Source organism: Comamonas terrae, assembly GCF_001544075.1.
In the GTDB taxonomy this organism is placed as follows: domain Bacteria; phylum Pseudomonadota; class Gammaproteobacteria; order Burkholderiales; family Burkholderiaceae_C; genus Comamonas; species Comamonas terrae.
The window spans coordinates 1-56,425 of record NZ_BCNT01000007.1 but is presented as its reverse complement, the minus strand read 5'-3'; the positions used below and the strand labels follow the sequence as shown (position 1 = coordinate 56,425).

Below are 56,425 nucleotides of genomic sequence, written 5' to 3'. Positions count from 1 at the left end.
TCCTCCACCCCCCAGGTCGTGGCGCAGGCACTGTCGCGCGGCCTGGCCTACCAGCCGCCCGTCGACGGCGGCCGGCTGCGCCCCGACGGCGTGGAACTGCGATGGCAGAACGCACGGCCCGCCACGCCGGACCTGCCCTTTCTGTGCGGCGACGTGACGCCGCGCGCCCTGCGCGTGCCCGAGGGCCGCGTGCGCGAACATGCCAATGGCGTGCAGGGCGTGGCCCATCTGCGCATTGCCGTGCACGATGTCGCCGCGACGCTTGAGCGCTACCGCGCGCTGCTGGACCTGCAGGATGACGCGGTTGCCGGCAACGGCAGCGCCAGCGCCAGCCTGCCGCTGGGCAGCACCTGGCTGAAGCTGGAGAGTGCCAGCGCCAGCCGCGCCGCCGCCGCCCGCCTGGCGCAGCAGGGCGAGGGCCCGTTCGCCATCGGCCTGTACACCACGCAGGCCGGCCCGCTGGGCGCCATCACGCAGGGCGACACGCACGGCGCCTCCATCGCGCTGCTGCCGCAGGGTGATGCCACCCCGCAGGCCACTCATACCCAAAGCGTATTTGCTTAGCCGCAAAGTTTCGTTGCCACGCCCCGCCCTGGCTTCCGATACTGCGGCATCCCACAACAGAAGACCGGATTTCCACCATGAACAAGCGCGACTTTCTCCGAACCTCCGCCGCCTTCCTGCTTCCCGCGGCGGGCACCGCAAGCGGGCCTGCATCGGCCGCGGCACCTTCGCTGATCCGCGTGGGAGTGCGCGGCGGCGTGGACGAAGAGATCTGGGAAGTGGTCACCAAGGTGGCCCGGGAGCGCGGCCTCAGCGTCAAGCCCGTGGTGCTCAGCGGCTCCGTCAGCCCCAACGAGGGCGTGCACAACGGCGACCTCGAGGCCAACTCCTTCCAGCACACCCCCTTCCTGCGCGACCAGAACCAGCAGCGTGGCTACCAGCTGGTCTCCGCGGGCGATACCTACATCTCGCCCATCGCCTTCTATTCCCGGAAGTTCAAGCGCCTTGCCGATCTGCCGGCCGGTGCGCGCGTGGGCATACCCAACGATCCCAGCAACCAGACCCGCGCCCTGGTGGTGCTGCGCGACCAGGGCGTGCTGGATCTCAAGCCCGGCTTCGATCCCTTCACCGGCACGGCATCGCTGGCCGACGTGACGGCACTGCGCCAGAAGGTGGAACTGGTGGAAGTGGCCTCGGTGGTGCTGGCCCGTTCGCTGGACGACCTGGCGGCCGCCGCCATCGTCAACAGCTTTGCCTACCAGGCGGGACTGATCGCCACGCGCGACGGCATCGCCGTGGAAAAGCGCGAGCGCAATCCCTACGTCAACATCATTGCCATACGCTCCAGGGACAAGGATGCGCCGTGGGCCCGGCAACTGGTCGCTGCCTACCAGTCCGAGCCGGTGCGCCAGTTCATCCAGCAAAAGTACCAGGGCTCGGTGATCCCCGCGTTCTGAGCTGCGGCATGACCACGCTTCCTCCCGCGGTGCAGCTCGCACCGCATATCGTGTTCGACGGCGTGGGCAAGGCCTATGCCGGCCCCGGCGGACCGGTGCAGGCCCTGTCGGCCGTCGATTTCGACATCCGCCATGGCGAGGTGTTCGGCATCATCGGCCGCAGCGGCGCCGGCAAGTCCACGCTGCTGCGCACCATCAATGCGCTGGAAACCCCGTCCGAAGGCCGGGTACGGATCCACGACGTGGATCCCGCACGGCTGGACGAGGATGGCCTGGTCGCGCTGCGCCGGCGCATCGGCATGATCTTCCAGCACTTCAACCTGCTGTCGGCCAAGACCGTGCATGAGAACGTGGCCCTGCCGCTGCGCGTGGCCGGCGAGCGTCCGGCCGTCATCAAGGCCCGCGTGGACGAGCTGCTGGCGCTGGTCGGCCTGGCCGACAAGGGCGGCGCCTATCCGGCCCAGCTGTCGGGCGGACAGAAACAGCGCGTGGGCATTGCGCGTGCGCTGGTGCATGGCCCCGAGGTGCTGCTGTGCGACGAAGCCACCAGCGCCCTGGATCCCGAGACCACCGAGTCCATCCTGGCCTTGCTGCGCGACATCAACCGCCAGCTCCGGCTGACCGTGGTGCTGATCACCCACGACATGGCGGTGATCCGCGCCATCTGCGACCGCGTGCTGGTGCTGGACCAGGGGCAGGTGCAGGAGGTGGGGGAGGTCTGGCGCGTCTTCGGCGCTCCGCAGGCCGCAGCCACCCAGGCCCTGCTGCAGCCCCTGCAGCAGGGCCTGCCGCCCGACCTGGCACAACGGCTGCAGCCCACGCCGGCCTGCGCGGCGGACCGCGCCGTGCTCGGCCTGCGCTTTGCCGGCAGCCGGCGGCCCCAGGGCCTGCCGCTGCAGGCCCTGGCGGCCCTGGGCCCGCAGGCGACGCTGCTGCACGGCGGCCTGGATCGGCTGCATGGCCACTCGCTGGGGCAGCTGCTGGTCGCGGCGCCCGCCGCCGGACTGCCTTCACTCGATGCATTGCGCCAGTCTACCGGCGCCGACCAACTGGAGCTGCTGGGCTATGTCCGCGCCGATTGACAAATACCTCCAGGCCTTGGCCGAGACCCTGCTGATGGTCGCCTCTTCCTCGGTGATCGCCATCGGCCTCGGGCTGGCGCTGGCCATCGTGCTCACCGTCACCGGGCCGCGCGGCCTGTATGCGCTGCCGCGTTTCCACAAGGGGCTGTCGGTCGCGGTGAACGTCTTCCGTGCCATCCCCTTCATCATCCTGCTCGTGGCCCTGCTGCCGGTCACGCGCGGCATCGTCGGCACCACGCTGGGCACCTGGGCCGCAGTGGTGCCGCTGTCGGCCAACCTGATCCCGTTCTATGCCCGCATCGCCCAGGTCAGCCTCAACGAGGTGGATTCCGGGCTGGTGGAAGCCGCGCGCGCCATGGGCTGCAAGCGCTGGCACATCGTGCGGCACGTGCTGCTGCCCGAGGCCCTGCCCGGCATCATCGGCGGCATGACGGTCAGCGTGATCGCCATGGTCAATGCCTCTGCCATGGCCGGCGCCGTGGGCGCGGGCGGCCTGGGCGACCTGGCCATACGCTACGGCTACGAACGCTACGAGACCCGGGTGATGTTCGAGGTCATCGTGATCCTCGTGGCGCTGGTGTCCGTGGTCCAGTTCGCCGGCGAGTCGCTGGCGCGCAAGGCCGATCACCGGCGCTGAAACCCGGCCCCAGGCCGACGGGCGCACGCCGGCCAATAACATCCAGAAGAGCTTTCTTCGCTTGGCGGGCAAGCGAAGAAAGCTCTTTTTTTCATAGCAAAAGCAAGGTGCCGCCCTCCAAATATGTTTAAGTAATTTTGAAGTGAAAAAACATTAATTGTTTTTATAAACAGGCTTTTCTATAGTGGCTGCCAATAGAACCTTCCAAGGCAATGCCTGATGAGTGCCACCCGCCCGCCCCTGCACCCACGCACCGGACTGCACTGTCCCCGGCCGTGAAACCTTCGCGGCCTGCGGCCCAGCCCTGCGCTCCCGCAGGAGCAGGCTGAAGCCGCCGCCCCAGGCCTTCCGCCCCCCGGCCACAGATACGGCAGGGCATGCGCTTTCCTGCCGCAACAGGCATGCAGTCCCATGAACATCACCTCCGTCCACCATATCCATTTCAATTTCCATCCCCGGTCACGGGAGGAAATCCGCTTCTTCTACGCCACCGTGCTCGGGGCCCATGAGCGGCATGCACCGGAGAAAAAACAGCTGCTGCAGTTCGAGATGGGCCACCAGCTGCTGTGCTTCACGCCGGATGCCGGCCCGCACGGGCGCGGTCCCACCCAGCATGTGGCCTTCAACATCGAAGGCATCGGCGACCTCAGGAACCGCCTGGCCGCCTTCGATCTGAGCTTCATCGAGAGCCACCCCGAGGCTGCGCAGGCGCAGCAGATCTACATCAAGGACCCGGCAGGCAATCAGCTGGAGTTCCTGGAGCGGCAAGGCCGGCCGCAGGCCGACGCGGCAGCGGGCGACGGAGCCCGGCCATGAACTTCCAGCAACTGCGCTCCATCCGCGAAGCCGCGCGCAACAACTACAACCTGACCGAGGTTGCCGCCGTTCTCTTCACCTCCCAGCCCGCCATCAGCCGCCAGATCCGTGAACTGGAGGAAGAGCTCGGCGTGGAGATTTTCACGCGCGCGGGCAAACGTCTCACCGGGCTGACGCCGCCCGGCAAGACGCTGCTGCCCATCATCGACCGGCTGCTGCTGGAGGCCGGCAACCTCAAGAACGCGGGCAAGGACTTCAAGGAAAAGGACACGGGCGTCTTCTACGTGGCGGCCACGCATTCCCAGGCCCGCTACGCACTGCCTGCCGTGGTGCGGGACTTCCGCAAGGTCTACCCGGGCGTGACGTTGCATCTGCGCCAGGGCTCGCCGCAGCAGATTGCCGAGATGCTGCTGGCCGGGGAAGCCGACATCGGCGTGGCGACCGAGGCCCTGGCCAACTACGAGCAGCTGCTGACCCTGCCCGGCTACCGCTGGTCGCACAGCGTGATCGTGCCTCCCGGGCATCCGCTGCTGCTGCAGGCAAGGCCCATTTCCCTGGAAGACCTGGCCGGCCATCCCATCATCACCTACGAGCATGGATTCACAGGCCGCGCGCATATCGACGAAGCCTTTGCACGCGAAGGCCTGGCTCCCGAAATCGTTCTGACGGCCATGGATGCGGACGTGATCAAGACCTATGTGGAGCTGGGCATGGGCATAGGCATCGTGGCCTCCATCGCCTTCGACGCCGAACGCGACCGCCTGCTGCGCGCCATCGACGCGCGCCACCTGTTCGAGATCAATCTCACGCGCATTGCCGTGCGCCGCGGCATCTGGCTGCGCGACTACGCCTGCCACTTCATCGAGAGCTTCGTCCCGACGCTGACACCGGAAGTGGTACGCCAGAAGCTCAACGAAGGCCGCGAAGGCTGAAGCCGTGTACCGGGACCGCGCGCCGCAGGGCATCAGCGCAGGCCATGTACCCGCCCGCCCTTGACATAGCGCACCGGCTCCAGGTCCATGCGCCGCAGGATGCGGGTCAGGCCGTCCTCGGCCACCGGCGCCGCAGGGGTAGCCGGCGCTTGTGTGTCTTGGGTGCTGCGGCACAGCAGGTCTTCGTCATTCCAGTTGCCCACGGCCCGGCTGTTGCGCGCCCTCAGCCAGCCGTCCTTGTCGGCCAGCAGCTGCACATCGCGCATCGCGGCATCGCCGTTCACCAGGCCCAGGGCCTGCTGCGCCACCACGCCCGAGACGACGATGCAATCCACTTGTTCGGGAAGGGCCGGCAGCGGTCCGGCAGGCGGCAGCCACAGCGTCACCATGCGCGGATCGGGCGGCAGCTGACGGGCATCGGCCAGACTGACCAGCCGCAGGCGCTGCCCCCGCCAGTCCCGTACCCGCGTCTTGTCGGGGCGGTGGCAGCGCAGCGGCATGTCCGGCAGGGCAACCGGCTGGGCCCAGTTGCCGGTGGCATTCAGCAGCCGGCCCGCGGCCTGGGCACGCAGAAAATGCAGCAGCTCCCAGCTCTGCGCCACCGACAGCTGACCGGCAAAGCCGGCCATGGTCGGGCGCCCCTGGCCGTCCCGCACGCCATAGCGCACCGCCTGCAGCAGCTCGCCGTCCGCACGGCGCCAGAGCAGCGGGCCGATGAAGCTGGGCGGCCACACGGGCTGGGCCGACGCCTCCGGCCCCTGGCCGTCACCCGCCGCACCATGGCACTGCAGGCACAGGCGGCGGTATTGCGCAGCACCGCGGACGATGGCCGCGTCGGTGAACGGCAAGGGATTGCGGTGAAAACTCGAAGGCACGGCCTGCACCAGCACCACCTGGCGTGAAGGCCAGGGTGCCAGCACGACGGCGGCCAGCGCCATCCCCAGCAGGCACAGGCTCCGGCGGCGCCTGCGCCGCCACAGCATTGCGAGAGCCAGCAGGACCAGCGCCGCAGCGATGGCACCCAGGCTCCAGGCCAGCTGGCGCGCCTGGGCCTGGTCCACCAGCAGGTATTCGCCGGCCAGGCGCTGCGTCCACGGCCAGGCCGGCTGCCCATCGACTTCGCCCGTCCAGCCCAGGCCGTACAGCAGCTGCAGCAGGCCCACCTGCCCGCGATGGATTGCTTCCAGCAGCCAGATCAGCCAGGGGGCATCCGCTACGCGCTCGGGCATCAGGCCACGTCATCCAGTCCGAGATGGTGCAGCGCCTGCTGGCGCAGCTCGACAAAGCGCGGCTGCGTGCGATGGCGCGGATGGGGCAGGTCCACGGCCAGCTCCGCCACCGTGCGCGCCGGACGCTGCGAGAACACCACCACGCGGTCGGCCAGGAACAGCGCCTCTTCCACATCGTGCGTGACCAGCAGCACCGAGAAGCCGGTGCGCTGCCACAGCCTGAGCAGCTCGCCCTGCATGGACAGCCGGGTCAGCGAATCGAGCTTGCCCAGCGGTTCGTCCAGTATCAGCAGCTGCGGCTCGTTGACCAGCGCGCGCGCCAGGGCCACGCGCTGGGCCATGCCGCCCGAGAGCTGGTGCGGATAGCTGGCCGCGAATTCGGACAGCCCCACCAGCGCCAGCGCTTCGTCGATGCGCGCATGCTGGTCCCTGGGCACCTTGCGGGCCTGCAGGCCCAGGGCCACGTTGTCGCGCACCGTGCGCCAGGGGAACAGGGTCGGGTCCTGGAAGACCACGATGCGCGAGGGATCGGGCCGCTCGATGGGCCGGCCGTCCTGCGTGACCCGGCCGCTGGCCGGCGGCTCCAGCCCCGCCACCAGGCGCAGCAGCGTGGACTTGCCGCAGCCGCTGGGCCCCAGCAGCGCCACGAACTCGCCGGGCCTCACCTGCAGGCCGACATGGTCCAGCACCGGCAGGCTGGCCCCGCCGGGCTGGGCAAAATCGTGCGACACATCGGCAATGTCGATGCGCGCGCCGGCAGTGCCGCCGGCCTGTGCAGGCCGCCGAAGCTCGTTTGCAGCGCTCACCATTTCACGGTTCCTTTCTGCCAGCCCAGCAGCCGGTCGCGCACGGCGAACAGCAGGGTGATCAGGCCCGAGCACAGCACCGCCATCACCAGCAGGGCGCCATACATGTTGGCGTAGGCGGCCCAGCCCTGGGCCCATTGCAGATACCAGCCCAATCCCGCCTTCACGCCCATCATCTCGGCCGTGATCAGCACGGAGAACGAAGCGCCCAGCCCCATGAACAGGCCCACGAAGACCTGGGGCAGCGCGGCAGGAATGGCCACGCGCAGCACCAGAAACCATTCCGACGCCCCGAGGGTGCGGGCCACGTCGTAATAGCTCTTGCTGACGTTGGCCACGCCGGACCAGGTCAGCACGGCCACCGGGAAGAAGGTGGCCAGCGCGATCAGGAACACGGCCGCGCTATGGCTGCTGGGCGCAAAGAAGAAGGCCAGCGGCAGCAGCGCCGATGCCGGCACCGGCCCCAGAAAGCGCAGCAGCGGATGCACCCAGTAGCCGGCCACGCGCGACCAGCCCACCCATACGCCGGTGACAAAACCCACCGCGCTGCCGATCACGATGCCCTGCAGCAGCAGGCGCAGCGAGTAGGCCACCGAAATGCCGAGCCGGGCCGTGTCGTCCAGGTAGACCTCCAGCAGGCTTTGCGGCGGTGCGAAGAACGGCGGGGGCAGCAGGCCCAGCTTGGCCGTTGCCACCTCCCACACGGCCAGCAGCACGGGCGCCGCGATCAGCCAGGCGCCTGCCGGACGCAGCCAGCGCAAAACCCGCCCGGCCCGCCCTCCCGCCAGGGCCAACGCCGCCAGCAGCACCGCGACGGCGGCCGTGAGCGCGGCAAATTCCGTGGTGTAGGCCCAGTCGCTGAAGCCGATTTCCTTGTTCGGCCACAGCCAGGTCAGCACGCCCAGCAGCAGCCAGGCCAGCGCCGCGGCCAGGCCCTGGCGCCACGGGCCTGTGCGAACCGACGCGGCAGGCGGCTGCACACGCGCCTGGGCAAGGGCCGGGGCCGCCCCCCGCTCCGCCATGGCTTGTATGCTGCTCATGACAGCACATCCTGCGTGATGTGGCGCGCAAAGCGTGCCGGGTCGGTGCTCTTTTTCAGAATGCCCGCAGAGCGGAAGTCGCTGACGAAGTCGCGCACCTCGTCATGCAGGCGGCCGCCGTGCGGATGGTGCTTGTAGGTGAGCTCGGCGATCAGGCGCTGCAGGTCCGGCACTTCGAACTTGGGCGTGTAGCGGGCAAAGATCCGGGCCGCCTCGTTCGGGTTCTCGGCCACATAGTCCGAGGCCTGAGCCAGCGCGCGCACCACGCCCGCCGCGCTCTTGCGGTCGTCGCGCACGAACTTGGCGCTGGCTCCCAGCACGCAGCAGATCTTCTCGGCATATTCGCCCGTGGCGCTGTTGCCCAGTTCGGTGAACACGCCGGGGTTGCGCTTTTCGATCAGATAGAGGTTGGGGTCGCCGTCGGCAATGGCGTGGATCTCGCCCTTCTTCACCGCCACATCCAGCAGATCCGCCGGATAGACGCGCCACTCCACATCCTTGTCGATGTTCAGGCCCTTTCTGGCCAGGTGGATGCCGTAGAACTGCTTGGCCGGGCTGTTCAGGTCGGACACGCCGATCACCTTGCCCTTGAGCGTCCTCACGTCCTGCGTCACGCCGGCGGCGTTGACCCCCACCAGGCGCAGGCAGCCGCCGTGCACGCTGCCCACGATCTTCACATCCAGCCCCGCCTCCAGCGGCTTGACCCAGCGGTGGATCAGCCCCACGCCGACCTCGGCCTTGCCGGTGGCCAGCGCCTCCAGCAGCTGGTCGGCGGAGCCGCCCCAGTTCAGCACCTCCACCTGCAGGCCGTTCTTCTCGAAGAAGCCGCGCTCCAGCGCAATCGGCACGGGCACCTGGCAGAAGCTGGCCTGGCTCCAGGCCAGGGTGATCTTGCGCGGCTGCGAGCGCACGGCCAGCGGCAGCAGGCCTGCCGCGCCCACGGAACCCGCCGCCGTCGCGGCCCCCAGGAAATGGCGCCGCGTCCAGGGCGCACGCTGCGCAATGGGCAAAAACTCATCCATGTCGTCCCTCCGGAAGTCAGTGAAAGTGCCTGCACCATAGGTCCGCGGTCCGCACTTTGCCAACGAAGGAATCCGTGTATCGATATGCAGAAATCGGGCAACCGGTCCCGGAGGCTGTCGCCTGCGAAAAACGCATATGAAAAGCGCATATGCAAGCTCGAAAAGCTTCGTAGCCGGCACCGCGGGCTTGGCCGACCATGGCGCCATTCCCACCGGAGAAACACCATGAGCCTGAACGACTACCTGCACCACAAGCGCCACGCCGTCCTGGGGCGCCAGCAACGCATTGCCGAAGGCCGTGCCGAGGCCGCCTCGCTGCACGCCCATGTCACCGCCGAGGGGCGCAGCGGCATCCGCCGCCTGCGCATCCGCGAGCACCAGGCGATCAGCGACAGTCCCTACGACTTCGCCGGCTTCAACCTGGGCCCCTCCTCGCCCGAGCTGCAGCTGGGCGTGCTGGGCACCTGCGTCACCCACATCTTCGAGATCCAGGCGGCACTGCTGCAGGTACCTCTGGACAGCGTGGAAGTCGACGTGCGCGGCACCATAGACCCGCGCGGCGGCCATCCCGGCCACGAGTCCACGCCCATCTGGCCGCATGACATCCGCTACGAAGTACGGGTCGCGTCCAGCGCATCGGATGCGCAGCTCGAAGAGCTGTTCGCCGCCGTGGAAAAGAACTGCCCCATCCTGAACCTGCTGCGCAACCCGCAGCACATCGTCGGCACCCTGGTGCGCGCCACGCCGGCAGCTCCGGCGAAGGCCGCCGCTGCCGAACCCAGGCAAGCGCTTGCCGCATGAGCCAGGCACCCGCATTCGGCCGCAATGCCGCATGGCGGCCCGACACCATCGTGCTCCACGCGGGCTACGACGGCTTGCAGCACCAGCGCAGCGCTGCGATTCCCATCTACCAGACCACATCCTTCCTGTTCGAGGATGCCCAGCACGGCGCGGAGCTGTTCGACCTGGTGCAGGAAGGGCCGGTGTACGCACGCACGGGCAACCCCACGCAGGCCGTGCTGGAGCAACGCATCGCCCAGCTGGAAGGCGGCGCTGCCGCGCTGGCCGTGGCGTCCGGCATGGCAGCCATCGACATCACGCTGGCCACGCTGGCCCAGTCGGGCGACCATGTGATCCTGGCCTCGGCCCTGTATGGCGGTACCCACAACCTGGTGGTGCACGTGCTGCAAGGCCGCGGCATTGCCAGCACCGTGGTGGCGCGCGGCGACAGCGATGCCCTGCACACGGCCATCACAGAGCGCACCAAGGCCGTGTTCCTGGAGACCGTCGCCAATCCCTCGGGGGAGGTGGCGGACATTGCCGCGGTTGCCGCGCTGGCCCATGCCCACGGCATCGCGGTGGTGGTGGACAATACCAGCGCCACGCCTCTGCTCGTCCGCCCCCTGGAGCACGGCGCCGACGTGGTGGTGCACTCGGCGACCAAATACATAGGCGGACATGGCTGCGTCATCGGCGGACTGATCGTGGACGGCGGCCACTTCGACTGGAATGCGCAGGCCCGGCGCTACCCGCAACTCACGCGCCCGGACCCGGCCTTCCACCATGTGGTGTTCACCGAACGCTACCCCGAGGCGGCGCTGCTGGCACGCGCGCGCACCGTCATGCTGCGCAATGCGGGCGCCACGCTGGCTGCCCACTCGGCCTTTTTGCTGCTGCAGGGGCTGGAGACGCTGGCGCTGCGCATGGAGCGCATCAGCAGCAACACCCGGGCCGTGCTGGATTTCCTGCAGGCGCAGCCCCAGGTGGCACGCGTTTTCCATGCAACCTCTGCCGGGCAGGCAGGCCGCGAACTGGCCCGCCGCTACCTGCGCGGCGGGCTGGTCCCCGGCCTGCTGTCCTTCGAACTGCGTGGCGGAAGGACTGCGGCCCGGCAGTTTTACGACGCGCTGCAGCTGTTCCAGCGCCTGGTCAACATCGGGGACAGCAAATCGCTGGCGGCCATACCGGCCGAAACCACCCACCACCTGCTCAGCGATGCGGAGCTGGCGCGCGTGGGCATTGCGCCGGGCCTGGTGCGCCTGTCCATCGGCATAGAGCATCCCGACGACCTGCTGGCCGACCTGCGGCAAGCCCTGGAGCATGCCGCCGCCAGCAGCCCATCCCCCTCCCCTGCCGACGGACTTCAGGAGCCTGCATGAGCACCGCCGCACACGCCATTTTCCCTGCGCCTCCCATCGGGCATGCAGCGCCGTCCAGCGCACTGCGAGACGCGCTGCCGGTCATCGACCTTGCGGCACTGGGCGACGCCACGCGCCACACCCCGCTTCATGCGCGACTGGCCCACATCGCGCGCGACATCGGCTTTTTCTACCTGGAAGGGCACGGCATAGACACCGCGCAGATCGAGCGGCTGCAGGCCATCTCCCGCCGCTTCTTCGAGCTGCCGCCGCAGGCCAAAGAGCGCATCGCCATCCGCAATTCCCGGCATTTCCGCGGCTATACCGGCGTGGGCGGGGAAATCACCCGCCTGAGGCCCGACCTGCGCGAGCAGATCGACTTCGGCGAGGAACTGCCTGCCATCGACGAGAGCCCCGATACACCGGCCTGGTGGGGGCTGCAAGGCCCCAACCAGTGGCCCGGGGAGCTTCCCGAGCTGCAGCGCGAAATCCTGGCCTGGCAGGAAGCTGCGCGCCAGGTGGCCAAGCGCCTGCTGCAAGCCTTTCTGGTGGCGCTGGAGCAGCCGGCCACGGCACTGGATGCCCTGGTTGCACCGCCGCACAACAACCGCCTGAAGATCATCCGCTATCCCAGCCAGGAGCATGGGCGCCCCGACCAGGGCGTGGGCGCCCACAAGGACGGCGGCCTGCTGACCCTGCTGCTGCAGGACAAGGTGGGCGGACTGCAGGTGCTGACCCCGCAGGGCTGGCTGGACGTGCCACCCCGCGAGAATGCCTTTGTCGTGAACATCGGGGAGATGCTGGAGCTGGCCACCAACGGCTATCTGCGCGCCAACGAGCACCGGGTGGTCTCGCCGCGCTCGGGAGCCAGCCGCTACTCCATCGCCTATTTCTTCTCGCCCAGCCTGCATGCGCAGGAAGTCCCCCTGCTGGACCTGCCCCCGCACCTGGCCCGGCTGGCGCGCGGCCCCGAAAGCGATCCCCACAATCCGCTGTTCACGCACATCGGCACCAATGCGCTGAAGGGAAGGCTGCGCTCCCATCTGGACGTGGCGCAGCGCTACTACCCGGACCTGGCTCCGAGGCGATAGTCACCCCGACTTTGCGCAGAAAAAAAGCACCAGGGGCACTAACCGCCCTGGTGCTTTACCGTTCCAGGCGGCGCGCGAAGCGCCAGCCCACGATGCAACTCAGACGTTGAACAGGAAGTTCATCACGTCGCCGTCCTTGACCACGTATTCCTTGCCTTCGGCGCGCATCTTGCCGGCATCCTTGGCGCCCTGCTCGCCCTTGTAGGCGATGAAATCCTCGAAGGCAATGGTCTGGGCACGGATGAAGCCACGCTCGAAGTCGCCATGGATGACGCCGGCCGCCTGCGGCGCGGTGTCGCCGACCTTGATGGTCCAGGCGCGCACTTCCTTCACGCCGGCGGTGAAATAGGTCTGCAGGCCCAGCAGCTTGAAGCCGGCGCGGATCAGGCGGTTCAGGCCCGGCTCCTCCAGGCCCAGCTCCTGCAGGAACATGTCGCGGTCCTCGTCCTCCATCTCGGCCATTTCGGCCTCGATCTTGGCGCAGATGGCGACCACGGGCGCGCCCTGGGCGGCCGCGTATTCCTTGAGCTTGTCCAGCAGCGGGTTGTTCTCGAAACCGTCCTCGGACACATTGCCCACGAACATGGCGGGCTTGGCCGTGATCAGGCAGAACTGCTTGAGCAGCGGCGCATCTTCCTTGCTCACCGGCACGGTGCGCGCAGGCTTGCCTTCGTTCAGGGCCGCCTGGATGGGCGTGAGCAGCGACACCAGCTTGGCAGCTTCCTTGTCATTGCCCGACTTGGCGGCCTTGCTGTAGCGCTGCAATGCCTTCTCCACCGTGGCCAGGTCGGCGAGGCACAGCTCGGTCTGGATGACTTCGATGTCGGAGATCGGATCGACCCGGCCGGCCACGTGGATCACGTTCGGATCCTCGAAGCAGCGCACCACGTTGACGATGGCGTCGGTCTCGCGGATATGCGCCAGGAACTGGTTGCCCAGGCCCTCGCCCTTGGAGGCGCCGGCCACCAGGCCGGCGATGTCCACGAACTCGACGATGGCGGGCACGATGCGCTCGGGCGAGATGATCTCGGCCAACTGGTTCAGACGGGGATCGGGCACTTCCACCACGCCGGTGTTCGGCTCGATGGTGCAGAAGGGATAGTTCTCGGCCGCAATGCCGGCCTTGGTCAGCGCGTTGAAGAGAGTGGACTTGCCCACATTGGGCAGACCCACGATGCCACATTTGAGGCTCATGAATATTCCTTAAAAAAGCAACGCGCTGGCGCACCCAGCACCGGCTTGGTGCGGAGTCCGGATCGCATTGCGTAGAAATGTTGTCTGGAAGATGGAGGTGGCCCAGAAATGCCCTGTTTTTGCAGGGATTTGTGCTGGTTCGGCCACTGGAATCTCCGCCGATTGTAATGAGCGGCGAATCTCTGCTGGCGCGCAGGTTCTCCCGCGGCTGCCATGCCTGATCGTTATTCACAGGTGCGGCCAGCGGACTGGCGCATCCCCCCCTGAGGCCAGCTTTCAACAGGCCGAGCCGCACACCCGCCAGCCACGCAGCCCCGGCGCTGCCATCCGGCCTCCCAGGAAGGCATCCGGACCCCGCTGCCAGTCAGAGGCTTGCAATGCAAGGCCCCCGCACCCGACGGCCGATCACTTGCCGAGGTGCAATTGTTTCAATTTGTATATTTTTGTTAAAAAATGTTTAAGATTTCAGTCTGAAGATGTCTTCCACGAAATGCGCGCCAGCGCCTTGCGGCAGGCCGGCAGCGTCCGTTCGCAAGCGTCTTCGAAGCGACTGCTGGTTATCGACGCGGGCTGCGACCGGGGGCAAGGCACCGATTGCGCCGCGCATTCCATCAGCCCGTTCAGAGGATTCAAAGAAGGAATCAAGATGAAGACACACACTGCCTCCTATCAGGAACTGCTCGCACAACGCGCAGCTTTGGAACAGCAGATTGCCAGCGCCCGGCAAGCCGAGGTGGCCGAGGCCTTGCAAAGCATCCGGACCCTGGTCGAGGCGTTCGGCCTCACCCCGCGGGATGTGTTCCCTCCGGCAACGCGCCAGCGCAGGACCGCGTCGGTAGCGCCCAAGTACCGCGATCCGGCCACAGGCAGTACCTGGACCGGCCGCGGCAAGCCGCCCGCCTGGATCAGGGACAGGGACCGCACGCAGTTTGCAATCGGATGAACGCCAGCCTTCGGAAAACAAGATGAAAACCGATCACGAGATGAATGGCTGGACCCTGGCCCGCAAGCTGAGTGCGTCCTTCGGGACCCTGCTGCTGCTGTGCCTGCTGCTCGGCGCACTGGGGCTATGGCAGATGAGCCGCATCAACGCCGCCACCGTGGAAATCGCCGAAAACTGGCTGCCCAGCGTGGAAACGCTGGCTGAGATCCGCGCCTACGCCAACCAGTTGCGCCGCGCCGAATCCGACCACATCCTGTCGGCCGACCAGGCGGAGATGGACGAGGTGGACAAGCGCATCCACGACCTGCACAACAAGCTGGCCGATTTTGAGCGTCGCTATGTGCCGCTGATCAGTTCGCCCGGGGAACAGGCTCTCTGGAACGATGTGCAAAAGCAGAAGGCAGCCTACCTTCTCACGCAGGAAAAGCTGCAGTCCCTGTCGCGCCAGGGCGAGGCGGCCCTCCAGGAAACCACCACGTACTACCGAGGGCCTTCGCGCAAGGCCTTCACCGCCTATCTCGACGCGATCGTGAAAAGCACCGAACTGAACGCAAGGGGGTCCGAGGATTCCAAGCGCCAGGCAGCGGCCAGCTTTGCCAGCGCGCGTGCGCAGTCGCTGCTGCTGGTCGGCCTGGCCATGGCGCTGGGCGTCGTGCTGGCCGTGCTGATCATGCGGGGCGTGCAGCGCTCCATCGGCGGCGACCCTGCAGTGGCGGCCCGTGCGGTCAGCCGCGTTGCCGAAGGCGACCTGTCCGGCCGCATCGCGATTGCTCCGGGCGACCGGCACAGCCTGATGGCGGCGCTGCACCGCATGCAGGCCAGCCTGACCGATGTGGTCGCCAATGTACGGGCGAACTCCGAGAGCGTGGCCTCGGCCAGCACCCAGATCGCGCAAAGCAATCAGGACCTCAGTCAGCGCACCGAGGAGCAGGCCAGCGCCCTGCAGCAGACAGCCGCCACCATGGAGCAGCTCAACACCACCGTGCGCCACAACACCGACAGCGCCAAACAGGCCAATCAGCTGGCCCAGGGTGCTTCGGCCGTGGCTGCCCGAGGCGGTGAAGTGGTCGGCAAGGTGGTCAGCACCATGCAGGACATCAGCGACAGCAGCCGCAAGATCGGGGACATCATCGGCGTCATTGACGGCATCGCTTTCCAGACCAACATCCTCGCGCTCAACGCTGCGGTGGAAGCGGCCCGCGCCGGCGAGCAAGGCCGGGGCTTTGCGGTAGTGGCCGGCGAAGTGCGCACGCTGGCCCAGCGCAGCGCAGAGGCGGCCAAGGAGATCAAGGCATTGATCGAACGCAGCGTGGAGCAGGTCGACCAAGGCTCGGCGCTGGTCGGCCAGGCGGGCAGGACCATGGGTGAGATCGTGGGCTCCATACAGCGCGTCAGCGACATCGTGGCGGAAATCACTTCCGCGAGCATCGAACAAAGCGCGGGTATCTCGCAGGTGGGCGACGCCGTCACCCAGATGGACCAAGTGACGCAACAGAACGCTGCGCTGGTGGAAGAAAGTGCCGCCGCGGCTGCCAACCTGAAGAGCCAGGCACAGCAACTGGTGGACGCCGTTGCGGTATTCAAGCTCTCGGACGCCGGCCAGGCCGGTGCGCCCCGCGCAATGCCGACGCCGGCCAAGGCACCAGCCCGAACACCTCGCGCATCGCTGGTGCCCGGGCATGCGCCAGCCCAGGCAGGTAAAGCGGGGGCCTCTGGCCCCGCAGCAGCCCCTGCCCTGCTCAAGGCACAGGATCGCGCCAAGGCCGAGGAAGAAGACTGGGCAGTCTTCTGAAGCCAGGGGCCAGGTGCAACGCCGCTTGAAGACGGTGAATCGCCCCGTGCCCTGTCCCGTTCAGGGGCAATCTGCCTGAACGGGGGGCCGACCTTGGGCCGAAGGCGCTTGTCCGGAATCGGTACTTGGCGAGCATCTTGCGCAGGCTTATGCTGTGGATCCAGGCATCGCCACAGAGGAGGTCCCATGTCCCTCGTTGTCCGACCTGCAAGCCTGCAGGAACTGGCGCATGCCGAAGAACTGGTGGCGCGCAGCATCAACGATCTGACCGTGCGCCACGGCTTCGGTGCCATTGCCACTTCGCGGGCACCGGACTTTCAGGCGTTGTGTCTTCGGGACGACCCACGCGGCGCATGGCTGGCCGAGGATGAGCAAGGGCTGGCGGGCTTTGCCCTGAGCTGGGTCTGTGGCCGCCTCTGGTTTCTTGCAGAGCTTTTCGTGGCCCCGGGCCGGCAGGGCCAGGGAATCGGCAACCGCCTGCTGGGCCGCACGCTGGAGCATGCGAACCAGGCGGGAGCAACCGACAAAAGCCTGATCACCTTCGCCTTCAATACCGTTTCGCAAGGGCTGTATGTACGCCACGGCCTGCTGCCGCGCCTGCCCATCCATTTGTGCTGCATCGAGCGCGAATTGCTGGCGCTTCACGCGCCCCGGCCAGCGCTCGGTGTAGCGCCGATCCACGCGACAGCAGCCGACCTGGAGACGCTGCGAAGGCTCGACATGGCGGCACTGGGGATTTCACGCGAGAAGCACCACCGGTATCTGCTCGGCGATCCCGCGGTCCAAGGCATTTTTCTGGAGGATGCAGGCGAGCGCATCGGCTACGCCTACATCGCGGCAACAGGCCACATAGGCCCTCTGGCCGTCATGCATGCGCATGCCATGCCCGCAGCCTTCGCAACAGCATTGGCCATGGCAGCTGCCGGAGATTCCAGGCAGGTTTCCGCCTTCGTTCCGGGAACCAGTTCAGCGCTGACCCTTGCGGCCAGCCAGGGCATGCGCTTTGCCCTTCCCATGGTGCTGATGTCCTCGCACCGCCACGGGGACTGGGCAAGCTATCTGCCCCGCAATCCGGGCTTCATGTAAGGCCGCGGTGTTGCAGGCGCCGGCGGCGGAATCGCGCTCAGCGGTCCGTCCCACCCGGCGGGCAGCGGACCGGAGGCCTGGCCTCAGTCACGAACGGGTGGCGCGCGCCTTGCTCGCGTCGCAAGCCAGCAGAGGATGGCGCCGCCGCACACCATGGCCGCGCCCTGCCAGAAGGCCAGCGGCAGAGCCGCACGCAGCAGCAGCGTCGAGAACGCAGCGGAAAGCACCGGGATGAAATACGAGGCACCGGCCAGAATCGTCACGTTGCCGTGCAGGATTCCCACGTTCCAGGCACCGTAGCCAAAGCCCATGGCGGCAGCGGCCAGCAACAGGTAGGCCACGGCCTCCCCGCTGAAGTCCATGGCGCCGCCGCCCCCGAGCAGGTACTTGATCCACAAGGTCACGGACACCAGCATGAAGAACAGGGTCACGCCGTTCTTGCCGCCCGCCATCCGCGCCGTCACCGTGCAATAGGCAGCCCATATCAACGCACCGGCAAAGGCCAGGCCGTAGCTCGGCGGGTTGTCGCGCACGTTGTGCAGCATGCCGACCGGATCGAAGCCCTGCTCGCCGCCCAGTACCCAGCAGATGCCGACGATGGACAGCAGAAATCCCGGCACGATCAGGAGATTGGTTCTTTGCCGGTTGAACAGGATGGCCGCAACAATGGTGAAGGTGGGCCACAGGTAGTTGACCATGCCCACCTCGATGGCCTGGCGCGCCGTGTTGGCGTAGCCGATGGACAGCGCCAGGCACAGCTCGTAGCTGACGAACAGCAGGCTGCCCCAGACCAGGTAGCGCCGCGGAAATTCGCCCAGCCTGACCCAGCCCGCGGACAGCAGCAGGAACACCGAGGCCACGCTGTACATCATGGCCGCGCCGCCCGTGGGGCCGAGATGGTCACTGACGCTGCGTATCAGGCCGACGATGGAACTCCACAGCACAACGGCGACCATGCCGATCAGCGTGGCCCTGTTCGATTTTTTCATGGACGGACCGCTCTCTCGAAAAGCTGTACCCGGATGAAGCAGGATGCGTGAAAAGACTTTCTCGTGGTGGCCCCATGCCATGCCGTGCAGCGCCCGGCATAGTCGGCCGGCCCGGGATGGCAGCCGTCCGGGAGGTGGCGGCCATCACGGCGCAAGCCGGCAGCTCCAGGCGGTTGCGCCGGCGCAATCGCGACCTGCCGGAGCCTGTTCAGGCGAACTGCAGGTCGCCGGCCAGGGTCTGGCCCACGGCCAGTACGGGCGCACGGCCGTCCTCGGCGTCCACGCCGAGGACGACGGCATTCATGCCGAAGGTGATGGCGCCGTCCATGCGCGGGTCCTGGCGGTAGGCGCGCATGGCGTCGCCGACGGCCGTACCGGGCACGCCGGTCTCGGGGTCGATGTCGGGAATGGGGCAGCGCGTGCAGGGCTTGCAGGGCCGCAGGCGCACGCCGGGCAGCTCCTGCACCTGCAGCTGCTCGACCAGATCCTCGTCATGGGCCTGCACGCCGGCGATCACGATGTTGGGCCGGAAGCGCCGCACATCGACGACCGCCTCGCCGGCCTGGACGAGACGCTGGTTGAGGTCCTCCACGGCCGCGTCGCTGAGCACCAGCAGCGGATAGCCGTCGGCAAAGTGCACGGGCGCATCGTCGTCGCCGGCCCAGTGCTCATTGGCCTGGCGTGCCTGGGCAGGGTCGAAGCGCACCAGCGCGCAGTCGGTCTGCAGCGCGCGGCTCAGCCATTGGCGCGCGGCCTCGCTCCACTCGCCCAGGTCCCAGGCCTGCACCGTGTCCTTCCAGACCCGGGCGCGGCGCAGGCCGCCGCCGGCCCGCAGCGGAACCTGCAGCGGCTCCTGGCCGGGGAAATGCAGCAGCAGATGCTCTTCGGCGATCTCGGGCCGGATCAGCGCCATGCGCGGATGGCTGCGCTGGGTCAGGAACTCCCCCTGCGGGTCGACCACCATCCAGTGCCGGTCCCACTGCAGGCCGTGGCGCGTCAGCACCGCCTGCTGCACGGCAATGCCGGCACAGGATTTGACGGGGTAGATCCACAGCTGGGCGATCTGCCCCTGCACATCGAAAGCGGTCTCGGTCATGGTGTTGTCTTGCGGGTGAAACGGATGGAAAAGAAGCGGATATTCATTGATTTGCGTTTGCAGGCGGTTGCAGGCGCCAGGGCCTGCGTCGGCAACTGGCAAAAGCATAGTTGATGCAGGCCATGCTCCCTGCGTGGGCCGTACCCGCCAGGCGGACAGGCCTTGCCGGCGCCTCCTACAATGCCGGCCATGGCGCAAACCTTTGATGTATGTATACGCGGAGCCGGCATCGTGGGCCGGACCTTGGCCCTTTTGCTGGCTCGGGAACGCATGCGCGTGGCCCTGGTCGCCCCGCCGCAGCGCAGCCAGGGCGCTGCCAGGGATGTGAGGGCCTATGCGCTCAACCTCGGCTCCCGGGCCCTTCTGGAATCGCTGCGCTGCTGGCCCGATGACGAGCATGCCACGCCGGTGACCGGCATGGACGTGTTCGGCGATCTCGACGGGCGCGTGCAGTTCGACGCCGCCAGCCAGGGCGTGGACGCCCTGGCCTGGATCGTCGACGTGCCGGCGCTGGAGCAGCGCCTGGCCGAAGCCGTGCGCTACCAGCCGCTGGTGGAAGTGGTGCGCGAGCCGGTGGAGGCACCGCTGACCGCCGTCTGCGAGGGCCGCGCCAGCAGCACGCGCGCAGAGTTCGGCGTGGCGTTTTCCGTCACGCCCTATTCCCAGAGCGCCATTGCCACGCGCCTGCGCTGCGAGCGGCCCCACGCGGGCATTGCGCGCCAGTGGTTCACGCCCGAAGGCATCCTGGCCTTTCTGCCGCTGGCCGGCCCCGACGGCCATGAGGTGGCCGTGGTCTGGTCGCTGGAGCAGGCGCTGGTGCCCGAGTGGCTGCGCAGCGACGAGGAAAGCTTCACCACCCGCCTGCAGGCCATCAGCCAGGACACGCTGGGCCGGCTGGAGCTGATAGCCGAGCGCGCCTCCTGGCCCCTGCAGCAGGCCGTGGCCGACCGCTGGTGCGGCGCCATGGCCCATGAATCCGGCCATAGCTGGCATAGCTGGGTGCTGGCCGGCGACGCGGCCCACAACGTGCATCCGCTGGCCGGCCAGGGCCTGAACCTGGGCCTGGCCGACGTGCAGGCGCTGGCGCGCATCCTGCAGGAGCGCGACCCCTGGCGCAGCACGGGCGACACCCGGCTGCTGCGCCAGTACGAGCGCGAGCGCAAGGCGGCCCTGGCCCCGATGGGCCTGGCCATGGACGGGCTGCAGCAGCTGTTCGCCCGCCCCGAGGTGCCGGTGCAGATGCTGCGCAACTGGGGCATGAAGGGCTTCGAGCGCAGCGGCCCGCTCAAATCCTGGATGGCGCGCCAGGCCATGGGTCTGCTGTAATTGCCGGGGCAGGGAACCCTTTGGCGCTCCGGCACTCCAACTCCCCTGCGCTGCTGCCTGCGCCCGGCCTTGCGCAGGTCCGCGGCAGCTTTCCGAAATCGATGAATCTATTGGGCCGTGCAAGCCGCGGCGGGATCTCCATGAAACTTGTTGCAAGCCTGCTGGCCGCCGCCAGCCTGACCCTGAGCCTGGGCGCCCATGCCCAGGACGCCAATCTCAAGAAGACGCTGACCGAGCGCATTCCCCAGCTCGAAAAGATCGACGAAGTGCGCTCCACCCCCATGCCGGGCCTGTACGAGGTGCGCGTGGGCACCGACGTGTTCTATACCGATGCCAAGGGCAACTACCTGATCCAGGGCGAGCTCATCGACACCCAGGCCCGGCGCAACCTGACCGAAGACCGCATGAACCAGCTCACGGCCGTGGACTTCAAGCAGCTGCCGCTCAAGGACGCCATCACCATCGTGCACGGCAAGGGCGAGCGCAAGATGGCCGTGTTCGAAGACCCCAACTGCGGCTACTGCAAGCGCTTCGAGAAGGATCTGCAGAACGTGGACAACGTCACGGTCTACCTGTTCCTCTACCCCATCCTGAGCCCGGACTCGGCCGACAAGTCGCGCAACATCTGGTGCTCCAAGGACCAGGCCAAGGCCTGGCAGGACCACATGCTGCGCGACAAGCACGCGCCCGCGGCCCAGTGCGATCCCTCGGCGCTGCAGCGCAACCTGGCTTTCGGCCGCAAGTACAAGATCACGGGCACGCCCACCATCATCTTTGCCAACAACGTGCGCGTGCCGGGCGCCATCAGCGCCCAGGAAGTGGAAAAGCACCTGGCAGCCAAATAGGCCGCAAGCCCATAAACAATCAAAAACAGGAGCTGCTTGCGCTTGGTATACGATGCTTTCAGGAGAAAAACCTTCTGAAGACAAGTAGAACCAGGCGCAAGCAGCTCCTGTTTTTTTATCTTCCATCCCCTGTTCTGGAGCCGCCATGACCGCCACTGCCCCGACCTCCTCTCTTGCTGCCGTGCGCTACAGCGTGCAGGCCCAAGCGGTGGATGTGCATCTGTTCGATGTCACGCTGCACATAGACCGGCCGGCGGCCGGGCAGCGGGTGTCGCTGCCGGTATGGATTCCGGGCAGCTATCTGGTGCGCGAGTTCGCCAAGAACCTGCAGTGCCTGAGAGCCACGCAAGGCAGCGAACCCGTTGCCGTGGAGCAGCTGGCCAAGAACCAATGGGAAATCGGCTGCCGCGCCGGCGCGGCCGTCGCCATCAGCTACCAGGTCTGCGCCTACGACACCTCGGTGCGCACCGCCTGGCTGGACCGCCGCCGCGGCTTCTTCAACGGCACCAGCCTGTGCCTGCGCGTGCACGGCCAGGAAGACGCCTGCCACGGCCTGGAGCTGCTGCCCAGCCCGGCCACGCGCGAGTGGAGCATCGCCACGGGGCTGAGCGCCGTGGCCACCGACGCGCAGGGCTGGGGCCGCTATGCCGCCGCCGGCTACGACGAGCTGGTGGACTGTCCCGTGGAAATGGGCCGCTTCTGGCGCGGCCATTTCACGGCGGCCGGCGTGCCCCACGAGTTCGTGGTGGCCGGCGCCGCGCCCAGCCTGGACGGCGAGCGCCTGCTGGCCGATGCGCGCCGGATCTGCGAGGCCGAGATCGCCTTCTGGCATGCCGACGGCAGCCGCCCGCCCATGGAGCGCTACGTGTTCATGCTCAACGTGGTGGACGACGGCTACGGAGGCCTGGAGCACCGCAACTCCACGGCCCTGATCTGCGGCCGCCGCGACCTGCCGCGCCTGGGCGAGAAAAAGGCCGGCGAAGGCTACACCACGCTGCTGGGCCTGATCAGCCACGAATACTTCCACACCTGGAACGTCAAGCGCCTGCGCCCCTTTGAGTTCGCGCGCTACGACTACGAACAGGAGAACTACACCGAGCTGCTGTGGTTCTTCGAAGGCTTCACCAGCTACTACGACGATCTGCTGCTGCGCCGCGCCGAGCTGATCGACAACGCCCAGTACCTCAAGCTCATCACGCGCACCATCAACCAGGTGCTGCAGACGCCGGGCCGCCAGGTGCAGTCCGTGGCCCAGGCCAGCTTCGATGCCTGGATCAAGTACTACCGCCAGGACGAGAACACCGCCAACCACACGGTCAGCTATTACACCAAGGGCTCGCTGGTGGCACTGTGCCTGGACCTGGCGCTGCGCACCCAGGGCCAGGCCACGCTGGACGACGTGATGCGCGGCCTCTGGCAGCGCAGCCAGGGCGGCCCCGTCACCGAGGCCGACATCCTGGCCGTGGTCGGCGAACAGGCCACGCCGGCCCTGGCCGATCAACTGTCGCAATGGGTGCACGGCACGGAGGACCTGCCGCTGGCGGAGCTGCTGGCCGGCCACGGCATCAAGGCCCAGGCCGAGCCGGCCCAGCTCGCGCAGAAGCTGGGCCTGCGCGTGCAGGAAAACCACAGCATCCAGATCAAGACCGTGCTGCGCGGCGGCCCGGCCGAGCAGGCCGGCATGATGGCCGGCGACGAATGGCTGGCCATCGAAGTACCCGGCAAGGACCCCGCCGAGCTCGTGCAGCGCTGGCGCCTGGCGCGCCTGGACGATCTGCCGCTGTATGCGGGCGGCGCCAGCCGCGTGACGGCCTGGGTGGCGCGCGACCGGCAGCTACTGGCACTGGAACTGGAGCTGGACCAGGCACTGCCGGCTGCGGCCAAACCGGCCAGCGAGGGTGCAGATGGCGCCAATGCGGTGCCCGCCGCCGTGAGCAACCTGGGCCTGGAGATCACGGACAAACAGGCCGTGGAGCGCTGGCTGGGCGGCTCGGCCGCCGCAACAGCGGCGCACTGAGCCCGCACGGGCACGCAGGGTTGGCCGCGCCCTCACCCATGGCTGCGGTTATTCTTGCAGCCTGCTACGACAACTTCAGCAGGAGACTCACTTGGCTTACGAAACCATCGAAGTCCGCGTGGAAGCGGACAAGGTCGGCATCATCACCCTGAACCGCCCCAAGCAGCTCAACGCCCTCAACGACCAGCTCATGGACGAACTGGGCGCTGCGCTCAAGGCCTTCGATGCCGACAAAAGCATCGGCTGCATGATCATCACCGGCAGCGAGAAGGCCTTTGCCGCCGGCGCCGACATCGGCGCCATGGCCAAGTACAGCTTTGCCGATGCCTACGGCGGCGACTACATCACGCGCAACTGGGAAACCATACGCGGCATCCGCAAGCCCGTGATTGCCGCCGTCAGCGGCTTCGCCCTGGGCGGCGGCTGCGAGCTGGCGATGATGTGCGACTTCATCATCGCTGCCGACAACGCCAGGTTCGGCCAGCCCGAGATCAAGCTGGGCGTGATTCCCGGCGCCGGCGGCACCCAGCGGCTGCCACGCGCGGTGGGCAAGTCCAAGGCCATGGACATGGCGCTGACCGCGCGCATGATGGACGCCACCGAGGCCGAGCGCGCCGGGCTGGTCAGCCGCGTCGTTCCCTACGAGAAGATGATGGAGGAAGCGCTGGGCGCTGCCCTCATCATCAGCGGCTTCTCGCAGCTGGCCGTGATGGCCGCCAAGGAGTCCGTGAACCGGGCCTTTGAAGGTTCGCTGAGCGACGGCGTGATGTTCGAGCGCCGCCTGTTCCACGCGCTGTTCGCCACCCAGGACCAGAAGGAAGGCATGGATGCCTTCATGAACAAGCGGCCCGCAAAATTCTCTCACCAATAAAACTGGTATATAATTTCGGTCTGTCGGTCGTATAGCTCAGTTGGTTAGAGCGCAGCATTCATAATGCTGATGTCGAAGGTTCAAGTCCCTCTACGACCACCAAACACGAACCCGCAGCGCGCAAGCACTGCGGGTTTTTCTTTGGCTCGATGCTCACCGACCCGCCAGGGCACGCGTTGCGCAGCCTCGATTTTGCACAACCCGGCGTTTTTCGGCATATAATCACGGGCTATCGGTCGTATAGCTCAGTTGGTTAGAGCGCAGCATTCATAATGCTGATGTCGAAGGTTCAAGTCCCTCTACGACCACCAGATCCCGACCCCAAATGCCTGCGGCATTTGGGGTTTTGCTTTTAGCAGAGGCGACATTTCGTCCCGCTGCCCCCTTGAGGATGCCCGAAAGGTCAGAGCAGCCCGCGGCGCGATGCTCCTGCCCCCTTACATCTCCTCAAGGACTTTCTCGTGCCCGTTGCACCCCATGGATGCCGCACGCACGCCGCGTGCCCGCGCACTGGCCATCGCACCAGTGGCGGCCGCGCTTTCCCCACGGGCCGCCACCCGCGCCAGGCACGCCAGACAGTCCGCCTTCGCTCAAGGACTCTTCCGTGACCCAATACACCACCAGCGCCATGGCTGCGGCTTCGGCCGACAGCAGCGCTCCGACACATGTCAGCGGCTACAGCTGGAAAGCCCTCATGGGCTCGGCCGTCGGCTACGCCATGGACGGCTTCGACCTGCTCATCCTGGGCTTTCTGCTGGCCGCCATCTCCAGCGACCTGGGCCTGAGCCCAGGCCAGGCCGGCTCGCTGGTGACCTGGACGCTGATCGGCGCCGTGTTCGGCGGCATCGTCTTCGGCATGCTCAGCGACCGCTACGGCCGCATCCGCGTGCTGACCTGGACCATCATGCTGTTCGCGGTCTTCACCGGGCTGTGCGCCTTCGCGCAGGGCTACTGGGACCTGCTGATCTACCGCACGATTGCCGGCATCGGCCTGGGTGGCGAGTTCGGCATCGGCATGGCCCTGGCCGCCGAAGCCTGGCCCGCACGCCACCGCGCCCGCGTCTCCTCCTATGTGGCGCTGGGCTGGCAGGTGGGCGTGCTCGGCGCGGCCATGCTCACGCCCCTGCTGCTGCCCCATATCGGCTGGCGCGGCATGTTCCTGATCGGCGTGATTCCGGCCGCCGTGGCCTGGGTGATCCGCAACCAGCTGCACGAGCCCGAGGTCTTCGTGCGCAAGTCCAGGGCGCAAAGCCCTTCAGCCCTGCAATGCCTGAAGCTGCTGATGAAGGACAAGGCCACGGCCCGGGTCAGCCTGGGCGTGATCGTGCTGACCTCGGTGCAGAACTTCGGCTACTACGGCATCATGATCTGGATGCCCAGCTTCCTGTCCAAGCAGATGGGCTTCAACCTGACCAAGTCCTCGCTGTGGACCGCGGCCACCGTGGTCGGCATGATGATCGGCATCTGGGTCTTCGGCCAGCTGGCCGACCGCATAGGCCGCAAGCCCAGCTTCCTGATCTTCCAGGTCGGCTCGGTCGTCCTGGTGCTGCTGTACTCCCAGCTGTCCGACCCGACGGCCATGCTCTGGGCGGGCGCGCTCATGGGCCTGTTCGTCAACGGCATGATGGGCGGCTACGGCACCGTCATCAGCGAGGCCTATCCCACCGAGGCCCGCGCCACCGCGCAGAACGTGCTGTTCAACATCGGCCGCGCCGTGGGCGGCATGGGCCCGGTCGTGGTGGGCGCGCTGGCCATGAACTATTCGTTCCAGATCGCCATCGCCCTGCTGGCCGCGCTCTATGTGCTGGACATCCTGGCCACTCTGTTCCTGATCCCCGAACTCAAGGGCCGCGAACTGCAGTAAGCGCCGCTTCGCTTTCGCCCCGCCCCCTCCAACGCCTGCGCCATCCGGCCCGGGCGTTTTTCATTGGCGGGCCCCGTCATGCGGGGCAGCAACCACGCGCAGCGCAGAGCGTGGGCGCCCTGTTTCACTCCTGCTGGAAAACCTCCTTCACCAGCTGGCGCATCCACTGGTTGGCCGGCTCGCGCGCAAAGCGCCAGCTCCAGTGCAGCGACACATCGAAGCGGCTGTCGGGCAGGGCTGCATCGACCACCACATAGTCGCCCTCGCCCTCGAACCGGGCCGCGATCTCCGCGGGCATGATGACGGCCAGGTCGGTCTGCCGCACGATGGAGGGCACGGCCATGAAGTGCGCGGCCGACAGGCGCACGCGCGGCCCCAGGTCCAGGGCCTGGAGAATTCTCAGCGTCTCCGAGTGCGAGCGCACGGCCACGTATTCCAGCGCCTTCAGGCTTTCGAGGTCCATGCGCGGGGCATGGCGGCCCTGCAGCAGCGGATGGCCCTTGCGCAGCAACAGCGCATAGTGGTCCGACAGCAGCACCTGCTGCTGCGTGCCGCTCACGCCCGGCAGAAAGCCTATGGCCAGGTCCAGCGAGCCGCGGTCCAGGGCGTCGGCGATCTCCGCCATGGGCATGGGCAGCGTCTCCAGCAGCACATGGGGCGCGCGCCGGCGCAGCGCCTGCATCAGCGGCGGCAGGAAACGGGCCTCGCCGATGTCGCTCAGGTGCAGCCGAAAGCGCTTGCGGGCCTGCAGCGGCTCGAACGCATGCGCCTCGGCCAGCGCCACCTCCAGCGTGGCCAGGGCGGTGCGCACCGCCTGCGCCAGGTGCTCGGCCCGCGGCGTGGGCCGCACGCCGCCGTGCATGCGCTCGAACAGCGGATCGCCGAGCAGCTGCCGCAGCCGTGTGATCGCCTGGCTGGCCGCCGGCTGCGACAGACCCAGCTCCTGCGCCGCGCGGCTCACGCTGCCGTGTCGGAACACGGCATCGAAGACACGCAGCAGATTGAGGTCCAGGCCTGATATATCCATGAAACGAATATCTCTTAGATGATTTATTCAATTGCTGGAAATTATGGCGCAACGCAAGATAGCTGCCTGAACGGATCGCCCCTCGCGCCTGCCTCGCGCAAAGAACGGCGGCCCCAGTCCCAGGAGACATGTTTTGCAAGCGACATCCAGCGCCCAGGCCACCCCCGCCGCCCTCCCCCAGACCGTCCATACCGTGCGCCATGCCGTGATCGCCATGCTGCGCGAGCTGGGCATGACGCGCATTTTCGGCAACCCCGGCTCCACCGAGCTGCCGCTGTTTCGCGACTATCCCGAAGACTTCTCGTACGAGCTCGGCCTGCAGGAAGCCGTGGTCGTGGGCATGGCCGACGGCTATGCCCAGGCCACGCGCAATGCCAGCTTCGTGAACCTGCATTCGGCCGCCGGCGTGGGCCACGCCATGGCCAACATCTTCACGGCCTTCAAGAACCGCACGCCCATGGTCATCACGGCCGGCCAGCAGGCCCGCTCGCTGCTGCAGTTCGACCCCTTCCTGCATTCGCGAGACGCCACGGACCTGCCCAAGCCCTATGTGAAGTGGAGCTGCGAGCCCGCACGCGCCGAGGATGTTCCCCAGGCCCTGGCGCGTGCCTACTACATCGCCATGCAGGAGCCGCGCGGCCCGGTCTTCGTGTCCATTCCCGCCGATGACTGGGACAAGCCCTGCGATCCGATCGTGCTGCGCCACGTGGGCTTCGAGACCCGGCCCGATCCGCGCACGCTGGCCCTGGTCGGCGAAGCGCTGGATGCGGCCCAGCGTCCCGCTTTCGTGGTCGGCGCGGCCGTGGACCGCGGCCAGGCCTGGGATGCCGTGGTGGCGCTGGCCGAGCGCCACCAGGCCCGTGTCTTCGTGGCGCCCATGAGCGGGCGCTGCAGCTTCCCCGAGGACCACCCGCTGTTTGCGGGCTTCCTGCCTGCCATGCGCGAGCGCATCGTGCAGCTGCTGGGCGGCCACGACGTGGTGTTCGCCGTGGGCGCCGCGGCCTTCACCTACCACGTGGAAGGCGAGGGCCCGTTCGTCCCCGAAGGCACGCAGCTGTACCAGCTGATCGAGGACCCGGCCATCGCCGCCTGGGCGCCCGTGGGCACGGCGGCCGTGGGCAATATCCGCATGGGGGTGGAGGAGCTGCTGCTGCGCCCGCAGGCGGTGCAGCGCCCGGCGCCCGAGCGCAAGCCGGCGCCGCCCGTGCCCGCCGCGCCGGGCGCCGGAGAGCGCATGTCGGTGGCCTTCGCCATGCACACGCTGGCCTGCGTGCGCGACCCGCACAGCATAATCGTGGAGGAGGCGCCCAGCTCGCGCCCCGTGATCCAGACCTACCTGCCCATCTTCCACAGCGCCACCTTCTTCACCATGTGCAGCGGCGGCCTGGGCCACAGCATGCCCGCGGCCGTGGGCGTGGCCCTGGCCAGGCCGGACAGCAAGGTCATCGCCGTGATCGGCGACGGCTCGGCGATGTATGCGATCCAGGCGCTGTGGAGCGCCGCCAACATGCGCCTGCCCATCACCTTCGTGATCCTCAAGAACCGCCGCTACGCGGCCCTGCAGGACTTCTCCAGGGTCTTCGGCTACCGCGAGGGCGAGAAGGTCGAGGGCACGGAGCTGCCCGACATCGATTTCGTGGCCCTGGCCAGGGGCCATGGCTGCGACGGCGTGCATGTGCAGGATGCCGCGCAGCTGGCACAGGCGCTGCGGGATGCCATAGCCCACCCCCGTCCCATCGTGGTGGAGGTGGAGGTGGCCTGAAGCCTTTCCCCGTCAGCCATTCATTCAGAAAAAACAAACCCAAGGAGACACGACCCATGGCAACCACCACCGCCATCAACCGCTGGCGCCGCCTCGGCCTGCTGGCCCTGCTCGGCAGCACGCTTGCCGCACCGGCCCTGGCCAACGACAAATGGCCGGACCGCCCGATCCGCCTGATCGTCAACTTCGCCCCCGGCGGCGCGGCCGACGTGATGGGCCGCGCCATCTCGCCCACCATGAGCCAGGTGCTGGGCCAGTCCGTGGTGGTGGACAACAAGCCCGGCGCCAACGGCAACATCGGCATCGGCGAGACCGTGCGCGCACCCAAGGACGGCTACACGCTGCTGCTGAGCAGCGGCGGGGGCATCAGCATCAATCCGCTGATCTACGGCAAGCTGCCGTTCAACCCGGAAAAGGACCTGATCCCCGTGGCCGCCGTGGCGCGCGTGCACGTGTTCCTGGAAACCAGCCCCAGCCTGCCCGTGAGCAATGTGCAGGATTTCGTCAAATACCTGCAGGCCCATCCGGGCAAGCTGTCCTACGGCTCGCCGGGCCCGGGCAGCTCGCCCCACCTGGCCGGCGAGATGTTCAAGCGCGCGGCCAAGGTCGATGCCATCCACGTGCCGTACAAGGGCGCCGGCCCGGCGCTGACCGACGTGCTCAGCGGCCAGCTGCAGTACTGGTTCGATCCGGGCCCGGGCCTCAAGCAGGTCGAGGCCGGCAAGCTCAAGCTGCTGGCCATCGGCAGCCCGCACCGCTCGCCGCTGTACCCCAAGGTGCCCACGCTGGCCGAAAGCGGCCTGCCGGGCTTCGATGCCGACACCCTGTTCGGCGTCTACGCGCCGGCGGGCACGCCCGCACCCGTGGTGGAAGCCGTGCGCGCCAGCGTGCTCAAGGCGCTGGAGCAAAAGAACGTGGTCGATGTGATCCAGGGCCTGGGCGCCACGCCCGAGCCGCGCATGAGCCGCCAGGACTTCGTGGACCACCACGCCAAGGAGCGCGCGCGCTTCGCGCCGCTGATCAAGGAAATCGGCCTGAAGGTGGACTGAGCGCCCATGCCGCTTCGCGGCAGGACGGCGCGGCCGGCGCAGGCCCCGGCTCGCCGTCCCGGCCCTGGCTCATGCCCGCCTCGAGGGCCGGAACCTCAAGCCGACGCCACGGCCACGACCACGGCCGATTCGGGCACTTCCAGCCACACATGGTCGTCCGCCACCAGGCCGCTCATCGCAGGCGCAAAGCCCACGATCTGGGCGCCCCAGTTGAGGCGGCAGATGGCCTCGTCGCTGGCCGTGCTTTCCTCGGCGACCGAAACCGCGCCATAGGTGGCGCGCTGCACCGTGGCGGGCCAGAGGTTGACGGAGTGGCTGGAACCGGCGGACCCTTCCCGGCCGGGCCCCTCCCGGCCGGGCCTCTCCTGGCCCAGCCAGACCTTGACGGCCGTGGCCTTGCACAGCGCCAGCACCGGCGCGCCCGGCGACAGGCCCAGCAGCTCGTAACTTTCGGGCGTGATGCGCGCGGCAATCGTCCAGTCGGCGCCGGCATCGGCCGCGGCGCGCAGCCAGACGCGGATCTGCCCGCCCAGCGACTCCACCTTGAGCACCGTGCAGGCCCACTGGTTGCGCATGCTGGTCAGCAGCCCCAGATTGGCTGCCACGGGGACCGCGGCAGCACCGCCGCCGTTTTCGGCCTGCAGGCGCTGCAGCACTTCGGCGCGCACGCGCTCCATGGTCTCGGCCGTGCGCAGCAAGGCTTCGCCGGCCGCCGTGATCTGGGCGCCGCCGCCGCCGGCGCCGCCCACGCTGCGCTCCACCAGCGCCACGCCGGCAAGGTTGGTCAGGGTATCGATGGCCTGCCAGGCAGCCTTGTAGCTCACGCCCACATCGCGCGCGGCCTGGGATATGGAGCCGCTTTGCGCGATGCCGCGCAGGATGGCGATGCGGCGGTCCGCCATGTCGTAGCCCAAAGCCTGCGACAGCGAGCGGGTCGTCAGGCTGCCCGTGGCGGCGGGCGCCTCTTCATGTTCTGCGCACGCCTGGCCGTGCTGTTCTTCGATTTGATCGGAATCTGACATAGGCGCCATCATGCCCTGCCCGGGCATTTCCTCATGCAGCCCTTGCGAATTGATGCGGACACTCGGCTACACTTCGCTATTCCATTAATGAATAGCGATACATCCATGCACCAGACTGCCGCCGCTTCGTTCCGCTCTTCTCGCCTGTCCTTCCCGCTGGCCCGCCATGCCGCCGTGGCAGCGGCGGCCGCCATGGGCCTGTGGGCCGCGCAGGCCCGGGCCGCCGAGGTGTCGGTGGCCGTGGCCGCCAACTTCACGGCGCCAATGAAGAAGATCGCCGCCGAGTTCGAGAAGGACACGGGCCACAAGGCCGAGCTGTCCTTCGGGGCCACGGGCAAGTTCTACGCCCAGATCGCCAACGGCGCGCCGTTCGGCATCCTGCTGGCCGCCGACGACACCACGCCCGAGAAGATCGCCCGGGAAGGCAAGGGCTTGGCCGCCTCGCGCTTCACCTATGCCATCGGCACGCTGGTGCTGTGGAGCCCCAGGGCCGGCTATGTGGACGACAAGGGCGAGGTGCTCAGGAGCGGCGACTACCGGCACATCGCCATCGCCAACCCCAAGCTGGCACCCTACGGCACGGCGGCCATGGAAGTGCTGAACAAGCTGGGCCTGGCGGCGCAGGTACAGCCCAAGGTGGTGATGGGCGAGAACATCGCCCAGACCTACCAGTTCGCGGCCACCGGCAATGCCCAGCTGGGCTTTGTGGCGCTGTCGCAGGTGATGGAAAACGGCAGGATCCGCGAAGGTTCGGCCTGGCAGGTGCCCGCCAGCATGCACGAGCCCATACGCCAGGACGCCATCGTGCTCAACCCGGCCAAGGACAACGAGGCCGCCGCCGCCCTGATGAAGTATTTGCGCAGCGACAAGGCCCACGAGATCATCCGCTCCTACGGCTATAGCTTCTGACGCCTGTCCTGCAAGCATTTACGCCTTCTGCATCGTTCTATTGAGGATGCAGCAGGCGCCAGCCGCTACCGAAAGCATAGCTTTGCTGTTTTTTCCGGCCGTGCCGTATATGCTGGCACGGCCCACTGTGGGAGAACCTGCGCCGGCGCCCTGCCCGGGGTGCCGGCGCAGGCCCTCTTTTTTTCGCGCCATGGAACTGAACGCCGAAGACTACGCCGCCATCTGGCTCACGCTCAAGCTCGCGGGCGTGACCACCCTGCTGCTCATGGTGCTGTGCACGCCGCTGGCCTGGTGGCTCGCGCATACGCGCTCGCGCTGGTCCGGCCCCATCGGCGCCGTGGTGGCCCTGCCACTGGTGCTGCCGCCCACGGTGATCGGCTTTTACCTGCTGGTCACCCTGGGGCCCAACGGCCCCATAGGCCAGCTCACGCAGGCGCTGGGCCTGGGCCAGCTGCCTTTCACGTTTGCGGGCCTGGTCCTGGGCTCTCTGATCTATTCCATGCCGTTTACGGTGCAGCCGCTGCAGCGCGCCTTCGAGGCCCAGGGCCCGCGCCCGCTGGAAGCCGCGGCCAGCCTGGGCGCCAGCCCGCTGGACCGCTTCTTCACCGTGGCCCTGCCGCTGGCCCGGCCCGGCTTCATCGCGGCCGCCGTGCTGACCTTTGCCCACACCGTGGGCGAGTTCGGCGTGGTGCTCATGCTGGGCGGCAACATTCCCGGCGTCACGCGCGTGGTCTCGGTGCAGATCTACGACCATGTGGAAGCCATGGAGTACGGCCACGCCCACCTGCTGGCCGCGGGCATGGTGGCCTTCTCGTTCCTGGTATTGCTGGCGCTCAACTGGCTCCAGCCCAAAAAATGACCCTCACGCTCGCTCTACCGACGTGCAGCCGCGGCGCCCCGAGGGGGCCTCTTTGGGCCCCGGGGCGGTACGGCGGCAAAAAATCCTCGACCCATGATTGAAGCGCGCCTCCAACTCACGCGCACCGACTTCGCGCTGGACGTGGACCTGCAATTGCCCGGCCGCGGCGTGACCGCGCTGTTCGGCCCTTCGGGCTGCGGCAAGACCACCTGCCTGCGCAGCCTGGCCGGCCTGGAGCGCGCCCGCGGCCGCGTGGCCGTCAACCAGACGGTGTGGCAGGACGATGCGCAAAAGCAGTGGCTGCCCACGCACCGCCGCGCGCTGGGCTATGTATTCCAGGAGGCCAGCCTGTTCGCCCATCTGTCGGTGCAGGGGAACATCGCCTACGGGCTGCGGCGCACGCCCGCGGAGCGCCGCAAGGTCCCGCACGAGCACGCCGTGGAGCTGCTGGGCATAGGCCATCTGCTGGAGCGCATGCCGTCCACGTTGTCGGGCGGCGAGCGCCAGCGCGTGGCCATTGCGCGGGCGCTGGCCACCAGCCCCGAAGTGCTGCTGATGGACGAGCCGCTGGCCGCGCTGGATGCCCAGCGCAAGGCCGAGGTGCTGCCGTATCTGGAGCAGCTGCAGCGCAGCCTGCTGATTCCCATCGTCTATGTGAGCCACTCCATGGACGAGGTCGCACGCCTGGCCCAGCACATGGTGCTGCTGCGCGCGGGCCAGGTGGTGGCCCAGGGGGCGGTGACCGAGCTGCTGTCCAGTCTGGACCTGCCGCTGGCACAGGGCGACCTGGCCGCCGCCGTGGTCCAGGCCCGGGTGCAGTCGCATGACACCGGCGACTGCCTGAGCACGCTGGAATTCGACGGCGGCAAGCTGCTGCTGGTCATGAACCGGCCGCGTGCCGTGGGTACCCTGGTGCAGCTGCGCGTGCAGGCGCGCGACGTGAGCCTGAGCCTGTCCCGCCCCGAGGGCACCAGCATTCTCAACATCCTGCCGGTTTCCATCCTGGGCATGCGCGAGGACGGTCCGGGCCAGGTCATGGTCTCTCTGCAGGCCGGCCGCCCTGCGCACTCCGCCGCGCAAGGCGGCACGCGGCTGCTGGCGCGCCTGAGCCGGCATTCGGCCCAGGCCCTGGAGCTGCAGGTGGGCATGCAGGTGTTCGCGCAGATCAAGGGCATGGCGTTATTGGATTGACCCCCTGGGCGGTTCGCGCTTCCCCCTGGAAGGGGGGCGACAGCTTCGCTGCGGGGCGGCGGGGCTGCCCAGGCCCTTGCTCGCTGTCCCTCGCCTGGTGAATGCCAGTTTTGGCCGGGCTTGGTCTCTGGCATCACTATCATCCCCCCATGACCGCGCCGACCTGCCCCCTGCCTCACCTGCAATCGCTGCAGCCCCTGCAGCGCCATGCCGTGGAGTTCCACGACGCCGGCCAGGTGCAGGCCCAGGATCGCACGCTGGCCAGCGAGGTGCCGGTCGCGCTGGTCTTCAACGGCATCTCGCATGCGGTGATGATGGGCTCGCCCACCGACGCGGCCGATTTCGCGCTGGGCTTTGCGCTGACCGAAGGCATCATCGACCGGCCAGCCGACTGCTACGGCATCGAGGTCGCGCCCGTGGCCGCGGCGGCCGCCGGCCTGCCCGAAGGCATGGACGGGCTGGAAGTGCAGATCGAGATCGCCTCGCGCTGCTTTGCCCGCCTCAAGGACCGGCGCCGCAGCATGACGGGGCGCACGGGCTGCGGCGTCTGCGGCGTCGAAAGCTTCGCAGCGCTGGACCTGTCGTTCGATCCCCTGCCCGCGCACGGCTGGCTGGATCAGGTCGATGCTGCCACCGTGCTCAAGGCCATGGACACGCTGCCGCCGCGCCAGCTCCTCAACGCCGAAGCCGGCGCCGTCCATGCGGCCGGCTGGGCCACGCTGGATGGCGAGGTCACCGACGTGCTCGAGGACGTGGGCCGCCACAATGCGCTGGACAAGCTTGTGGGACGGCTGGCACGCACCGGGCGCCTCCACCAGCCGGGCTTCGTGCTGCTGTCCAGCCGCGGCAGCCACGAGCTGGTGCGCAAATGCGCCAAGGTCGGCATCGCGGCCCTGGCCACGATTTCCGCCCCCACGTCCATGGGCGTGCGCATGGCCGAACTCACGGGCCTGCGCTTCTGGGGCCTGTGCCGCAGCCCCCGCGCCGTGCTCTATGCGCCGGGCCGCAATGCCTGAGTGCCGTCCTGCCCCGCGACCGGGCCCGTAAAATCGCAGCCTTTCCGCCACCAGCCTCTGGATATACACCATGAACCGCTGCAAAACCCCATTGTCCGCAGGCCGCCGCCTGTGCGCTGCCGCGCTGCTGGCCGCCACGGCTGCCGCCGCCGGCACCGTGCTGGCCCAGGGACTGCCGTCGGACGAGACGCGCAACTTCCCGCCCAACGCCCAGTTCGGCGAACTGGTCGTCAGCAACTTCCCCGAAGTCACGCTCAATGGCGAGACCATCCGCACCACGCCGGGCTTTCGCCTGTTCAGCCCCGAGCGAACGCTGGTCTTCGCCAGCAACTACCAGGGCCAGAAACTGGCCGTGGGCTATGTGGTCGAGCCGCAGACCCAGTGGCTGCACACGGCCTGGATCCTGACGCCCGCCGAAATCGAGAAGTACAAGCCCGCGAGCACCAAGCCCGGCCTGCTGCGCGGCCTGTTCGGCTCCTGAACGCTGCCGGCCGGCCCGTTCGGCGCTACCGATTTCAAAGCTGCCAGCGCTTGCATCGCAAGCATCTAGCTGTCATTCACCCATCAACCCAAGGCCATGCTTGCGCCAACAGCTATGGCTTTTGAGCCTGCCGCCGCGGCGGGCCCGTCACAGAACGAGTGTTCCCCATGAGCAAGAAAGTCTTCATCAAAACCTTCGGCTGCCAGATGAACGAGTACGACTCGGACAAGATGGCCGACGTGCTGGGCGCGGCCCAGGGCTACGAGTCCACCGACGATCCGGAGCAGGCCGACCTCATCCTGTTCAACACCTGCTCGGTGCGCGAGAAGGCACAGGAGAAGGTGTTCTCCGACCTCGGCCGCTTCAAGCACCTGAAGGAAAAAGGCGTGCTCATCGGCGTGGGCGGCTGCGTGGCCAGCCAGGAGGGCGAGGAAATCATCAAGCGCGCGCCCTACGTGGACGTGGTCTTCGGCCCGCAGACCCTGCATCGCCTGCCCGACCTGCTCAATGCCCGCGCCGCCAAGGCCAGGCCGCAGGTGGACATCAGCTTCCCCGAGATCGAGAAGTTCGACCACCTGCCGCCTGCGCGCGTGGAAGGCGCCTCGGCCTTCGTTTCCATCATGGAAGGCTGCTCCAAGTACTGCAGCTACTGCGTCGTGCCCTATACGCGCGGCGAGGAAGTCAGCCGCCCGTTCGAGGACGTGCTGGTCGAGGTCGCCGGCCTGGCCGACCAGGGCGTGAAGGAAGTCACGCTGCTGGGCCAGAACGTGAACGCCTACCTGGGCAGGATGGGCGACACCGCCGAGCTGGCCGACTTCGCGCTGCTGCTCGAGTACGTGGCCGAGATCCCCGGCATCGAGCGCATCCGCTACACCACCAGCCACCCCAACGAGTTCACGCCGCGCCTGATCGAGGCCTACGCGAAGATCCCCAAGCTGGTCAGCCACCTGCACCTGCCCGTGCAGCACGGCTCGGACAAGATCCTGATGGCCATGAAGCGCGGCTACACGGCCATGGAGTACAAGAGCACCATCCGCAAGCTGCGCGCCATCCGGCCCGAGCTGGCCATGAGCAGCGACTTCATCGTGGGCTTTCCCGGCGAGACCGAGGAAGACTTCCAGAAGATGATGAAGCTCATTGCAGACGTGCGCTTCGACAACAGCTTCAGCTTCATCTTCAGCCCGCGCCCCGGCACGCCAGCTGCCAATCTGCACGACGACACGCCGCACGAGGTCAAGCTGCGCCGCCTGCAGGAGCTGCAGGCCGTGATCAACCACAACATCAAGGAGATCAGCGAGGAGCGCGTGGGCACGGTGCAGCGCCTGCTGGTGGAAGGCCATTCCAAACGCGGCAACGGCGAGCTGATGGGCCGCACCGAGTGCAACCGCGTGGTCAACTTCCCCGGCAACGAGCGGCTCATCGGCCAGCTCGTCGACGTGAAGATCACCGAGGCCATGGCCTATACGCTGCGCGGCGAGGTCGTGACCCGGGGCTGAAGTTCCCCGGGGCCGCAGCCTTCTAGATTTTCACCATGCCCGGGGGAAGGCGCACCGGAATCCTCAGATAGGACACGCCGTCGGCCTCTGCGGGCGGCAGCCGTCCCGCGCGCATGTTGACCTGCACCGAGGGCAGCAGCAGCGCGGGCGCGGCCAGCGTGGCGTCGCGCTTTTCGCGCAGCGCGACGAAGGCGTCCTCGTCCACGCCCTCGTGCACATGCACATTGTGCGCGCGCTGCGCGGCCACCGTGGTTTCCCAGGCATAGGCCTCGCGCCCCGGCGCCAGGTAGTCGTGGCACAGGAACAGCCGCGTTGCCGGGGGCAGCGCCAGCAGCCGCCGTATGGAGCGGTAGAGCTGGCGCGCGCTGCCGCCCGGAAAATCCGCCCGCGCCGTGCCGTAGTCGGGCATGAACAGCGTGTCGCCCACGAACACCGCATCGCCCACGCGGTAGGACACGCAGGCCGGCGTATGGCCTGGCGTGTGCAGCACCTGGATCTGCAGCGCGCCCAGCGCCAGCGCCTCGCCGTCGCGCAGCAGGCGGTCGAACTCGCGACCGTCGCCCGCCACGTCCAGGGCATGGAACACGGGCGCGAAGATGGCCTGCACCTCGCGGATATGTTCGCCGATGGCCACCGGCGCCCCCGTGCGCGCCTTGAGATAGGGCGCGGCGCTCAGGTGGTCGGCATGGGCGTGGGTCTCCAGGATCCAGCGCAGCGCCAGCCCCTGTTCAGCAATGGCCTGCAGCACGCGGTCGGCCGAGGCCGTGGAAACCCGGCCGCTGCGGTGGTCGTAGTCCAGCACGGGGTCGATGACGGCGGCCTCGCCGCTGCCCGGGTCGGACACCAGGTATGTGACCGTGAACGTGGCCTCGTCGAAGAAGGCCTGGATGCGCGGCGATGAAGAAGCGGAAGCGGTGTCGGTCATGTCGGCAATTCATATCGGCAATGCCGGGATGGCTTTGTTTATTTAGAATACACTAAATTAGATTTTTCTAAATTAACCATGTCCCAACACCAGACTCCGCAAGACCGAGAAGCTCAGCAAAGATTCATGCTGGAAGGCGCGGCCCAGGCCGCCGCCCTGCTGCGCGCCGTGGGCAACGAGCACCGTCTGCTGGTGCTGTGCCTGCTGCTGGCCCGCGAAGAAATGACCGTGGGCGCGCTGCTGGAGCAGGTGGCGCTGAGTCCCTCGGCCCTGTCCCAGCATCTGGCGCGCATGCGCGACGAAGGGCTGGTGGCCTACCGGCGCGAGGCCCAGACCCTGTACTACCGCATTGCCAACCCCGACGTGGCCAGGCTGATTGCCACGCTCAAGGACATCTTCTGCCCCTGAAAGACAGGAACGCCATGACGATCAAATCCCTTTCCCCCCAGGCCGCCCAGGCCCTGATGAACCAAGGCAGCGCCCTGCTGGTCGACATCCGCCCGGCCGACGAGCATGCACGCGAGCACATCGCCGCCGCGCGCAGCATTCCCATGGACCAGCTGCCTTCGGCCGCGCCCGCGCTGCAGGGCCAGGACCTGATCTTCCACTGCCGCTCGGGCCAGCGCACCCGGCTCAATGCCCGGGCACTGGCCGCCTGCACCAGCGGCCAGGCCTATGTGCTCGAAGGCGGGCTCGACGGCTGGAAGCAGGCCGGCCTGCCCGTGCGGCGCGATGCCTCGCGCCCGCTGGAGCTGCAGCGCCAGGTGCAGATTGCCGCGGGCGCCCTCGTGGCCGTCGGCACGGCACTGGGCACCGCGGTCTCGCCCTGGTTCTATCTGCTGCCGGGCTTCGTGGGCTGCGGCCTGGTGTTTGCGGGCGTGACCGGCTTTTGCGGCCTGGCGCGCCTGCTCATGAAAATGCCGTGGAACCGCCGCGCGCTCGCGGCCTGAGCCCGTTTCGGCCCCGCGAAGCCACGTCGGCCCGGCGCAAAAAGCGCAGCTGTCTGTCAAGCACCGTCATGCGCTGCGGCTAGGATCTGAAACTTTTCGGGGCCCAGGCCCGCTTTCTGTCGAGGATCCATGAATTCAACACGCGACGCCGCAGCGCTGCAGGGCGATGCCCTGCATGCTTTTCTAGACCAGGTTCAGGAACTGCTCCACGGCGACGATGAACAGCCGGCTGGCGACGGCCGCAGCACCATCAACCAGCAGGACCGCGCTGCGGCCGCCATCGAACTGATGGAACAGCAAAGCTTTGCCCCGGCCAGCGTGGCGGAGCTGGAGCGCCTGCACGATTTCTGGTTCATGCTGAACCGCCCCGAACAGGCCAATGCGCTGCTGCAGGCCCATGCCGAGGCAGCGCTGCAGGCCGAGGATGCCGAAAACCGTGCCGAAAGCGCCGTGCGCCTGGCGCTCAGCGACATCCAGAGCCGCCTGCGCTTCGACCGCGCAGGCGCGCAGCAACTGCTGCTGCCCGCGGCCCGGCAGATCGCCCAACTGCCCGAGCATGTGGACGCCGAAATGTACTGGATGGGCTGGGAATCGCTGGCCGACGGCGCCCAGGCCTGGGATATCGCCGAGCAGGGCTTGGACCTGCGCCGCGCCCACGAGAAAGCCGATCCCGAACAGGCCGCAGAGCATGCGTTCGGCGATGCCATGGCCTGCGTGCGCCGGGCCGAGATTGCATGCAAGCGCGATCCTGCCGAGGCATCGAACGCGGCCGTGCGCCATGTCCAGGCCGCTATCAACACGCTGCGCGATGCCGGCGCCGACCAGTCCGCCGACTTCGAGCGCTGGCTCTACCTGGGCTACCGCATCCTGGAGCTGGCGCCGCAGAGCATTCCTGCGCTGTTCATGGCCTGCGAGCAGTACCTGGCGCGCACCGAGAATCCGGCACCGTCGCAGGCGGTCCAAGCCCACCGGAAGGTCAAGATCGCGCGCCTGCAGGCGCTGGCCTGCGACCAGATGGGCCAGCGCGAGGCCGCGCTGCAGCTTGCCCCTCAGGGACGCTTCGGCCTGACCGACGACTCCGGCGACCCGTTCTCCGCGCGCGTGATGTACTGGCTGCGCGAGGCCGGCCGCCTGGACGAGGCCGCGGCCATCGCTCTCGAAAGCGTGATCCACTCGCGCCCCGGCTCGGCCGAGGCCGGCTACCGGCTGGCGCTGGAGCTGGTGGACCAGGACGCGGCCCATGCCGACACCTGGGCGCTGATCCTCGCCTGGGCGCAGATCGACGAAGACATGCGCCAGCTGCTGGCGCAGGAGGACATGCCGCCGCAGCCGGCCGAGCACTATCTGGAGCGCGTGCGCGCCAGCACTCCCGACCACTCCGTGCTGGCGCTGATCGAAGGCATGCGCCTGGCTGCCAAGCGCCAGATGGCGCAGGCCCTGCCGCTGCTGGAGCAATCGGTGGGTCGCCATCCCGAGTGGGCCGACAGCGACAAGCTGCCCACCCTCTGGGCCGCGCGCTTTGCGGCCTTGCCGCTGGAGGAGGCCCTGGCCCGTCCCTTCCCCGAAGCCCATGGCGGCCACTGGTGCTATGCGGCCGGCGTGGTGCTGGACGATGCGGATGACCTGGCGCCCCTGATGGGCGGCAAAAAGAAGGTGCCGTCCGACGAGGTGCGCGAGCCGCTGGTCGTGCGCTACTACGAGGAAGGCCTGGCGCGCTTCGAGCACTTCTGGGCCACGGGCCAGGGCCGCTACAAGGATGCCGACCTGCATGTGTATTCCATGCTGTGCAACAACCTGGCCATCAAGTACCGCAACGCCGAGCGCTGGGACGAGGCCGAGGCCCTGCACCGCAAGGGCCTGGCCAGCAGCCCGTTCGCCGAACACCATGACGGCCTGTGGTGGTGCGCGAACGGCCGCGACGACGACGCCGGCATCATTGCCGAAGCCGAGCAGCTGTGGCACTTCGCACGGGAGCACGGCTACAGCCGCCATGAGCCGCCGCGCTACTTCCCTACCGTCGCGCTGTCGCTGTACAAGCTCGACCGCGGCGACGAGATCAGCATCTGGCTCGAGCGCCTGGACGAGTGGTATGACGAACTCGATGAAGACGAGCAGCGCCAGGAGCGCCGCGACTATCTGGCCACCATGATGTCGCTGCTGGACTTCTTCTCGGTCTTCCGGCCCGAGCTGGTGCTGCCGCGCTTGCGCGCCCACCAGGATGAAGTGCGCGCCCTGCAGGACAGCTATCCGCTGCGACGCCTGGCCGGCGCGCTCGAGGCCTACCCAGAGCACCTCGAAGAAGCCGTGGCCCTGCACCGCGAGTCCGCGACCTACCTTGGCCGCAACGCCAAGCGCAGTTTCGCGCTGGGCAACGACAACGAGGCCGAAGCCCGCATGTCGCAGGACGGCCTGGAAAAGGCCGAGCGCAAGCTGGCCGAGGCACAGGGCCTGCAGCCGCAACAGGCGGCATCGGGCGACAAACCCTGGTGGAAATTCTGGTGAGCCAGATACTTTCCGGTACCGAAGCGCGGCAGGCCCCGCGTGCCGGCCCGCCGGCCGCGGCCAATGCCTACAAGGCACGCGACGTGGTCAATGCGCCCCGGATCAAGGCGCGCATCCGCGAACGCAGCGAGCAGCGCGGCGACGCGCCCGAAATTGCGGCCTGGCTGGGCAACCATTTCTACCGCCATGTGGTCGGCAATGTGCAGGCCGACGCGGATGCCGCCACGCCCACCGTGCAGCGCATTGCCGATGCAGCGGCACTGCAGGCCCTGCTGGGCCGCGAGCCCGCACCGGCCTGGGCGCTGGAGCGCCTGGAAAAGAAGTCCCGCGGCTTCGACCTGCCCGAGCTCTGGTGGGTGGAGCCCGACGCGCCGGCGGTGCTGGCGCTGGAAGCACGGCTGGTCGAATTCCTGTCCACGCGCAAGGGCACATCGCTGGAAGGCAAGCTGCAGCGCGTGAACTGCCCCCAGGCCCTGGCGCGCTGGACGCTGGAGCATCTGGCCTTCGAGAAAAAGCGCGCCAGCGGCTGGGTCGAGCATGCGCCGGACGCCGTGCACGGCCTGCTGCGCGGCCAGCTGGGCACTTTCGTGGAGTTCGACGGCAAGAGCCCCCGGCTGCGCCAGGAAATGGCCTATGAAAGCCGGATGATGGGCCACTGCGTGGGCCAGTTTGCCGACGCCAGAAGCCTTTCCGGCGGCTACGGCGAGCACTACGCCGAGGCCTGCGAAGCAGGCCGCATGCGGCTGTTCAGCTACCGCACGGGGCAGGCCCAGCCGCGCATCACCGTCAATGCCTTTGTGCAAAAGGACGGCAGCCTGCAGGTCGAGCAGATCAAGGGCAAGCAGAACCGGCCGCCGATCGCGCGCTACGTGCCCGACGTGGTGGCCCTGCTCAATCACCTGCCGCTCAACAGCGAAGTGCCGCCCGACGCGCTGGCCATGGGCATTGTGCGCCGTCCCGACCACCTGCTGGCCGGCCGGGAAACGGCCCCCTGGTGCGCCGTGGCCGAGATGCGCACCGAGGCCGAGCAGCTGTGGCTGCTGACGCAGCATCCGCAGCTGCTGCCGCAGCTGGACCTGTGCTCGCCCTTCATGCAATGGATGGTGGCGGCGCGCAAGGACAGCGTGGAAGCTGCCGTCATCGACCGCATGCCCAAGAGCGCTGCGCTGCATCAGGCGCTGGACCTGGCCAGACGCCGCGCGAGGACAGCCGCACCATGATCCGCAAGCTCTTCTTCCTGGCACTGCCCTGGGCGCTGGTCTATGTGCTGGGACGCATCCACTGGCTGCTCGGCTTGCTGGCCCTGCTGGGCCTGTTCTGGATCGTGCGCAGGAGCTGGCGCAGGGTCAAGGAAGCCCGGCACCGTGGCGATGTCTCCAGCTACAGCACAGGCAACGATGCCCTGAACTGGGCGCTGGCCCTGGCCCACCCCATGGCCTTCCACAGCATCCAGGGCGGCTTTGCGGACAGCCATCTCTCGGGCGCCGACGAGACCCTCGCGGCCCAGCTGCGTCCCATGGTGCTGCACCACCTGGGCATGCGCACCGACCTGGACGATGCCAGCATCGCCAGGCAGCTGCCCGATCTGCTGCGCCAGCGCTGGTTCATGCAGGACCTGCAGAAGCTCCACCCCGGCGACGATCCACGCGCCGCCATGGCCTTTGCCTGCGCGCGTGCGGCCTTCTATGTGCGCTGCGCCTTTCTGCTCGGCTGGCTGCAGGAGGACCTGCACAAGCAGGTGCTGCTGCTCAACGCCCGCCGCGCCCAGCAATGCTTTGGCAGCTGGCTGGAGTTCGGCACCGCCTATGCCCGGGGCCGCCGGCAATGGATCGCCCAGGGCCGCGCCGATGTGCTGGGCAAGGCCGTCGGCGAGGAGGAAGTGGCGCAATGGGTGGCCGATCCCCGGCATCCCTGGCATGCCATGGACTGGCGCCTGGTGCTGGATACGTCGGATGCACCGGCGCAGGCCCTTCCTGCCCACGCGGCTGCAACCTAGCTTAGTGCTATGCAGCTAGCAACAGAGGCTAGCAGCAGAGGCGGGGGCTCCGCCCGGCCGCCGAATTCCCTTCTTGCCGCGCAGCAAGAAGAGTGGGCCGCCAGCCGGGGCGAGTCCCGGCGCCGCCGGCATGACCTCTACCCACTGCACAGGCATGCCCTGGCCCCCATGGCACCGGAAGCGTAAGCCGCTATCAAAAACCAAGGGACGGCAAGCAGTCCCCTGATTGTTTTGCCTGCACCGTATCAGGCAAAGATGCTGCGCGCCTCGGTAAATCGCCTGGCGAAATAGACGTTGTCCATGCGCACGCGTTGCACCGTGCCGCCGCTGGACGGCGCGTGCACGAACTGGCCGTTGCCGACAAAAATGCCCATGTGCGAATAGCGCCCGCCCAGGGTGTTGAAGAACACGAAGTCGCCGCGCTGCAGGTCCCGGCCGTCGACGGGATTGCTGACCTGCGCCCATTGGGAAGTGGTGCGCGGCAGGCGTGCCGCGGTGATGCCGCCCACGGCCCACTGGATCAGGCCGCTGCAGTCGAAGCCTCCCTCGGGCGAATTGCCGCCATAGGTATAGGGCGTGTTGACCACCAGCATGGTGCGTGCCAGCAGCGCCTCGCGCAGGTCCTCGGTCAGGTTCAGGGCGGCCACCGGGCGGACGGAGCCGCCCGGGGCGCCCGGCCCCGGACGGCTTCTGGGCGCGGAGGAGCAGCCGGCCAGCGCCGCCACCAGCGATCCGGCCAGCATCAGCGCGCAATGGCGCCGGCTTCGGTCCGCGGGCCGGGCCGCGCCGTCCATGGAAGTCCAGGCTTGTACTTTCATGGGGATGGATGTTCTCAGAAACCGGCGCCCGGCTCCAGTCTTCGCGGCCGATCTTTACAAAAAAGTGAGCTGCCCGCGCCACGCAACCGTCGCATCTGCGGTGAAATCGCTGCAAAAGCCAATGCCTGCCAGCGCCATCCGCTCACTTTTCAGATAGCACCGGCATGAAAAAAGCGCTCTGCAAGAGAGCGCTGGATGGGAGCCGCAAAGGCCCGGGGCCGATCAGAACGGCAGCTTGGGCATGCCGCCGCCCATCATGCCCTTCATGGCTTTCATGCCGCCCATCTTCTTCATCATCTTCATCAGGCCGCCGCCTTTGAACTTCTTCATCATGCCCTGCATCTGCTCGAACTCCTTGAGCAGGCGGTTGACTTCCTGCACCTGCACGCCGGCGCCGTCGGCGATGCGCTTCTTGCGCGTGGCCTTGATGATGGCGGGGTTCTTGCGTTCCTTGAGCGTCATCGAGCAGATGATGCCTTCCTTGCGCTTGATCTCGCGCTCGGCCTTGTCCATGTCCACCTGGCCGGCCTTGCCCGCGAGTTCGGCGGGCAACTTGTCCATCAGCGTCGAAAGGCCGCCCATCTGCTTCATCTGCTGCAGCTGGGCCAGGAAGTCGTTGAGGTCGAAGCCGTCGCCGCTCTTGAGCTTCTCGGCCATCTTCTGCGCGGCTTCCATGTCCACGCCCTTGGTGACCTGTTCGACCAGGGCCACGATGTCGCCCATGCCCAGCACGCGCTGCGCATGGCGATTGGCGTCGAAGACCTCCAGGCCGTCGATCTTTTCCGAAACGCCCGCGAACTTGATGGGCGCACCCGTGATCTGGCGTACCGACAGCGCGGCGCCGCCGCGCGAGTCGCCGTCGAGCTTGGTCAGGACAATGCCGGTCAGCGGCAGCGCTTCCTTGAAGGCCTTGGCCGTGTTGACCGCGTCCTGGCCCTGCATGGCATCGACCACGAACAGGGTTTCGACGGGCTTGAGCGTGGCGTGCAGGTCCTTGATTTCGGCCATCAGCAGCTCGTCGATGGCCAGGCGGCCGGCCGTGTCCACCAGCAGCACGTCGAAGAAGTGCTTCTTCGCGTAGTCGATTGCCGCCACGGCGATGTCGTGGGGCTTCTGGTCGGGCGTGGACGGGAACCACTCGGCGCCGGCCTGGGCCGTCACGGTCTTGAGCTGCTCGATGGCCGCGGGGCGGTACACGTCGCCCGAGACCGTGAGCACCTTCTTCTTGCGCTTCTCGACCAGGTGCTTGGCCAGCTTGGCCGTGGTCGTGGTCTTGCCCGCGCCCTGCAGGCCGGCCATCAGGATGACGGCCGGCGGCTGGGCATTGAGGTTGATGTCGGCCACGCCCTCGCCCATGGTGGCGGCGAGTTCCTTGTTGACGATGGACACCAGCACCTGGCCGGGCTGCAGCGAGCCCAGCACTTCCTGGCCCAGCGCCTTTTCCTTGACGCGGGCGATGAAGTCGCGCACCACGGGCAGGGCCACGTCGGCCTCGAGCAGGGCCATGCGCACCTCGCGCAGCATGTCCTGCACGTTGGATTCGGTGATGCGGGCCTGGCCGCGCATCTCCTTGACGAGGCGCGAGAGTTTTTCGGTCAGAGCGGAGGCCATAAGCGGGAACGTTGAAGGGTTGTATATGCGCAGGCGCAGCCGCCTGCCCGGCCGGCGCCGGCGGCAGCCGCCGCACCGGGTGCGGGGCCGGACCGGCGCGGATCATGGCCGCGCCAGGCATCCGGCCTGAAAGCGGGTATTTTACCCGCTGCACCCATTCCCGCCCTGCAGGGATGGCGGTCCGCATGCAGGCCCGCCTGCGGCTTGCAGCATGCCGGCAGCGCCCGCAAAGCCGGGGCAAAAGCCGGCATCTCCGCAGTTAGCCCCGAAGGCGGGGACTTATCATAGAGAACATGCTCTCCCTGCCTTTTTCCGCTGCCGGTACCAGCCCCGTGGGTTGGGCCCTGACCATTGCGGCAGCCATTGCCTATGCCATTCCCGCACTGGCCGCGCGCCGCATGCAGGAGGCCGGCGCCCGGATCTGCCTGCGCCTGGCCTGGGCGCTGCACGCGCTGACGCTGGCCTGGGCCTGGCTGGGCGAGATGCCGCGCTTCGGCTTTGCGCCGGCGCTGTCCATCACCGCCTGGCTGGTGCTCACGGTGTATGCCGTGGAGCAGCAGCTGTATCCCCAGCTGCGCTCGCGCCTGCTGCTGGCCGCCCTGGGCAGCATGGCCGTGCTGCTGGCCGCGCTGTTCCCGGGCACGCCGCTGCATGTTGATGCCTCCCCGTGGCTGCCGCTGCACCTGGCCCTGGGCATCGCCTCCTACGGCCTGTTTGCCGCGGCGGTGGTTCACGCGGCGCTCATGAACCGCGCCGAGCGCCAGATGCGCCATGGCGGCAGCCAGGACGGCGGCCTGCCGCTGCTGACGCTGGAGCGGCTGACCTTTCGCTTCGTGGGCGCCGGCTTCGCTCTGCTGACCGCCACGCTGGCCGCCGGCTGGCTGTTCGGTGAGCAGCTCTACGGCAAGGCCTGGGTATGGAACCACAAATCGGTGTTCTCGCTGCTGTCCTGGCTCACCTTTGCCGTGCTCCTGGTCGGGCGCGAACGCTTCGGCTGGCGCGGCCAGAGCGCCGTGCGCGTGCTGTATGCGGGCGCCATCCTGTTGCTGCTGGCCTACGCGGGCTCGCGCTTCGTGATGGAAGTGCTGCTGGGGCGGGCCGCATGACGGAGCTTGCACCGGTGCCGCCCCGGCAAGGCATTTCCCCTGCGGACATGCTTTTTCTGCCTTCCTGTTTGTGTCAGCTCCAATGAAATACCTGCTGGTTCTGCTGGTGGTCGCCGTGGCCATCCATATCTGGCGCCGCAACCGCCGCGCGCGGATGGCCGCGCGCGCGCAAGGCGACGGCCGCCCCGGCCGCACCATCGCACCGCCGCAGGACATGGTGGCCTGCGCCACCTGCGGCCTGCACCTGCCGCGCGCCGATGCGCTGGCCTCGCCGGCCGCCCGCGGCCAATACTTCTGCTGCGCCGAGCACCGCGACGCATTTGCGCCGCGCTGATGCCATGAAGGACTCCCTGCCCTCCTGGTCGCAGACCGTGATACCGCTGGATGTCACGATCTCGCGCCAGGCCAATGCCACGCTGAACGCGCCGTTCGTGCGGCTGTGGCAGGCATTTCTGACGGGGCGCGTGCTGCTGGCCGCAGCGCTGGTGCTGCTGCAGGTCTCGGGCATACGGCTGCAGGCCACGGTCACGCCGCTGGTCTGGGCCGTGTGCCTGGGCTATCTGGCACTGACCCTGGTGCTGCGCTGGACGGCGGGCCGGCATCTGCCGGCGCCGCGCGCCGGATTGCAATGGCTGCCCGTCATCGGCGTGGACATCGCGGCCATCTTTCTGCTGCAGGTGCTGCAGGCCGGCTCGCTGAACTACACGGCGCTGCTGGCCATTCCCATCCTGATCTCGGCGGCGCTGGGCAGCCTGGCGCTGGCCTTCGGCACCACGGCCAGCGTCACCATATTGATGCTGATCCTGGTGTCCTGGCAGAACACGACGGCCGCCGGCGGCGGCGCCCAGGCCTATTACCAGACGGCCTTTGCCTGCGCCGGCTATTTCGGCGTGGCCTACCTGACCCACGAGCTGGCCCGCCGCGTGCGGCGCGAGCGCGCGCTGGCCCTGTACAACCGCCTGCGCACCCAGACGCAGGAGCAGGTCAACACGCTGGTGATCGACAGCCTGTCCGACGGCGTGCTGGTGGTCGACCCCAGCCTGCAGGTGCAGCAGGTCAACCCGGCGGCGCTGCAGCTGCTGGGCCTGCCGCCCGATCATGCACAGAGCTTCTCGCTGGCGTCCCGGCCCGCCTGGGAACCGCTCAAGGAGGCGGTGGTCGCCAGCTTCACCCATGTCAAGCCGCTGTCCACCACCCTCCATCTGCCGGTGGACGGGCCGCAGGGACCCACGGGCCTGCATCTGCGCACGCGCATCACCGAGGTTTCCGCGCCCGACACGGATTCCCGGCAGACGCCGGGCGCACCGTATTCGCTGTGCGTGATGTTTCTGCACGATCTGCGCGAGATGGAGGCCCGGCTGCGTACCGAGAAGCTGGCCGCCATGGGCCGCATGTCGGCCGCAGTGGCGCATGAGATCCGCAATCCGCTGGCCGCCATTGCCCAGGCCAATGCCCTGCTGTCCGAAGACCTGAACCAGCACCCGGGCCAGCAGCAGCTGTGCCGCATCGTGGGCCAGAACGCGGACCGCCTGGCGCGCATCGCCGAGGAAATCCTCAACATCGCGCGCGTGCAGCAGGACGGGCCCCAGGCCATGGGCCAGGCCCTGGCGCTGGACCACCACACGGCGCTGTGCTGCGGCGAATGGCAGGCCCAGGCCGCCCCGCTGCGCGGCCTGCAGCTGCATCTGGACGCCGCGCGGCACACCATTGTCTTCGACGAGGAGCACCTGCGCCGCATCCTCGTCAATCTGCTGGACAATGCCCAGCGCCACCGCAGCGGCACGCAGGATGCCGCCAGCCTGCAGGTGATCACCAGCCAGGGCTCGGCCATGACCGGCAACCAGCCCTGGTTGCAGGTCTGGAGCGACGGTGCACCGCTGGAGTCCAGCGTCCAGCGCCACCTGTTCGAGCCCTTTTTCTCCTCCCAGAGCCGCTCCAGCGGCCTGGGCCTGTACATATGCCGCGAGCTGTGCGAGCGCTACGGCGCCAGCATCGGCTACCAGCGCCTGGCGCGCCCGACGGCGCGCGGCATGGTGGAGGGCAATGCGTTCACGGTGATATTCCGCAGCAGCGCGGGCGCACCGGCCGCCGCCTCCCTGTTTGATTCGATTGTGGTGTAGACCCGTGACCTCCTTGCCCACCGCCTCCATTCTCGTGGTCGACGACGAACCCGATCTGCGCACGCTCTACGAGCTGAGCCTGCTGCGCGAAGGCTACCGCGTGGAAACCGCCTCCTGCGTGCAGGAGGCGCACGAGCTGCTGCGCTCGTGCCGCTTCGACGTGGTGATCTCCGACATGCGCCTGCCCGACGGCATGGGCCTGGAGATCCTGCAGCAGCTGCGCGAGCAGCAGCGCCGCGAGCGCTGCATCGTGATCACGGCCTACGGCTCGGCCGAGAACGCCGTGGGCGCGCTGCGCGCCGGCGCCTTCGACTACCTGACCAAGCCCGTGGACCTCAAGCAGTTCCGGCAGGTGGTGGCCTCGGCCGTCCAGGGCATGGGCAGCGCAGCTGCCGCACCGGCCTCGGCCGATGCCAGCCCCATCCTGACCACCGGCCTGCCCGAGCAGGGCCATGCCGCGCTGGACATGCTGGTGGGCACTTCGGCCGTCATGCAGTCGGTCAAGCAACGCATCGCCAAGGTGGCCAAGGGCATGGCGCCGGTGCTGGTGCACGGGGAATCGGGCACCGGCAAGGAACTCGTGGCGCGCGCCCTGCATGCCTGCAGCCAGCGCGCCCAGGGGCCGCTGGTCGCCGTCAACTGCGGCGCCATTCCCGAGAACCTGCTGGAGGCCGAATTCTTCGGCGCGCGCAAGGGCTCGTACACCGGCGCCACGCAGGACCGGCCCGGCTATTTCCAGGCGGCCCAGGGCGGCACGCTGTTCCTCGACGAGATCGGCGACCTGCCGCTGGCCATGCAGGCCAAGCTGCTGCGCGCCATCCAGGAGCGCAGGATCCGCCCGCTGGGCAGCACCCAGGAAGAGGCCGTGGACGTGCGCATCGTCAGCGCCACCCACCGCGACCTGGCGGCCGATGTGCAGGCCGGGCGCTTTCGCCAGGACCTGTACTACCGCCTCAACGTGATCGAGGTCACCCTGCCGCCACTGCGCGAGCGCCGCGACGACCTGCCCGAGCTGTGCCGCGCGCTGCTGCACAAGCTGGCCCGCGAGTCGGGCCTGCACGAGCCCATGCTCGACGCAACCAGCATCGCGCAGATCGCCCAGCTGCCGCTGCCCGGCAATGTGCGCGAGCTCGAGAACGTGCTGCACCGCGCGATCGCGCTGGGCGACGGCGGGCCGCTGCGCATCCCGGCCGAGACCCTGGCGGCCGCCGCCCATGCGCCCTGGCCGCCGTCCGCCCCGCAAAGCCGGCCGCCCGCAGCCGCCGCCATCTCGCTGACGCCCCCTCCGCCGCCGCCCGCAGAGACCGTGCCCCCGGCCGAAGCGGACACGGCCGTGCCGGCGGACCTGCAGGCCTGGCTCGACGAGCAGGAGCGCGCCATCCTGATCCGCGCGCTGCAGGACAACGGCTTCAACCGCACGGCCACGGCCGCGCGCCTGGGCATCAGCCTGCGCCAGATCCGCTACCGCATCGAACGCCTGGGCATCCAGTTGCCCGGGGACGCTGCCCGGACAGAGCCGGAGCACTGAGATGGCCGCCTCTCCATACCCCGACCTCTGGCAGCAGGGCTGGCTGAACACGGCCAGGCACCTGCCCTCGCCCAATTTCGGCCCGCGGCCCGATGGCGCGCTCATCGATCTGGTGGTCGTGCATTCCATCAGCCTGCCGCCCGGCGAGTACGGCACGGGCGCCGTGCAGCAGCTGTTCACCAACCGGCTCGACTGGGACGCGCACCCCTATTACCAGGGGATACGCGGGCTGGAGGTGTCCTCGCACTTCTTCATCACGCGCGCAGGCGAGGTCTGGCAGTTCGTGAGCTGCGACGACCGCGCCTGGCATGCCGGCGTCTCGCAGTGGCGCGGACGCGAGCGCTGCAACGACGACTCCATCGGCATCGAGCTCGAAGGCCTCGAAGGCCTGCAGTTCGACGCGCCGCAATACGCGGCCCTGGCCGAGCTGTGCCGGGCCATAGGCCGGCGGTACCCGGTGCGCTACATCGCCGGCCACGAACATATCGCGCCGGGCCGCAAGCAGGACCCGGGGCCGGGCTTCGACTGGCAGAACCTGCACGCGCAGCTGGCCGCCGATGCAACAACGGCCGGCTGGCAGCTTCCCCCGCGGCAGGACTGAAGGACTGCGCCTTGAGTTCCTGGGGCGACGCAAGCCGTGCGGCAGCCGGACGCTCCCATACCAGGAGCTGGCAGCGCCCGCCCAGCCATGATTCCCAAATGGTTTGGACCTGTAATCCACAGACAACCGGCGCGGACTGCTCCTGATTTGAATGCACGACTGCGCGCGGCCGGCGCGCCCTGGGTGCTTTCGGTCCCCGCTCGGCAGAAAGGCCTTTGGCTTGCCACTGTCAATGCCGGCCGGCCTGCCGTTGTGTTCTTCGCCACACCCGCAGATTTTTTACAAACTGTTCCAGGCTTCGGGGCCGGGGCGGCAAAGCGCGCCAGCACGTCGTTTGCGGCATTTTGCGCGCCGCTGCGCGGTGCCCGTTCCGGCTGTCAAGAAGCTGTCCGAAACAGCGGTTTGGTAGTTTCAGCAGGTTACGCGGATTCAACGGCGATACACTACCGGTAGTGTTCCAAAGCGCCCGAAACGCTACATCTAGTGTTTACAAGTTGTGCACACCCTGTGCAAACCATGTGTAGACCGGAGCGCCGATTCCGTTTGTTCGATGCCTGCCGCCTGTGCAGGCCCCTGTCTGCCTTATCCACATCCGACCGAAGAGGAAACTTATGCAAGAAGCGCTGAATTCCCTGTCTTCTGCCGCGCAATCCGGCGCAGCCACCCCTTCCTCCCAGACCGACAACTACCAGGTCATCCGCCGCAGCGGCGACGTGGTCTCCTTTGCCCCCCAGAAGATTGCCGTGGCGCTGACCAAGGCTTTCCTGGCCGTGCGCGGCGCCCAGGGCGCGGCTTCCGCCAGCGTGCGCGACATGGTCAACGAGCTGACCGAGGGCGTGGTGCGCGCCCTGCTGCGCTCGCGCCCCGAAGGCGGCACATTCCACATCGAGGACATCCAGGACCAGGTGGAACTGGGCCTGATGCGCGGCGGCCACCACGATGTGGCCCGCGCCTATGTGCTGTACCGCGACCGCCGCAACCAGGAGCGCGCCGAGCAGAAGAAGTCCGCCGAGGCCGCTGCCGCCGCGGCCACGGCCAAGCCCGCGCCCACGCTGCATGTGACCGACAACGGCCAGCGCGTGCCGCTGGACCAGCAGCGCCTGCAGGCGCTGATCGAATCGGCCTGTCTCAACCTCAATGCCGACATCCAGTCCGCCCCCATCGTGGCCGAGACGCTGCGCAACCTGTACGACGGCGTGCCCCTGGCCGAGGTCTACAAGGCTGCCATCCTGGCCGCCCGCACGCTGATCGAGAAGGATCCAGACTACACCTACGTCACGGCCCGCCTGCTGCTGCACACCATCGTGCGCGAAGTGCTGCAGCGCGACGTGCAGCCCGCCGAGATGCAGGCCGCCTATGCCGAATACTTTCCCGGCTTCATCCGCAAGGGCGTGGACAACGAGCTGCTCAACCCCGAACTGCTGAACTTCGACCTGCCCCGCCTGGGCGCGGCACTCAAGGCCGAACGCGACCAGCAGTTCGACTACCTGGGCCTGCAGACGCTGTACGACCGCTACTTCCTGCACGTCAAGAAGACGCGCATCGAGCTGCCCCAGTCCTTCTTCATGCGCGTGGCCATGGGCCTGGCGCTCAATGAGGACGACCGCAACGCGCGCGCCATCGAGTTCTACGAACTGCTGTCCTCGTTCGACTTCATGTCGTCCACGCCCACGCTGTTCAACAGCGGCACGCTGCGCTCGCAGCTGTCGTCCTGCTACCTGACCACCGTGCCCGACGACCTGGACGGCATCTACGAATCGATCAAGGAAAACGCGCTGCTGTCCAAGTTCGCGGGCGGCCTGGGCAACGACTGGACGCGCGTGCGCGCACTGGGCTCGCGCATCAAGGGCACGAACGGCGAATCGCAGGGCGTGGTGCCTTTCCTCAAGGTGGTCAACGACACGGCCGTGGCCGTGAACCAGGGCGGCAAGCGCAAGGGCGCGGTCTGCACATACCTGGAAACCTGGCACCTGGACATCGAGGAATTCCTCGAGCTGCGCAAGAACACCGGCGACGACCGCCGCCGCACGCACGACATGAACACGGCCAACTGGATTCCCGACCTGTTCATGAAGCGCGTGATGGAAAAGGGCCAGTGGACCCTGTTCTCGCCCGCGGACTGCCCCGACCTGCACGACCTCTATGGCGAAGCCTTCGAGAAGGCCTACACCGCCTACGAAGCCAAGACCGAAAGCGGCGAGCTCAAGCTGTTCAAGCGCGTGCCGGCCGTGGACATGTGGCGCAAGATGCTCTCGATGCTGTTCGAGACCGGCCACCCCTGGATCACGTTCAAGGACCCCTGCAACATCCGCTCGCCCCAGCAGCACGTGGGCGTGGTGCACTCGTCCAACCTGTGCACCGAGATCACGCTCAACACCAGCGACACCGAAACCGCGGTCTGCAACCTGGGCTCGGTCAACCTGTCGCGCCACATCAAGGAAGGCGTGGATGCCAACGGCGTCGCCGTCAAGATGCTGGACCACGACAAGCTGCGCAAGACCGTGAACACGGCCATGCGCATGCTGGACAACGTGATCGACATCAACTACTACGCCGTGAACAAGGCGCGCGACTCCAACCTGCGCCACCGCCCCGTGGGCCTGGGCCTGATGGGCTTCCAGGATGCGCTGTATGAAATGCGCACGGCCTACGCCAGCCAGGGCGCCGTGGAGTTCGCCGACCAGTCCATGGAAGCCATCTGCTACTACGCCTACTGGGCATCGACCGAGCTGGCCAAGGAGCGCGGCACCTACTCCAGCTTCAAGGGCTCGCTGTGGGACCAGGGCATCCTGCCTCCCGACACCCTGAAGCTGCTGGAAAAGGCCCGCGGCGGCTATGTGGAAGTGGACCGCTCGGCCCAGCTGGACTGGGATGCGCTGCGCGCCAAGATCGCCAGGGACGGCATGCGCAACTCCAACTGCGTGGCCATCGCGCCCACCGCCACCATCTCCAACATCGTGGGCGTGGATGCCTCGATCGAGCCCTCGTTCGGCAACCTGTCGGTCAAATCCAACCTGTCGGGCGAGTTCACCGTCATCAACCAGTACCTGGTGCGCGACCTCAAGCGCCTGGGCCTGTGGGACGACGTGATGGTCATGGACCTCAAGCACTTCGACGGCTCGCTGCGCGCCATCGACCGCGTGCCCCAGGAGATCAAGAACCTCTACGCCACCGCGTTCGAGGTCGAGCCCCAGTGGCTGGTGGAAGCCGCCTCGCGCCGCCAGAAGTGGATCGACCAGGCCCAGAGCCTGAACATCTACATGGCCGGCGCCTCGGGCAAGAAGCTGCACGACACCTACATGCTGGCCTGGGTGCGCGGCCTCAAGACCACGTACTACCTGCGCACCACCAGCGCCACGAACATCGAGAAGTCCACCGTCCAGAGCCGCGTGCTCAACGCCGTGCCCACCGCACCTGCTGCGCCCGCCGCACAGCCCGCCATGAGTACGCTGGAAGCCGCTGCCGCGGCAGCACGCGCCCAGGCCCCGGCCACGGACATCAAGTTCTGCGCGATCGACGATCCGGGCTGCGAGGCTTGCCAGTAAACAGCACCCCCTGAGGCGCTACGCGCCTTCCCCCTCTCTCTTCGGGAGGGGGACGCCACCAGCGCGGCGGGGCGGCGGGGCCGCCTAGGCCCTTGCGCGGTAGCCCTGGCCTGGGGCGCGTCGGTTTTGAGGGCGCGCCTGACTTCTTGAATTCAAAGGAACATCACATGCTGACTTTCGACGACGATACTTTTGCGCCAGCCGCTTCCAGCAGCGAAGCCGCCACGTCCTCCAGCACCCAGCGCCGCGTCAATGCCGCGGACAAGCGCATCATCAATGCCAAGACCGACGTGAACCAGCTGGTTCCGTTCAAGTACAAGTGGGCCTGGGAAAAGTACCTGGCCACCTGCGCCAACCACTGGATGCCGCAGGAAGTGAACATGAACCGCGACATCGCGCTGTGGAAGGACCCCAACGGCCTGACCGAGGACGAGCGCCGCATCGTCAAGCGCAACCTGGGCTTCTTCGTGACGGCCGACTCGCTGGCCGCCAACAACATCGTGCTGGGCACCTACCGCCACATCACGGCGCCCGAGTGCCGCCAGTTCCTGCTGCGCCAGGCATTCGAGGAAGCCATCCACACCCACGCCTACCAGTACATCGTGGAGTCGCTGGGCCTGGATGAAGGCGAGATCTTCAACGCCTACAACGAAGTCCAATCCATCCGCGACAAGGACGAATTCCTGATCCCCTTCATCGAGGCGATCATGGACCCCGACTTCAAGACCGGCACGCCCGAGAACGACCAGAAGCTGCTCAAGTCGCTGATCGTCTTCGCCTGCCTGATGGAGGGCCTGTTCTTCTATGTGGGCTTCACGCAGATCCTGGCCCTGGGCCGCCAGAACAAGATGACCGGCGCTGCCGAGCAGTACCAGTACATCCTGCGCGACGAGTCCATGCACTGCAATTTCGGCATCGACCTGATCAACCAGCTCAAGCTCGAGAATCCGCACCTGTGGACCGCCGAGTTCAAGCAGGAGATCACCGAGCTGTTCCTCAAGGCCGTCGAGCTCGAATACCGCTACGCCGAAGACACCATGCCGCGCGGCGTGCTCGGCATGAACGCCTCGATGTTCAAGGGCTACCTGCGCTACATCGCGAACCGCCGCGCCACGCAGATCGGCCTCGAAGCGCTCTTCCCCAACGAGGAAAATCCCTTCCCCTGGATGAGCGAAATGATCGATTTGAAGAAAGAACGTAACTTCTTTGAGACACGAGTGATCGAGTATCAGACCGGAGGCGCACTTTCTTGGGATTAATTGCTTCTTAGCAGGCACAATGCGAGTCATGACTTGCTTCACTTCCTCGCTACAAAAAATGCGTTGGGGTCGTGGAGCAAATTCGTGTTCATTGCGATGCGTCACTCCACATCGCATTGAATCGCTTTGCAGCTAAAAACTGCCAAGCGTTTTAAGCAAATCAACGAAGGAGAAAATGATGGCAACTGCGAAGAAGACGGCCGCCAAGGCCACTACCGAGAAAAAGGCAGCGACAAAAAAGGCGGCCGCGCCCAAGGCTGAAGCCGTGAAGAAGACGGCAACCGCCAAGGCTTCAGCTGCTGCTCCCAAGGCCTCCGCCAAGAAGGCTGCAGCCCCCAAGGCCGCAGCAACCAAGACCGCTGCCAAGAAGGCTGCC

50 protein-coding genes and 2 tRNA genes (1 of these 52 cut by a window edge) are annotated in these 56,425 nt (G+C 67.7%); 39 read left to right on the top strand and 13 right to left on the bottom strand.

Annotated elements, in window-relative coordinates; translation table 11 throughout:
• From Cte04_RS11840 to Cte04_RS11815, 6 genes are all read left to right on the top strand, one after another.
• Positions 1-564 carry the 3' portion of a VOC family protein gene (locus Cte04_RS11840; protein WP_066477401.1) on the top strand. The gene continues 255 nt to the left of window position 1, outside the view, so only the last 564 of its 819 coding nucleotides appear in the window; the start codon falls outside the window, past its left edge; the stop codon is at positions 562-564.
• 77 nt (positions 565-641) lie between these two features.
• Positions 642-1,460 carry a MetQ/NlpA family ABC transporter substrate-binding protein gene (locus tag Cte04_RS11835; protein ID WP_066477394.1) on the top strand — a complete coding sequence of 273 codons (819 nt, stop codon included), beginning with the start codon at positions 642-644 and terminating at the stop codon, positions 1,458-1,460.
• 8 nt (positions 1,461-1,468) lie between these two features.
• Positions 1,469-2,542: a methionine ABC transporter ATP-binding protein gene (locus Cte04_RS11830; protein ID WP_066477383.1), complete on the top strand. Its 1,074-nt coding sequence runs from the start codon at positions 1,469-1,471 to the stop codon at positions 2,540-2,542.
• The gene (locus Cte04_RS11825) at positions 2,526-3,179 is read left to right on the top strand and encodes a methionine ABC transporter permease (RefSeq protein WP_066477382.1); all 654 of its coding nucleotides are present in this window, start codon (positions 2,526-2,528) and stop codon (positions 3,177-3,179) included. The genes Cte04_RS11830 and Cte04_RS11825 overlap by 17 nt, the downstream gene beginning before the upstream one ends.
• A 411-nt stretch (positions 3,180-3,590) precedes the next feature.
• Positions 3,591-3,995, top strand: a complete 405-nt coding sequence (locus Cte04_RS11820) for a VOC family protein (RefSeq protein WP_066477381.1) — start codon at positions 3,591-3,593, stop codon at positions 3,993-3,995.
• Entirely contained in the window at positions 3,992-4,927 is a 936-nt protein-coding gene (locus tag Cte04_RS11815; RefSeq protein ID WP_066477377.1) for a CysB family HTH-type transcriptional regulator, read from the top strand. Before Cte04_RS11820 ends, Cte04_RS11815 begins: the two co-directional genes overlap by 4 nt.
• Positions 4,928-4,959: 32 nt before the next feature.
• Here the strand turns inward: Cte04_RS11815 and Cte04_RS11810 are convergent, their stop codons facing one another.
• Genes Cte04_RS11810 through Cte04_RS11795 form a run of 4 tightly spaced genes read right to left on the bottom strand, consistent with a single transcriptional unit; the run spans position 4,960 to position 9,024 of the window.
• Complete coding sequence (locus tag Cte04_RS11810; protein WP_066477372.1) at positions 4,960-6,156, bottom strand: c-type cytochrome; 1,197 nt, start codon at positions 6,154-6,156, stop codon at positions 4,960-4,962.
• Positions 6,156-6,965, bottom strand: coding sequence for an ABC transporter ATP-binding protein (locus Cte04_RS11805; RefSeq protein ID WP_066477363.1), 810 nt, complete (start codon positions 6,963-6,965; stop codon positions 6,156-6,158). The genes Cte04_RS11810 and Cte04_RS11805 overlap by 1 nt, the downstream gene beginning before the upstream one ends.
• Positions 6,959-8,002 (bottom strand): ABC transporter permease, encoded by a 1,044-nt coding sequence (locus Cte04_RS11800; RefSeq protein WP_083526631.1) that lies wholly within the window; start codon positions 8,000-8,002, stop codon positions 6,959-6,961. The genes Cte04_RS11805 and Cte04_RS11800 overlap by 7 nt, the downstream gene beginning before the upstream one ends.
• On the bottom strand, positions 7,999-9,024 hold the full coding sequence (locus Cte04_RS11795) for an ABC transporter substrate-binding protein (protein ID WP_066477358.1): 1,026 nt from the start codon (positions 9,022-9,024) through the stop codon (positions 7,999-8,001). The genes Cte04_RS11800 and Cte04_RS11795 overlap by 4 nt, the downstream gene beginning before the upstream one ends.
• Before the next feature lie 225 nt (positions 9,025-9,249).
• Here Cte04_RS11795 and Cte04_RS11790 point away from each other — a divergent pair, with 225 nt between their 5' ends.
• The 3 genes from Cte04_RS11790 to Cte04_RS11780 are packed head-to-tail and all read left to right on the top strand — an operon-like array spanning position 9,250 to position 12,253.
• Positions 9,250-9,825: an OsmC family protein gene (locus Cte04_RS11790; protein WP_066477348.1), complete on the top strand. Its 576-nt coding sequence runs from the start codon at positions 9,250-9,252 to the stop codon at positions 9,823-9,825.
• Entirely contained in the window at positions 9,822-11,183 is a 1,362-nt protein-coding gene (locus Cte04_RS11785; RefSeq protein WP_066477341.1) for an O-acetylhomoserine aminocarboxypropyltransferase/cysteine synthase family protein, read from the top strand. Before Cte04_RS11790 ends, Cte04_RS11785 begins: the two co-directional genes overlap by 4 nt.
• Positions 11,180-12,253, top strand: a complete 1,074-nt coding sequence (locus Cte04_RS11780; protein ID WP_083526630.1) for an isopenicillin N synthase family dioxygenase — start codon at positions 11,180-11,182, stop codon at positions 12,251-12,253. Before Cte04_RS11785 ends, Cte04_RS11780 begins: the two co-directional genes overlap by 4 nt.
• A 99-nt stretch (positions 12,254-12,352) precedes the next feature.
• Here the strand turns inward: Cte04_RS11780 and ychF are convergent, their stop codons facing one another.
• Positions 12,353-13,447 carry a redox-regulated ATPase YchF gene (gene ychF, locus Cte04_RS11775; protein ID WP_066477339.1) on the bottom strand — a complete coding sequence of 365 codons (1,095 nt, stop codon included), beginning with the start codon at positions 13,445-13,447 and terminating at the stop codon, positions 12,353-12,355.
• Between the two features lie 646 nt (positions 13,448-14,093).
• Between ychF and Cte04_RS11770 the strand changes: the two genes are divergently transcribed.
• The 3 genes from Cte04_RS11770 (at position 14,094) to Cte04_RS11760 (ending at position 17,268) form a co-directional block, all read left to right on the top strand.
• Positions 14,094-14,390, top strand: a complete 297-nt coding sequence (locus Cte04_RS11770) for an H-NS histone family protein (protein WP_066478046.1) — start codon at positions 14,094-14,096, stop codon at positions 14,388-14,390.
• Positions 14,391-14,412: 22 nt separating this feature from the next.
• Entirely contained in the window at positions 14,413-16,182 is a 1,770-nt protein-coding gene (locus Cte04_RS22145; protein ID WP_281178774.1) for a methyl-accepting chemotaxis protein, read from the top strand.
• A gap of 186 nt (positions 16,183-16,368) precedes the next feature.
• Positions 16,369-17,268 carry a GNAT family N-acetyltransferase gene (locus tag Cte04_RS11760; protein ID WP_066477333.1) on the top strand — a complete coding sequence of 300 codons (900 nt, stop codon included), beginning with the start codon at positions 16,369-16,371 and terminating at the stop codon, positions 17,266-17,268.
• Between the two features lie 83 nt (positions 17,269-17,351).
• Here the strand turns inward: Cte04_RS11760 and yddG are convergent, their stop codons facing one another.
• Together yddG and Cte04_RS11750 are read right to left on the bottom strand one after the other, a co-directional pair.
• Positions 17,352-18,257, bottom strand: coding sequence for an aromatic amino acid DMT transporter YddG (gene yddG / locus Cte04_RS11755; protein ID WP_066477326.1), 906 nt, complete (start codon positions 18,255-18,257; stop codon positions 17,352-17,354).
• Between the two features lie 208 nt (positions 18,258-18,465).
• A complete protein-coding gene (locus tag Cte04_RS11750; protein WP_066477321.1) occupies positions 18,466-19,353 on the bottom strand; it encodes an MOSC domain-containing protein in 888 nt (295 codons plus the stop codon).
• 189 nt (positions 19,354-19,542) lie between these two features.
• Between Cte04_RS11750 and Cte04_RS11745 the strand changes: the two genes are divergently transcribed.
• The 7 genes from Cte04_RS11745 to Cte04_RS11715 all read left to right on the top strand — a co-directional run bounded on the left by Cte04_RS11745 (position 19,543) and on the right by Cte04_RS11715 (position 26,276).
• Positions 19,543-20,679: an FAD-dependent monooxygenase gene (locus Cte04_RS11745; protein WP_174522917.1), complete on the top strand. Its 1,137-nt coding sequence runs from the start codon at positions 19,543-19,545 to the stop codon at positions 20,677-20,679.
• 140 nt (positions 20,680-20,819) lie between these two features.
• Complete coding sequence (locus tag Cte04_RS11740; RefSeq protein ID WP_066477303.1) at positions 20,820-21,524, top strand: DsbC family protein; 705 nt, start codon at positions 20,820-20,822, stop codon at positions 21,522-21,524.
• Between the two features lie 145 nt (positions 21,525-21,669).
• Positions 21,670-23,541 (top strand): M61 family metallopeptidase, encoded by a 1,872-nt coding sequence (locus Cte04_RS11735; RefSeq protein WP_066477300.1) that lies wholly within the window; start codon positions 21,670-21,672, stop codon positions 23,539-23,541.
• Positions 23,542-23,632: 91 nt separating this feature from the next.
• On the top strand, positions 23,633-24,412 hold the full coding sequence (locus Cte04_RS11730) for an enoyl-CoA hydratase (RefSeq protein WP_066477291.1): 780 nt from the start codon (positions 23,633-23,635) through the stop codon (positions 24,410-24,412).
• Positions 24,413-24,437: 25 nt separating this feature from the next.
• A tRNA-Met gene (locus Cte04_RS11725) sits at positions 24,438-24,514 on the top strand.
• Between the two features lie 132 nt (positions 24,515-24,646).
• A tRNA-Met gene (locus tag Cte04_RS11720) sits at positions 24,647-24,723 on the top strand.
• A 317-nt stretch (positions 24,724-25,040) separates the two neighbouring features.
• The gene (locus Cte04_RS11715) at positions 25,041-26,276 is read left to right on the top strand and encodes an MFS transporter (RefSeq protein ID WP_157081982.1); all 1,236 of its coding nucleotides are present in this window, start codon (positions 25,041-25,043) and stop codon (positions 26,274-26,276) included.
• A gap of 124 nt (positions 26,277-26,400) precedes the next feature.
• Here the strand turns inward: Cte04_RS11715 and Cte04_RS11710 are convergent, their stop codons facing one another.
• A complete protein-coding gene (locus Cte04_RS11710) occupies positions 26,401-27,303 on the bottom strand; it encodes a LysR family transcriptional regulator (protein ID WP_066477280.1) in 903 nt (300 codons plus the stop codon).
• A gap of 214 nt (positions 27,304-27,517) precedes the next feature.
• Between Cte04_RS11710 and mdlC the strand changes: the two genes are divergently transcribed.
• Entirely contained in the window at positions 27,518-29,065 is a 1,548-nt protein-coding gene (gene mdlC / locus Cte04_RS11705) for a benzoylformate decarboxylase (protein WP_245633363.1), read from the top strand.
• A gap of 56 nt (positions 29,066-29,121) precedes the next feature.
• The gene (locus tag Cte04_RS11700) at positions 29,122-30,114 is read left to right on the top strand and encodes a Bug family tripartite tricarboxylate transporter substrate binding protein (protein ID WP_066477275.1); all 993 of its coding nucleotides are present in this window, start codon (positions 29,122-29,124) and stop codon (positions 30,112-30,114) included.
• 95 nt (positions 30,115-30,209) lie between these two features.
• Here Cte04_RS11700 and Cte04_RS11695 read toward each other — a convergent pair whose 3' ends face one another.
• Positions 30,210-31,136, bottom strand: a complete 927-nt coding sequence (locus Cte04_RS11695; protein ID WP_066478038.1) for a molybdenum-dependent transcriptional regulator ModE — start codon at positions 31,134-31,136, stop codon at positions 30,210-30,212.
• A 105-nt stretch (positions 31,137-31,241) separates the two neighbouring features.
• Here Cte04_RS11695 and modA point away from each other — a divergent pair, with 105 nt between their 5' ends.
• From modA to miaB, 6 genes are all read left to right on the top strand, one after another.
• Positions 31,242-32,045, top strand: coding sequence for a molybdate ABC transporter substrate-binding protein (modA, locus tag Cte04_RS11690; protein WP_066477266.1), 804 nt, complete (start codon positions 31,242-31,244; stop codon positions 32,043-32,045).
• Between the two features lie 190 nt (positions 32,046-32,235).
• Entirely contained in the window at positions 32,236-32,904 is a 669-nt protein-coding gene (gene modB / locus Cte04_RS11685; RefSeq protein ID WP_066477254.1) for a molybdate ABC transporter permease subunit, read from the top strand.
• A 93-nt stretch (positions 32,905-32,997) separates the two neighbouring features.
• On the top strand, positions 32,998-34,095 hold the full coding sequence (gene modC / locus Cte04_RS11680; RefSeq protein WP_066477247.1) for a molybdenum ABC transporter ATP-binding protein: 1,098 nt from the start codon (positions 32,998-33,000) through the stop codon (positions 34,093-34,095).
• A 149-nt stretch (positions 34,096-34,244) separates the two neighbouring features.
• Positions 34,245-35,111, top strand: a complete 867-nt coding sequence (gene fdhD, locus Cte04_RS11675; RefSeq protein ID WP_083526628.1) for a formate dehydrogenase accessory sulfurtransferase FdhD — start codon at positions 34,245-34,247, stop codon at positions 35,109-35,111.
• Between the two features lie 70 nt (positions 35,112-35,181).
• Positions 35,182-35,592 carry a hypothetical protein gene (locus Cte04_RS11670; RefSeq protein WP_066477242.1) on the top strand — a complete coding sequence of 137 codons (411 nt, stop codon included), beginning with the start codon at positions 35,182-35,184 and terminating at the stop codon, positions 35,590-35,592.
• A gap of 167 nt (positions 35,593-35,759) precedes the next feature.
• Positions 35,760-37,088, top strand: coding sequence for a tRNA (N6-isopentenyl adenosine(37)-C2)-methylthiotransferase MiaB (gene miaB / locus Cte04_RS11665; protein ID WP_066478035.1), 1,329 nt, complete (start codon positions 35,760-35,762; stop codon positions 37,086-37,088).
• 22 nt (positions 37,089-37,110) lie between these two features.
• On the opposite strand, the gene Cte04_RS11660 is transcribed toward miaB, so the two are convergent.
• The gene (locus tag Cte04_RS11660; protein WP_066477241.1) at positions 37,111-38,013 is read right to left on the bottom strand and encodes an MBL fold metallo-hydrolase; all 903 of its coding nucleotides are present in this window, start codon (positions 38,011-38,013) and stop codon (positions 37,111-37,113) included.
• A 126-nt stretch (positions 38,014-38,139) separates the two neighbouring features.
• Between Cte04_RS11660 and Cte04_RS11655 the strand changes: the two genes are divergently transcribed.
• From Cte04_RS11655 to Cte04_RS11635, 5 genes are all read left to right on the top strand, one after another.
• Positions 38,140-38,421, top strand: coding sequence for an ArsR/SmtB family transcription factor (locus Cte04_RS11655; protein ID WP_083526627.1), 282 nt, complete (start codon positions 38,140-38,142; stop codon positions 38,419-38,421).
• 14 nt (positions 38,422-38,435) lie between these two features.
• The gene (locus Cte04_RS11650; RefSeq protein ID WP_066477224.1) at positions 38,436-38,963 is read left to right on the top strand and encodes a rhodanese family protein; all 528 of its coding nucleotides are present in this window, start codon (positions 38,436-38,438) and stop codon (positions 38,961-38,963) included.
• 129 nt (positions 38,964-39,092) lie between these two features.
• Entirely contained in the window at positions 39,093-41,465 is a 2,373-nt protein-coding gene (locus Cte04_RS11645; protein WP_066477221.1) for a tetratricopeptide repeat protein, read from the top strand.
• Complete coding sequence (locus Cte04_RS11640; protein WP_245633354.1) at positions 41,462-42,685, top strand: hypothetical protein; 1,224 nt, start codon at positions 41,462-41,464, stop codon at positions 42,683-42,685. Before Cte04_RS11645 ends, Cte04_RS11640 begins: the two co-directional genes overlap by 4 nt.
• Positions 42,682-43,461 (top strand): DUF1266 domain-containing protein, encoded by a 780-nt coding sequence (locus Cte04_RS11635; RefSeq protein WP_083526626.1) that lies wholly within the window; start codon positions 42,682-42,684, stop codon positions 43,459-43,461. Before Cte04_RS11640 ends, Cte04_RS11635 begins: the two co-directional genes overlap by 4 nt.
• 245 nt (positions 43,462-43,706) lie before the next feature.
• Here the strand turns inward: Cte04_RS11635 and Cte04_RS11630 are convergent, their stop codons facing one another.
• Positions 43,707-44,279: a C40 family peptidase gene (locus Cte04_RS11630; RefSeq protein WP_066477216.1), complete on the bottom strand. Its 573-nt coding sequence runs from the start codon at positions 44,277-44,279 to the stop codon at positions 43,707-43,709.
• A gap of 222 nt (positions 44,280-44,501) precedes the next feature.
• A complete protein-coding gene (ffh, locus tag Cte04_RS11625) occupies positions 44,502-45,890 on the bottom strand; it encodes a signal recognition particle protein (RefSeq protein WP_066477214.1) in 1,389 nt (462 codons plus the stop codon).
• Between the two features lie 293 nt (positions 45,891-46,183).
• On the opposite strand from ffh, the gene Cte04_RS11620 reads away from it, so the two are divergent.
• The 7 genes from Cte04_RS11620 to Cte04_RS11590 all read left to right on the top strand — a co-directional run bounded on the left by Cte04_RS11620 (position 46,184) and on the right by Cte04_RS11590 (position 56,049).
• Positions 46,184-46,996: a cytochrome C assembly family protein gene (locus tag Cte04_RS11620; protein WP_066477213.1), complete on the top strand. Its 813-nt coding sequence runs from the start codon at positions 46,184-46,186 to the stop codon at positions 46,994-46,996.
• A gap of 82 nt (positions 46,997-47,078) precedes the next feature.
• The gene (locus Cte04_RS11615) at positions 47,079-47,330 is read left to right on the top strand and encodes a PP0621 family protein (RefSeq protein ID WP_066477205.1); all 252 of its coding nucleotides are present in this window, start codon (positions 47,079-47,081) and stop codon (positions 47,328-47,330) included.
• A gap of 4 nt (positions 47,331-47,334) precedes the next feature.
• A complete protein-coding gene (locus Cte04_RS11610) occupies positions 47,335-49,116 on the top strand; it encodes a sensor histidine kinase (protein WP_066477202.1) in 1,782 nt (593 codons plus the stop codon).
• 34 nt (positions 49,117-49,150) lie between these two features.
• Complete coding sequence (locus Cte04_RS11605; RefSeq protein ID WP_157081977.1) at positions 49,151-50,644, top strand: sigma-54-dependent transcriptional regulator; 1,494 nt, start codon at positions 49,151-49,153, stop codon at positions 50,642-50,644.
• Between the two features lies 1 nt (position 50,645).
• Complete coding sequence (gene ampD / locus Cte04_RS11600) at positions 50,646-51,245, top strand: 1,6-anhydro-N-acetylmuramyl-L-alanine amidase AmpD (RefSeq protein ID WP_066477198.1); 600 nt, start codon at positions 50,646-50,648, stop codon at positions 51,243-51,245.
• A 611-nt stretch (positions 51,246-51,856) separates the two neighbouring features.
• On the top strand, positions 51,857-54,790 hold the full coding sequence (locus tag Cte04_RS11595; protein ID WP_066477195.1) for a ribonucleoside-diphosphate reductase subunit alpha: 2,934 nt from the start codon (positions 51,857-51,859) through the stop codon (positions 54,788-54,790).
• 167 nt (positions 54,791-54,957) lie between these two features.
• On the top strand, positions 54,958-56,049 hold the full coding sequence (locus Cte04_RS11590; protein WP_066477192.1) for a ribonucleotide-diphosphate reductase subunit beta: 1,092 nt from the start codon (positions 54,958-54,960) through the stop codon (positions 56,047-56,049).
• A 132-nt stretch (positions 56,050-56,181) separates the two neighbouring features.
• Here the strand turns inward: Cte04_RS11590 and Cte04_RS21745 are convergent.
• Positions 56,182-56,425: hypothetical protein (locus Cte04_RS21745; RefSeq protein ID WP_176573167.1), on the bottom strand; the 244-nt coding region annotated here is incomplete at its 5' end.

What these genes read in the sequence shown, in the direction of transcription:
- Cte04_RS11835 (WP_066477394.1), top strand. Translation starts at nt 642, where the DNA reads ATGAACAAGCGCGACTTTCTCCGAACCTCCGCCGCCTTCCTGCTTCCC.
- Cte04_RS11830 (WP_066477383.1), top strand. Translation starts at nt 1,469, where the DNA reads ATGACCACGCTTCCTCCCGCGGTGCAGCTCGCACCGCATATCGTGTTC.
- Cte04_RS11825 (WP_066477382.1), top strand. Translation starts at nt 2,526, where the DNA reads ATGTCCGCGCCGATTGACAAATACCTCCAGGCCTTGGCCGAGACCCTG.
- Cte04_RS11820 (WP_066477381.1), top strand. Translation starts at nt 3,591, where the DNA reads ATGAACATCACCTCCGTCCACCATATCCATTTCAATTTCCATCCCCGG.
- Cte04_RS11815 (WP_066477377.1), top strand. Translation starts at nt 3,992, where the DNA reads ATGAACTTCCAGCAACTGCGCTCCATCCGCGAAGCCGCGCGCAACAAC.
- Cte04_RS11810 (WP_066477372.1), bottom strand. Translation starts at nt 6,156, where the DNA reads ATGCCCGAGCGCGTAGCGGATGCCCCCTGGCTGATCTGGCTGCTGGAA.
- Cte04_RS11805 (WP_066477363.1), bottom strand. Translation starts at nt 6,965, where the DNA reads ATGGTGAGCGCTGCAAACGAGCTTCGGCGGCCTGCACAGGCCGGCGGC.
- Cte04_RS11800 (WP_083526631.1), bottom strand. Translation starts at nt 8,002, where the DNA reads ATGAGCAGCATACAAGCCATGGCGGAGCGGGGGGCGGCCCCGGCCCTT.
- Cte04_RS11795 (WP_066477358.1), bottom strand. Translation starts at nt 9,024, where the DNA reads ATGGATGAGTTTTTGCCCATTGCGCAGCGTGCGCCCTGGACGCGGCGC.
- Cte04_RS11790 (WP_066477348.1), top strand. Translation starts at nt 9,250, where the DNA reads ATGAGCCTGAACGACTACCTGCACCACAAGCGCCACGCCGTCCTGGGG.
- Cte04_RS11785 (WP_066477341.1), top strand. Translation starts at nt 9,822, where the DNA reads ATGAGCCAGGCACCCGCATTCGGCCGCAATGCCGCATGGCGGCCCGAC.
- Cte04_RS11780 (WP_083526630.1), top strand. Translation starts at nt 11,180, where the DNA reads ATGAGCACCGCCGCACACGCCATTTTCCCTGCGCCTCCCATCGGGCAT.
- ychF (WP_066477339.1), bottom strand. Translation starts at nt 13,447, where the DNA reads ATGAGCCTCAAATGTGGCATCGTGGGTCTGCCCAATGTGGGCAAGTCC.
- Cte04_RS11770 (WP_066478046.1), top strand. Translation starts at nt 14,094, where the DNA reads ATGAAGACACACACTGCCTCCTATCAGGAACTGCTCGCACAACGCGCA.
- Cte04_RS22145 (WP_281178774.1), top strand. Translation starts at nt 14,413, where the DNA reads ATGAAAACCGATCACGAGATGAATGGCTGGACCCTGGCCCGCAAGCTG.
- Cte04_RS11760 (WP_066477333.1), top strand. Translation starts at nt 16,369, where the DNA reads ATGTCCCTCGTTGTCCGACCTGCAAGCCTGCAGGAACTGGCGCATGCC.
- yddG (WP_066477326.1), bottom strand. Translation starts at nt 18,257, where the DNA reads ATGAAAAAATCGAACAGGGCCACGCTGATCGGCATGGTCGCCGTTGTG.
- Cte04_RS11750 (WP_066477321.1), bottom strand. Translation starts at nt 19,353, where the DNA reads ATGACCGAGACCGCTTTCGATGTGCAGGGGCAGATCGCCCAGCTGTGG.
- Cte04_RS11745 (WP_174522917.1), top strand. Translation starts at nt 19,543, where the DNA reads ATGGCGCAAACCTTTGATGTATGTATACGCGGAGCCGGCATCGTGGGC.
- Cte04_RS11740 (WP_066477303.1), top strand. Translation starts at nt 20,820, where the DNA reads ATGAAACTTGTTGCAAGCCTGCTGGCCGCCGCCAGCCTGACCCTGAGC.
- Cte04_RS11735 (WP_066477300.1), top strand. Translation starts at nt 21,670, where the DNA reads ATGACCGCCACTGCCCCGACCTCCTCTCTTGCTGCCGTGCGCTACAGC.
- Cte04_RS11715 (WP_157081982.1), top strand. Translation starts at nt 25,041, where the DNA reads ATGGCTGCGGCTTCGGCCGACAGCAGCGCTCCGACACATGTCAGCGGC.
- Cte04_RS11710 (WP_066477280.1), bottom strand. Translation starts at nt 27,303, where the DNA reads ATGGATATATCAGGCCTGGACCTCAATCTGCTGCGTGTCTTCGATGCC.
- mdlC (WP_245633363.1), top strand. Translation starts at nt 27,518, where the DNA reads ATGCTGCGCGAGCTGGGCATGACGCGCATTTTCGGCAACCCCGGCTCC.
- Cte04_RS11700 (WP_066477275.1), top strand. Translation starts at nt 29,122, where the DNA reads ATGGCAACCACCACCGCCATCAACCGCTGGCGCCGCCTCGGCCTGCTG.
- Cte04_RS11695 (WP_066478038.1), bottom strand. Translation starts at nt 31,136, where the DNA reads ATGTCAGATTCCGATCAAATCGAAGAACAGCACGGCCAGGCGTGCGCA.
- modA (WP_066477266.1), top strand. Translation starts at nt 31,242, where the DNA reads ATGCACCAGACTGCCGCCGCTTCGTTCCGCTCTTCTCGCCTGTCCTTC.
- modB (WP_066477254.1), top strand. Translation starts at nt 32,236, where the DNA reads ATGGAACTGAACGCCGAAGACTACGCCGCCATCTGGCTCACGCTCAAG.
- modC (WP_066477247.1), top strand. Translation starts at nt 32,998, where the DNA reads ATGATTGAAGCGCGCCTCCAACTCACGCGCACCGACTTCGCGCTGGAC.
- fdhD (WP_083526628.1), top strand. Translation starts at nt 34,245, where the DNA reads ATGACCGCGCCGACCTGCCCCCTGCCTCACCTGCAATCGCTGCAGCCC.
- Cte04_RS11670 (WP_066477242.1), top strand. Translation starts at nt 35,182, where the DNA reads ATGAACCGCTGCAAAACCCCATTGTCCGCAGGCCGCCGCCTGTGCGCT.
- miaB (WP_066478035.1), top strand. Translation starts at nt 35,760, where the DNA reads ATGAGCAAGAAAGTCTTCATCAAAACCTTCGGCTGCCAGATGAACGAG.
- Cte04_RS11660 (WP_066477241.1), bottom strand. Translation starts at nt 38,013, where the DNA reads ATGACCGACACCGCTTCCGCTTCTTCATCGCCGCGCATCCAGGCCTTC.
- Cte04_RS11655 (WP_083526627.1), top strand. Translation starts at nt 38,140, where the DNA reads ATGCTGGAAGGCGCGGCCCAGGCCGCCGCCCTGCTGCGCGCCGTGGGC.
- Cte04_RS11650 (WP_066477224.1), top strand. Translation starts at nt 38,436, where the DNA reads ATGACGATCAAATCCCTTTCCCCCCAGGCCGCCCAGGCCCTGATGAAC.
- Cte04_RS11645 (WP_066477221.1), top strand. Translation starts at nt 39,093, where the DNA reads ATGAATTCAACACGCGACGCCGCAGCGCTGCAGGGCGATGCCCTGCAT.
- Cte04_RS11635 (WP_083526626.1), top strand. Translation starts at nt 42,682, where the DNA reads ATGATCCGCAAGCTCTTCTTCCTGGCACTGCCCTGGGCGCTGGTCTAT.
- Cte04_RS11630 (WP_066477216.1), bottom strand. Translation starts at nt 44,279, where the DNA reads ATGAAAGTACAAGCCTGGACTTCCATGGACGGCGCGGCCCGGCCCGCG.
- ffh (WP_066477214.1), bottom strand. Translation starts at nt 45,890, where the DNA reads ATGGCCTCCGCTCTGACCGAAAAACTCTCGCGCCTCGTCAAGGAGATG.
- Cte04_RS11620 (WP_066477213.1), top strand. Translation starts at nt 46,184, where the DNA reads ATGCTCTCCCTGCCTTTTTCCGCTGCCGGTACCAGCCCCGTGGGTTGG.
- Cte04_RS11615 (WP_066477205.1), top strand. Translation starts at nt 47,079, where the DNA reads ATGAAATACCTGCTGGTTCTGCTGGTGGTCGCCGTGGCCATCCATATC.
- Cte04_RS11610 (WP_066477202.1), top strand. Translation starts at nt 47,335, where the DNA reads ATGAAGGACTCCCTGCCCTCCTGGTCGCAGACCGTGATACCGCTGGAT.
- ampD (WP_066477198.1), top strand. Translation starts at nt 50,646, where the DNA reads ATGGCCGCCTCTCCATACCCCGACCTCTGGCAGCAGGGCTGGCTGAAC.
- Cte04_RS11595 (WP_066477195.1), top strand. Translation starts at nt 51,857, where the DNA reads ATGCAAGAAGCGCTGAATTCCCTGTCTTCTGCCGCGCAATCCGGCGCA.
- Cte04_RS11590 (WP_066477192.1), top strand. Translation starts at nt 54,958, where the DNA reads ATGCTGACTTTCGACGACGATACTTTTGCGCCAGCCGCTTCCAGCAGC.